General features: G+C 62.2%; 53 protein-coding genes (1 of these 53 running past the window's edge). 41 read left to right on the top strand and 12 right to left on the bottom strand.

All coding sequences use genetic code 11. The features are described 5' to 3' along the window. From surE to JAB6_RS04315, 9 genes are all read left to right on the top strand, one after another. Window positions 1-541 carry the 3' portion of a 5'/3'-nucleotidase SurE gene (gene surE, locus JAB6_RS04355; RefSeq protein ID WP_034752048.1) on the top strand. Its footprint begins 197 nt before the window's first position, so only the last 541 of its 738 coding nucleotides appear in the window; its start codon lies beyond the left edge, outside the window; its stop codon occupies window positions 539-541. A 9-nt stretch (window positions 542-550) separates the two neighbouring features. Further along, window positions 551-1441, top strand: a complete 891-nt coding sequence (locus tag JAB6_RS04350; protein WP_070301534.1) for a protein-L-isoaspartate(D-aspartate) O-methyltransferase — start codon at window positions 551-553, stop codon at window positions 1439-1441. 42 nt (window positions 1442-1483) lie between these two features. After that, on the top strand, window positions 1484-2404 hold the full coding sequence (locus JAB6_RS04345) for a peptidoglycan DD-metalloendopeptidase family protein (protein WP_083292529.1): 921 nt from the start codon (window positions 1484-1486) through the stop codon (window positions 2402-2404). Window positions 2405-2412: 8 nt separating this feature from the next. Beyond that, the gene (gene rpoS, locus JAB6_RS04340; RefSeq protein WP_034752045.1) at window positions 2413-3444 is read left to right on the top strand and encodes an RNA polymerase sigma factor RpoS; all 1032 of its coding nucleotides are present in this window, start codon (window positions 2413-2415) and stop codon (window positions 3442-3444) included. Between the two features lie 132 nt (window positions 3445-3576). After that, entirely contained in the window at window positions 3577-4920 is a 1344-nt protein-coding gene (gene rlmD, locus JAB6_RS04335; protein ID WP_070301533.1) for a 23S rRNA (uracil(1939)-C(5))-methyltransferase RlmD, read from the top strand. 397 nt (window positions 4921-5317) lie between these two features. Then, complete coding sequence (locus tag JAB6_RS04330) at window positions 5318-7225, top strand: glycosyl hydrolase family 18 protein (RefSeq protein WP_302622642.1); 1908 nt, start codon at window positions 5318-5320, stop codon at window positions 7223-7225. 77 nt (window positions 7226-7302) lie between these two features. Beyond that, a complete protein-coding gene (locus JAB6_RS04325) occupies window positions 7303-8337 on the top strand; it encodes a cupin-like domain-containing protein (protein ID WP_070301532.1) in 1035 nt (344 codons plus the stop codon). 225 nt (window positions 8338-8562) lie between these two features. Then, window positions 8563-9738, top strand: coding sequence for a cyclopropane fatty acyl phospholipid synthase (gene cfa / locus JAB6_RS04320; RefSeq protein ID WP_254671465.1), 1176 nt, complete (start codon window positions 8563-8565; stop codon window positions 9736-9738). Between the two features lie 28 nt (window positions 9739-9766). Beyond that, a complete protein-coding gene (locus JAB6_RS04315; protein WP_070301531.1) occupies window positions 9767-10612 on the top strand; it encodes a LysR family transcriptional regulator in 846 nt (281 codons plus the stop codon). A gap of 57 nt (window positions 10613-10669) precedes the next feature. Here JAB6_RS04315 and JAB6_RS04310 read toward each other — a convergent pair whose 3' ends face one another. Further along, entirely contained in the window at window positions 10670-11356 is a 687-nt protein-coding gene (locus tag JAB6_RS04310; RefSeq protein ID WP_070301530.1) for a Bax inhibitor-1/YccA family protein, read from the bottom strand. A 221-nt stretch (window positions 11357-11577) separates the two neighbouring features. Between JAB6_RS04310 and ndk the strand changes: the two genes are divergently transcribed. The 19 genes from ndk (at window position 11578) to JAB6_RS04215 (ending at window position 30268) form a co-directional block, all read left to right on the top strand. Further along, window positions 11578-11994: a nucleoside-diphosphate kinase gene (gene ndk, locus JAB6_RS04305; RefSeq protein WP_070301529.1), complete on the top strand. Its 417-nt coding sequence runs from the start codon at window positions 11578-11580 to the stop codon at window positions 11992-11994. Between the two features lie 125 nt (window positions 11995-12119). Then, window positions 12120-13295, top strand: a complete 1176-nt coding sequence (rlmN, locus tag JAB6_RS04300) for a 23S rRNA (adenine(2503)-C(2))-methyltransferase RlmN (RefSeq protein WP_034752035.1) — start codon at window positions 12120-12122, stop codon at window positions 13293-13295. Between the two features lie 11 nt (window positions 13296-13306). Then, window positions 13307-14095 (top strand): type IV pilus biogenesis/stability protein PilW, encoded by a 789-nt coding sequence (gene pilW / locus JAB6_RS04295; RefSeq protein WP_070301556.1) that lies wholly within the window; start codon window positions 13307-13309, stop codon window positions 14093-14095. Between the two features lie 13 nt (window positions 14096-14108). Next, on the top strand, window positions 14109-15080 hold the full coding sequence (locus JAB6_RS04290) for a helix-turn-helix domain-containing protein (protein WP_070301528.1): 972 nt from the start codon (window positions 14109-14111) through the stop codon (window positions 15078-15080). Between the two features lie 38 nt (window positions 15081-15118). Next, on the top strand, window positions 15119-16393 hold the full coding sequence (ispG, locus tag JAB6_RS04285; RefSeq protein WP_070301527.1) for a flavodoxin-dependent (E)-4-hydroxy-3-methylbut-2-enyl-diphosphate synthase: 1275 nt from the start codon (window positions 15119-15121) through the stop codon (window positions 16391-16393). 57 nt (window positions 16394-16450) lie between these two features. After that, complete coding sequence (hisS, locus tag JAB6_RS04280) at window positions 16451-17812, top strand: histidine--tRNA ligase (protein WP_070301526.1); 1362 nt, start codon at window positions 16451-16453, stop codon at window positions 17810-17812. Window positions 17813-17866: 54 nt separating this feature from the next. Continuing rightward, window positions 17867-18535 (top strand): tetratricopeptide repeat protein, encoded by a 669-nt coding sequence (locus JAB6_RS04275; RefSeq protein WP_034752031.1) that lies wholly within the window; start codon window positions 17867-17869, stop codon window positions 18533-18535. Window positions 18536-18620: 85 nt separating this feature from the next. Then, window positions 18621-19766, top strand: coding sequence for an outer membrane protein assembly factor BamB (bamB, locus tag JAB6_RS04270; RefSeq protein ID WP_070301525.1), 1146 nt, complete (start codon window positions 18621-18623; stop codon window positions 19764-19766). A gap of 4 nt (window positions 19767-19770) precedes the next feature. Next, window positions 19771-21117: a ribosome biogenesis GTPase Der gene (gene der, locus JAB6_RS04265; protein ID WP_034752028.1), complete on the top strand. Its 1347-nt coding sequence runs from the start codon at window positions 19771-19773 to the stop codon at window positions 21115-21117. A gap of 241 nt (window positions 21118-21358) precedes the next feature. After that, a complete protein-coding gene (hfq, locus tag JAB6_RS04260; protein ID WP_008450615.1) occupies window positions 21359-21595 on the top strand; it encodes an RNA chaperone Hfq in 237 nt (78 codons plus the stop codon). 114 nt (window positions 21596-21709) lie between these two features. Then, window positions 21710-22933: a GTPase HflX gene (hflX, locus tag JAB6_RS04255; protein WP_034752026.1), complete on the top strand. Its 1224-nt coding sequence runs from the start codon at window positions 21710-21712 to the stop codon at window positions 22931-22933. Between the two features lie 2 nt (window positions 22934-22935). Beyond that, window positions 22936-24222 (top strand): FtsH protease activity modulator HflK, encoded by a 1287-nt coding sequence (gene hflK, locus JAB6_RS04250; protein ID WP_070301524.1) that lies wholly within the window; start codon window positions 22936-22938, stop codon window positions 24220-24222. After that, window positions 24222-25109 (top strand): protease modulator HflC, encoded by an 888-nt coding sequence (gene hflC, locus JAB6_RS04245; RefSeq protein WP_034752023.1) that lies wholly within the window; start codon window positions 24222-24224, stop codon window positions 25107-25109. The genes hflK and hflC overlap by 1 nt, the downstream gene beginning before the upstream one ends. Before the next feature lie 269 nt (window positions 25110-25378). Next, window positions 25379-26539 (top strand): ATP phosphoribosyltransferase regulatory subunit, encoded by a 1161-nt coding sequence (locus tag JAB6_RS04240; RefSeq protein ID WP_034752022.1) that lies wholly within the window; start codon window positions 25379-25381, stop codon window positions 26537-26539. Between the two features lie 3 nt (window positions 26540-26542). Then, on the top strand, window positions 26543-27856 hold the full coding sequence (locus JAB6_RS04235; RefSeq protein WP_034752021.1) for an adenylosuccinate synthase: 1314 nt from the start codon (window positions 26543-26545) through the stop codon (window positions 27854-27856). 66 nt (window positions 27857-27922) lie between these two features. Next, window positions 27923-28468, top strand: coding sequence for a phosphoribosyltransferase (locus JAB6_RS04230; protein WP_034752020.1), 546 nt, complete (start codon window positions 27923-27925; stop codon window positions 28466-28468). Window positions 28469-28533: 65 nt separating this feature from the next. Next, complete coding sequence (locus JAB6_RS04225; protein ID WP_070301523.1) at window positions 28534-29043, top strand: GNAT family N-acetyltransferase; 510 nt, start codon at window positions 28534-28536, stop codon at window positions 29041-29043. Then, complete coding sequence (locus tag JAB6_RS04220; RefSeq protein WP_139143281.1) at window positions 29040-29966, top strand: WD40 repeat domain-containing protein; 927 nt, start codon at window positions 29040-29042, stop codon at window positions 29964-29966. The genes JAB6_RS04225 and JAB6_RS04220 overlap by 4 nt, the downstream gene beginning before the upstream one ends. Continuing rightward, window positions 29963-30268, top strand: a complete 306-nt coding sequence (locus JAB6_RS04215) for an NIPSNAP family protein (RefSeq protein WP_034752016.1) — start codon at window positions 29963-29965, stop codon at window positions 30266-30268. The genes JAB6_RS04220 and JAB6_RS04215 overlap by 4 nt, the downstream gene beginning before the upstream one ends. 6 nt (window positions 30269-30274) lie before the next feature. On the opposite strand, the gene JAB6_RS04210 is transcribed toward JAB6_RS04215, so the two are convergent. The 4 genes from JAB6_RS04210 to JAB6_RS04195 all read right to left on the bottom strand — a co-directional run bounded on the left by JAB6_RS04210 (window position 30275) and on the right by JAB6_RS04195 (window position 34340). Continuing rightward, the gene (locus JAB6_RS04210; protein WP_070301521.1) at window positions 30275-30934 is read right to left on the bottom strand and encodes a glutathione S-transferase family protein; all 660 of its coding nucleotides are present in this window, start codon (window positions 30932-30934) and stop codon (window positions 30275-30277) included. A gap of 115 nt (window positions 30935-31049) precedes the next feature. Next, complete coding sequence (locus JAB6_RS04205) at window positions 31050-32483, bottom strand: hypothetical protein (protein WP_070301520.1); 1434 nt, start codon at window positions 32481-32483, stop codon at window positions 31050-31052. A 61-nt stretch (window positions 32484-32544) separates the two neighbouring features. Next, window positions 32545-33003: a hypothetical protein gene (locus JAB6_RS04200; RefSeq protein WP_139143280.1), complete on the bottom strand. Its 459-nt coding sequence runs from the start codon at window positions 33001-33003 to the stop codon at window positions 32545-32547. 275 nt (window positions 33004-33278) lie between these two features. After that, window positions 33279-34340: an AI-2E family transporter gene (locus JAB6_RS04195; RefSeq protein ID WP_070301518.1), complete on the bottom strand. Its 1062-nt coding sequence runs from the start codon at window positions 34338-34340 to the stop codon at window positions 33279-33281. 273 nt (window positions 34341-34613) lie between these two features. On the opposite strand from JAB6_RS04195, the gene JAB6_RS28330 reads away from it, so the two are divergent. From JAB6_RS28330 to JAB6_RS04170, 4 genes are all read left to right on the top strand, one after another. Then, window positions 34614-36989, top strand: a complete 2376-nt coding sequence (locus JAB6_RS28330) for a TerB N-terminal domain-containing protein (protein ID WP_139143279.1) — start codon at window positions 34614-34616, stop codon at window positions 36987-36989. Continuing rightward, window positions 36986-38287: an ATP-binding protein gene (locus tag JAB6_RS04180; protein ID WP_070301515.1), complete on the top strand. Its 1302-nt coding sequence runs from the start codon at window positions 36986-36988 to the stop codon at window positions 38285-38287. The genes JAB6_RS28330 and JAB6_RS04180 overlap by 4 nt, the downstream gene beginning before the upstream one ends. A 5-nt stretch (window positions 38288-38292) precedes the next feature. Continuing rightward, entirely contained in the window at window positions 38293-40485 is a 2193-nt protein-coding gene (locus JAB6_RS04175) for a DEAD/DEAH box helicase (protein ID WP_070301514.1), read from the top strand. Window positions 40486-40578: 93 nt separating this feature from the next. Then, window positions 40579-41205, top strand: coding sequence for a flavin reductase family protein (locus tag JAB6_RS04170; RefSeq protein WP_070301513.1), 627 nt, complete (start codon window positions 40579-40581; stop codon window positions 41203-41205). 2 nt (window positions 41206-41207) lie between these two features. Here the strand turns inward: JAB6_RS04170 and JAB6_RS04165 are convergent, their stop codons facing one another. The 3 genes from JAB6_RS04165 to JAB6_RS04155 are packed head-to-tail and all read right to left on the bottom strand — an operon-like array spanning window position 41208 to window position 44496. Further along, window positions 41208-42542 carry an MFS transporter gene (locus JAB6_RS04165; protein ID WP_080698578.1) on the bottom strand — a complete coding sequence of 445 codons (1335 nt, stop codon included), beginning with the start codon at window positions 42540-42542 and terminating at the stop codon, window positions 41208-41210. Window positions 42543-42577: 35 nt separating this feature from the next. Beyond that, window positions 42578-43387 carry a substrate-binding domain-containing protein gene (locus tag JAB6_RS04160; RefSeq protein WP_070301512.1) on the bottom strand — a complete coding sequence of 270 codons (810 nt, stop codon included), beginning with the start codon at window positions 43385-43387 and terminating at the stop codon, window positions 42578-42580. Between the two features lie 17 nt (window positions 43388-43404). After that, window positions 43405-44496 (bottom strand): porin, encoded by a 1092-nt coding sequence (locus JAB6_RS04155; RefSeq protein WP_070301511.1) that lies wholly within the window; start codon window positions 44494-44496, stop codon window positions 43405-43407. A 113-nt stretch (window positions 44497-44609) separates the two neighbouring features. On the opposite strand from JAB6_RS04155, the gene JAB6_RS04150 reads away from it, so the two are divergent. After that, window positions 44610-45524: a LysR family transcriptional regulator gene (locus tag JAB6_RS04150; RefSeq protein WP_070301510.1), complete on the top strand. Its 915-nt coding sequence runs from the start codon at window positions 44610-44612 to the stop codon at window positions 45522-45524. Window positions 45525-45530: 6 nt separating this feature from the next. Here JAB6_RS04150 and JAB6_RS04145 read toward each other — a convergent pair whose 3' ends face one another. Continuing rightward, window positions 45531-46343, bottom strand: coding sequence for a FadR/GntR family transcriptional regulator (locus JAB6_RS04145; RefSeq protein WP_034752003.1), 813 nt, complete (start codon window positions 46341-46343; stop codon window positions 45531-45533). Window positions 46344-46531: 188 nt separating this feature from the next. Between JAB6_RS04145 and JAB6_RS04140 the strand changes: the two genes are divergently transcribed. From JAB6_RS04140 to denD, 6 genes are read left to right on the top strand one after another with little or no spacing between them, the layout of a single operon-like run. Beyond that, a complete protein-coding gene (locus JAB6_RS04140; RefSeq protein WP_070301509.1) occupies window positions 46532-47860 on the top strand; it encodes an MFS transporter in 1329 nt (442 codons plus the stop codon). Between the two features lie 14 nt (window positions 47861-47874). Then, entirely contained in the window at window positions 47875-48798 is a 924-nt protein-coding gene (ltnD, locus tag JAB6_RS04135; RefSeq protein ID WP_083292526.1) for an L-threonate dehydrogenase, read from the top strand. Next, window positions 48795-50096: a 3-oxo-tetronate kinase gene (gene otnK, locus JAB6_RS04130; protein WP_070301507.1), complete on the top strand. Its 1302-nt coding sequence runs from the start codon at window positions 48795-48797 to the stop codon at window positions 50094-50096. The genes ltnD and otnK overlap by 4 nt, the downstream gene beginning before the upstream one ends. Further along, window positions 50093-50737, top strand: coding sequence for a 3-oxo-tetronate 4-phosphate decarboxylase (gene otnC, locus JAB6_RS04125; protein WP_070301506.1), 645 nt, complete (start codon window positions 50093-50095; stop codon window positions 50735-50737). The genes otnK and otnC overlap by 4 nt, the downstream gene beginning before the upstream one ends. Window positions 50738-50757: 20 nt before the next feature. Beyond that, window positions 50758-51549: a 2-oxo-tetronate isomerase gene (gene otnI / locus JAB6_RS04120; RefSeq protein ID WP_070301505.1), complete on the top strand. Its 792-nt coding sequence runs from the start codon at window positions 50758-50760 to the stop codon at window positions 51547-51549. 2 nt (window positions 51550-51551) lie between these two features. Then, complete coding sequence (denD, locus tag JAB6_RS04115) at window positions 51552-52529, top strand: D-erythronate dehydrogenase (protein WP_070301504.1); 978 nt, start codon at window positions 51552-51554, stop codon at window positions 52527-52529. Here the strand turns inward: denD and JAB6_RS04110 are convergent. Next, window positions 52526-53368 carry a helix-turn-helix domain-containing protein gene (locus JAB6_RS04110; RefSeq protein WP_254671464.1) on the bottom strand — a complete coding sequence of 281 codons (843 nt, stop codon included), beginning with the start codon at window positions 53366-53368 and terminating at the stop codon, window positions 52526-52528. The two genes, denD and JAB6_RS04110, sit on opposite strands and share 4 nt — an antisense overlap. A 56-nt stretch (window positions 53369-53424) precedes the next feature. Here JAB6_RS04110 and JAB6_RS04105 point away from each other — a divergent pair, with 56 nt between their 5' ends. Beyond that, on the top strand, window positions 53425-53919 hold the full coding sequence (locus tag JAB6_RS04105; RefSeq protein ID WP_254671463.1) for a DUF3224 domain-containing protein: 495 nt from the start codon (window positions 53425-53427) through the stop codon (window positions 53917-53919). Between the two features lie 159 nt (window positions 53920-54078). Here the strand turns inward: JAB6_RS04105 and uvrB are convergent, their stop codons facing one another. Then, complete coding sequence (uvrB, locus tag JAB6_RS04100; RefSeq protein WP_070301502.1) at window positions 54079-56166, bottom strand: excinuclease ABC subunit UvrB; 2088 nt, start codon at window positions 56164-56166, stop codon at window positions 54079-54081. A gap of 112 nt (window positions 56167-56278) precedes the next feature. On the opposite strand from uvrB, the gene JAB6_RS04095 reads away from it, so the two are divergent. Next, window positions 56279-57493, top strand: a complete 1215-nt coding sequence (locus JAB6_RS04095; RefSeq protein ID WP_175444492.1) for an amino acid aminotransferase — start codon at window positions 56279-56281, stop codon at window positions 57491-57493. Here JAB6_RS04095 and JAB6_RS29550 read toward each other — a convergent pair. Further along, the coding region (locus tag JAB6_RS29550; RefSeq protein ID WP_217494603.1) for a hypothetical protein at window positions 57490-57671 on the bottom strand (182 nt) is incomplete at its 5' end. The two genes, JAB6_RS04095 and JAB6_RS29550, sit on opposite strands and share 4 nt — an antisense overlap.

The following is a 57671-nucleotide window of genomic DNA, read 5'->3' as shown; positions in this document are numbered from 1 at the left end:
GCCCACCGACTGCGTGCACGTGGCGCTGACGGGCATGCTCATCGAGCGCCCCGACCTGGTGGTCTCCGGCATCAACAACGGCCCCAACATGGGCGACGACACCCTGTACTCGGGTACCGTCGCGGCCGCCACGGAAGGCTATCTGTTCGGCATTCCCGCCATCGCCTTTTCCCAGTCGCAGTTCGGCTGGGCCAATCTGGACGCGGCCGCCCGCGTGGCCAGGGAAATCGTCGAGCGCCAGTTTGACGCCCTGCAAAAACCGTATCTGCTGAACGTGAACATCCCGGCCATCCCTTACGAGCAATTGCAAGGCGTGGTGGCCACGCGCCTGGGCAAGCGCCATTCGGCCGAGCCAGTCATCCGCGCGCTCGACCCGCGTGGCCGTGAAATCTTCTGGATCGGCCCCGCCGGCGCGGCCAAGGAAGGCGGTCCGGGCACGGATTTCCATGCCGTTGAACATGGAAAAGTATCGATCACGCCGCTGCAGATCGACCTGACCCATACCACCCAACTCGATGCGCTGGCAAAAGGCCTGGCATGACCGCTCACTATGACTGACAAGCCGCGTACCTTCCCCCTTTCCCTCGATTCGCTGGCCGGCAAGCCCGCCAGGCAGGGCGGGGGGCAGTCGCTGGCCCAGTCCCGGATCGCCACGCCGCAGACGGCCACGCAGAATGCGGCGCAGAACGCGGCGCGCGGCGTCGCGCAGCCATATGGTGCGCACGCGGCCATCGCGCCGTCGCGCGCGCAAGCAATCGCCAATGAGCGGGCGCAACCGGCCGTCGTGTCGCCGCCGCGGCAAAACCCGCTCGTCTCGGAAGCCGTGCGCCGGGCCATGGTGGCCCGCGTGGCGAAGCAGGGTGTCAAGGACCAGGTCGTGCTCGACGCGCTGCAAGCCGTGCCGCGCCACATGTTCATGGACGAGGCGCTGGCGTCGCAGGCGTATATCGACGCCTCCTTGCCCATCGGCCACCACCAGACCATTTCGCAGCCGTACATCGTGGCGCGCATGATCGAAGTGATGCGCCAGGGCGGCAACTTGCAGCGCGTGCTGGAAATCGGCACCGGTTGCGGCTACCAGGCCGCGGTGCTGTCGCTGGTGGCGAAGGAGGTGTATTCGATCGAGCGCATCCGGCCTCTGCACGAGCTGGCGAAGGCCAATCTGCGCCCGCTGCGCGTGTCGAATCTGCGCTTGCAGTACGGAGATGGTATGCTTGGCCTGCCGCAGGCGGCGCCCTTCGACGGGATCATCCTTGCCGCAGCCGGCCTGGAAGTCCCGCAAGCCTTGCTGGAACAGCTGGCGCCCGGCGGGCGTCTGGTTGCGCCGGTGGGGGCTAAATTGCAACACTTACAACTCATTACCCGGGTGGGGAAAATGGAATGGACCAGCCAGACCCTGGAAGATTGCCATTTCGTGCCTTTGCGCCCGGGCACCATATGATCCCCGGATCAGCTAGCAAGCAGGACATACAATTACATGCGAATGATTAAGAAAAGTAACATACTTCTATGTAGCATCACCTTGGCCGCGCTGTTGAGCGGTTGCGGCACGACGGGCGTCCAGGCGCCCGTCGTGGAGCGCCACCCAACGAGCAGCAGCGCCGCCGCCAGCGATCCGCGCGACCGCGACCCGGCCTATTACACGGTCAAGCGCGGCGACACCCTGTTGCGCATCGCCCTCGAGCACGGCCAGAATTACCGCGACCTGGTGACCTGGAACGACTTGAGCAACCCGAACGACATCAAGGTCGACCAGGTGCTGCGCGTGCTGCCGCCAACTGGCGACACGGGCGGCGCGCAAACGTCGGCCATCGTCATGCCGCCGTCGACGGAAATCAAGCCGGCCGCGCCTGTCGTGCCGAAGAAAACGGGTCCGCGCGGCGAGAAGCGCGCCTATTCCGACGCCACCCTGGCCGAGCTGCGCGCCGATGGCGGCACCAGCGACGCCAAACCGGCGCCAGCGCCGGCGGCAACCGTCGCCGCTGCACCGGCCTCCGCCGCCGCGGCAGCCCCTGCCGCATCGGCGCCTGGCGAAGACAAAATCAGCTGGATGTGGCCTTCCGAAGGCAAGGTCATCGGCACTTTCGACGAAGGCAAGAACAAGGGTGTCGATATCGCCGGCAAGGCGGGCCAGCAAGTGGTGGCCGCCGGCGCGGGAAAAGTCATGTATGCCGGGAGCGGAATCCGTGGTTATGGTAATCTTGTCATCGTGAAGCACAGTAATAGTTTATTGTCGGCGTATGCGCATAACCGCAGCATCCTGGTGAAGGAAGGGCAGAACGTCAATAAAGGCCAGGCCATCGCTGAAATGGGCGATTCCGATGCCGACCGCGTGAAGCTGCACTTTGAAATCCGCCAGCAGGGCAAGCCTGTCGACCCTTCGAAATTCCTGCCTAACCGTTAGGTAAAGCAATGACACACGCGCCGCACGATCAGCTGGAAGATGACCCGGAACTGCCGGAAGACGGGGCAGACGAAGTCGTGACAGACGATATCGGCGAGCTCGACGGCATTGACGCCGTCGACGCGGGCGAGGGCGGCGAGGTGGCCAGCGTCAGCGTGGTGGTCGAAAGTGTCGATGAATTGAAAAAAGTGCTGGCGGCCGAGCTGTCGACCGATACCACGCAGCACTATCTGAACCAGATCGGCACGCGGCCCCTGCTGACGGCGCCGCAAGAGGTGCATTACGCCACCCTTGCCAAGCAGGGCAATTTCGAAGCCCGGCAAACCATGATCGAGCACAACCTGCGCCTCGTCGTGTCGATCGCCAAGCATTACATCAACCGCGGCGTGGTCTTGCTCGACATGATCGAGGAGGGCAACATCGGCCTGATGCGCGCCATCGACAAGTTCGAGCCCGAACGCGGTTTCCGTTTCTCTACCTACGCCACCTGGTGGATACGCCAGAGCATCGAGCGCGCCATCATGAACCAGGCGCGCACGGTGCGCCTGCCCGTGCACATGGTGCGCGAACTGAACCAGATCCTGCGTGGCAAATACCACCTGGAAGCCCAGCACCACGACGGCAAGGATGCCACCGCGGAAGACATCGCCCATCTGGTGGGCCGTCCCGTGGAGGAGGTGCAGGATATCCTGGCCCTGTCCGAGCACGCCACCTCGCTCGACGCGCCGCTCGACAACGACCCGCAGTCGTCGCTGATGGACATGCTGCCCGGCGCCAGCGAAGACAGCCCCGACGCGCGCGCGGAACACCATGAAATGACGGTGCTCGTGCGCGACTGGCTGACCAAGCTGCCCGACAAGCAGCGCGTCGTCATCATGCGCCGTTTCGGTCTCGACAATGACGATCCGGCCACCCTGGAAACCCTGGCCGAGGAAATGGGTGTGACGCGCGAGCGCGTGCGCCAGATCCAGCAGGAAGCGCTGATTAAACTGAAACGCGCCATGGCGGCACGCGGCGTCGTGCGCGACTCATTATTGTAGGACGCCCGGTCCCGGTATTTCCGGGGCCGCATCTGCTATCATACGCCCCGCTCGCGGCGCCTGACCTTTCCCCCATTCTTTCAAGTTCCAGCGCGGCCCTGCGTCCTGGCCCACTCTTACCTATTGATCGCTATGCAAGAAAATATCATCGAAATCAAATCGCTCGACATGGACGCCCGTGGCGTTGGCCATATTGAGAACGAAGACGGCTCGCCGGGCAAGGTCGTGTTTGTCGAAGGCGCCTTGCCGGGCGAGCGCGTCAGCTTTGTGACGTTCAAGAAAAAGAAGAACTGGGAAATGGCCCGCATGACGGCGCTGCACCGCGAATCATCGATGCGCGTGACGCCCAAATGCAAGCATTTCGACAATTGCGGCGGCTGCTCGATGCAGCACCTGGAACCGTCGGCGCAGGTGGCGATCAAGCAGCGCGTGCTGGAAGACAATCTGTGGCATATCGGCAAGGTGCGTCCGCAAAGCATCATGCGCCCCATGTATGGCCCGAACTGGGGCTACCGCTACCGCGCGCGCCTGTCCGTGCGCCACGTCAAGAAGAAAGACGCCGTGCTGGTGGGTTTCCATGAAAAGAAATCGGCGTTTGTCGCCGACATGGATAGCTGCGAAATCCTGCCGCCGCATATCTCGGCCATGCTGCTGCCCCTGCGTGGATTGATTGCTTCGCTGTCCATCTTCGATCAGATGCCGCAGATCGAGCTGGCCGTGGGCGAAGACGTGACCGCCATGGTCTTGCGCATCATGGCGCCGTTGACGGCGGACGACGAAACGAAATTGAAAGCCTTTGCCGACGAGTACGGCGTGCAATGGTGGTTGCAGGTGAAAGGCCCGGAAACGGCCGTGCCGTTCTACCCGCTCGACAAGCAATTGCATTACCTGCTGCCGGAATTCGGCGTCAAGATGCCGTTCAAGCCCGTCGATTTCACGCAGGTGAACCACCACATCAACCGCGTGCTGGTGTCGAAAGCACTGCGCCTGCTGGAAGTGCAGCCGACGGACCGTGTGGCCGACCTGTTCTGCGGCCTGGGCAATTTCACCTTGCCGCTGGCCACGCAAGGCAGCGAAGTGGTCGGTATCGAAGGCAGCACCACCCTGACGGAGCGGGCGCTGGAAAACGCGCTGGCCAATGGCCTGGCGGAAAAAACCTCGTTCTCGACGCGCAACCTGTTCGAAGTGACGACGGACGATCTGATCGCGCTGGGCAAGTTCGACCGCATCCTCGTCGACCCGCCGCGCGATGGCGCCATGGCCCTGTGCCAGGCGCTGGTCGGCCTATCGCAAGTGCGTCCGGACCTGCTGCCGAAACGCATCGTCTACGTCTCGTGCAGCCCATCGACTCTGGCGCGCGATGCCGGCATCCTGGCGCTGGAAGCCGGTTATGTGCTGAGCAAGGCGGGCGTGGTCAATATGTTCCCGCATACCTCGCATGTCGAATCGATGGCTGTATTTGATTTGCCTCAGTAAGTCTGTCTGATACGGCGGGTGGCCAGGCAGGCACCCGCCGTTGCCGCATTCAGCGGCGCAGCAAGCTGTCGCAATACCACTTACACCGTGTTATAAAACTGGTCTGTCTTTTCCCGTTCCAGCGTCTTTTTTCATCCTCCCTCTGCCGTTTTTTCATTGTCCAGTAGGACAGCACGCCGTTTGCACCCTCCGCTGCGCTTTCTGTTCGAAGTGGTATTGCTCACTTTGATGCCACTTCAAAACCACTTGACCGCCTATTTTTTCAGCAGCATGCTGTTCTTGCAACTGCAAAAAAACAAGATCACAGGGTAGTTATTTACGAGGCAGAGTGGCATTTCTGCAAACCTGAACAGGAGACAACGTGGAAAATTTAATACTCAAAAAAACAATCAGGAACATGATGGTATGTCTGGCCAGCGGCGGCGTGCTGGCGGCATGCGGTGGCGGTGGCGGTGACGCCGGCGCGCCGGCTGGTTCGCAATTGCTGGCGGCCAGCACGGTCGTCGCTTGCGTGCCGTGGCAGGAGGGCGGCACCTACAACGCGGGCACGGTGGTCACGTATCTGGGGGGCAACTACACGGCCCTGGTGACGCAGACCGATCACGTGGGCTCGGGCTGGAATCCCGTCTCCACGCCTAGCCTGTGGAGCGCCGGCGGCACCTGCGACGGCGGCACCACACCGACCCCGACGCCGACTCCCACCCCGACACCGGAGCCAACGCCGACCCCAACGCCTACGCCGACCCCGACGCCAACCGGCGGCACCTGCGCACTGGCGTGGGCGGCCGGCACGGCTTACAGTGCGGGCGCCACCGTCAGCTATGCGGGCACGAATTACCGCGCCAATTACTGGACGCAGGGCGACAACCCGTCGACCAGCAGCGGCGGCGCCGGCACGGGCAAGCCATGGACCAGCCAGGAGATCTGCAGCACCACGCCGACCCCGACCCCGACGCCTACTCCAACACCGACTCCGACACCTACACCGACGCCTACTCCAACGCCGACACCTACTCCAACCCCAACGCCGACCCCAACGGGCCGCGAAGTCGGTTCCTATTTCGCGCAGTGGGGCGTGTATGGCCGCGACTATGAAGTGGCGAACGTGCACACGAGCGGCGTGGCTGACAAGCTGACCTTCATCAACTACGCCTTCGGCAATATTTACCCGAAAAACGGCGGTTATGAATGCGGCATGATCACCAAGGCCGAGCCGGGCGCGACAAATCCGAATTCGCCCGATGCGGGCACGGGCGGCGATGCCGAGGCCGACTACATCCGCACGCCGAAGCGCACCGTCGATGGGCAGGTCATTCCATGGGACGCTCCATTGTCGGGCAACTTCCTGCAGCTGAAAAAGTTGAAGGCGGCGCACCCGAACCTGAAGCTGTTCATTTCGCTGGGCGGCTGGAGCTGGTCGAAGAACTTCTCCGTCGGTTCGGCCACGGATGCGCTGCGCAAGCAGATGGTGCGCTCGTGCATCGACATCTACATCAAGGGCAACCTGCCGGTGCAGGGCGGTCGCGGCGGCGTGGGCGCGGCAGCCAACATCTTTGACGGCATCGACATCGATTGGGAATATCCGGTCGGCGGCGGCCAGCCGTACAACACGGTCAGCCCGAATGACAAGCGCAACTTCACCTTGCTGATGGCGGAATTCCGCAGCCAGCTCGATGCGCTCGGTGCGGCCAACGGCAAGCGCTACCTGTTGACGGCGGCTGTCGGCGCCGGCAAGGACAAGATCGACAACACGGAACCGGCCCTGTACTCGCAGTACATGGACTGGATCAACCTGATGACCTACGACTTCCACGGCGGCTGGGAAACGAGCACCAACTTCAACGCCCAGCTGTTTGCCGACCCTGCCGATCCGTCGACGGGCATGGCGCGCGAATACGTGGGCGACAAGGCGGTGCAGTACATGATTGCCGCCGGCGTGCCGCGCGACAAACTGCTGCTGGGCATACCGTTCTATGGCCGCGGCTGGACGGGCGTGGCGCCAGGGCCGAACGGCGATGGCCTGTACCAGGCGGCCACGGGCACGGCGCCGGGCACCTACGAGTCGGGCATCGAGGACTATAAAATCCTCGTGGCCAAGGCCGGTACGCGCTACTACCATCCCGTGACCAAGCAGCTGTACCTGTACACGGGTGCGGGCGGCCAGTGGTGGAGCTATGACGATCCGACCGTCATCGGCACCAAGGTGAAATATGTGAAGGACCAGGGCTTGCGCGGCGCGTTCTCGTGGGAACTCGATGGCGACGCGAATGGCGTGCTGGCGACCGAGGTGTGGAAAGTGCGGTAACACTGGAGTAGAGTAAGACGCGGCCGGGCGGCATTGCTGCCCGGCCGCTTGTTCACATAAAAAACAGGAGACGGGCGATGGCGGCGGTATCGACATTCGGAGTAAAACATCCGGAACAGGAGCTGAGCCGCGAGTGGCGCAGCTGGATCGCGGAAAACCTCATGCTGGGCAGCCACCCGTCGGCGCTGATGCCGGTGCTGCAACAGGCCGGCATCGCGGAGCCCCTGGCGCGCCGCGAAATCGAGCTGGCGCTGCAAAGCCCCTATCTTGCCGGCGCCGTGCGCCTGTCGAACCGCCTGGCCAAGCGCGACTGGGTGATCGATATCCAGCGCAAGCTGAACCAGCTGCGCGACCCCGAGATTCCCCGCCGCGACAAGCTCTCCGCGCAGGAATTCCTGGATGAATACTACTCCACCAACCAGCCCGTCATCATCACGGGCATGATGGACGACTGGCCCGCAATGGCCAAGTGGAGCCCCGCCTATTTCCGCGAGCATTACGCGCAGCGCGAAGTGGAAGTGCAGTTCGGCCGCGAGGCGGACGATCAGTACGAGATGAACAGCGTGGCCCACAAGCGCAAGATGGCGTTTGGCGAGTACGCCAGCCTGGTTGAGGGCAGCGGCGCGACCAACGATTTCTACATGACGGCGAATAACGATTCGCAGAACCGGCAAGCCTTGCGCGAGCTGTGGGACGATATCGGCCAGCTGCCCGAATACCTGAAGCAGGATGGCGGCCGCACGGGCTTTCTGTGGTTCGGCCCGGCCGGCACCGTGACGCCATTCCACCACGACCTGACGAACAACTTCATGGCGCAGGTCAAAGGGCGCAAGCGGCTGCGCATCATGGCCGCCTGCGAGGTGGCGCGCGTGTACAACCAGCGCCACTGTTTTACGCCCGTCGACGGGCGCGGCATCGACCTGCGGCGCTACCCGCTGATGGCCGACGTGCAGGTGCGCGAATGCGTGCTGGCGCCGGGCGAGATCCTGTTTTTACCCGTCGGCTGCTGGCATTTCGTCGAAGCGCTCGACGTATCGATGACGGTGGCGTTTACCAACTTCAAATGGGATAACGATTTTTACAGCAAGTATCCATCGAATCACGACTTCTGATGGCGGGGCCAAGATGCCGCGAACAGCCGCCTTATGGGCGGCTTTTTTCATGCTACGGTGCGCTTCTTGTATAAGATATTTCCATAAAATAATTGATTCAAGTCATTTTGCAGCAATTATTTTGATATGAATGGCCATGATGTTTCATTATCCAGATAGCGGTGGCGGGCGGATAATTTGATGGCTGGCGCGGCGCCAGTACCAACCATCTGGAGGCGGCAGGGCATGAACACGCAGCACATGACACAGTTACAGCAAGCACCAGCAGATCGTACTGAACTTCGGCTCGATACAAGGCTGACCCGCGAAGCGGCCGAGCTGCTGGCCAGGGCCGATATCCATTTGAATGGCCGCGCCGCCTGGGACATGCAGCTGCGCAAACCGGGCGTACCCGAGCGTGCCTTCGCCAGCGGCAACCTGGGCCTGGGTGAAGCGTACATGGACGGTGACTGGGATGCGCAGCAGCTCGACGAATTCTTTTGCCATTTGCTGCGCGCCAGGGTGGGCGACGACGTGCGCCCCATGCGCCTGGCCTTCCACGCGCTGACCGCGCGCCTGTTCAACCTGCAGACGGAGCGCCGCGCCTGGATGGTGGGCAAGGAACACTACGACCTCGGCAATGCCTTCTATGCGGCCATGCTCGATCCGCGCATGACGTACACGTGCGGTTACTGGAAGGATGCGGCCAATCTTGCCGAGGCGCAGGAAGCCAAGCTCGACCTGGTCTGCCGCAAGCTGCGCCTGGAGCCGGGCATGCGCGTGCTCGACATCGGCTGCGGCTGGGGCAGTTTCATGCGCTATGCGGCGGAAAAATACCAGGTGCGGTGCGTGGGCGTGACGATTTCGCAAGAGCAGGCCGCGTATGCGCGCGCCATGCCGGGCGGCGAGCACCTGGACATCCGCCTGCAGGATTACCGCGACACCGATGAAAAATTCGACCGCATCGTCAGCATCGGCATGTTCGAGCACGTGGGCCACAAGAATCACCGCACCTTCATGGAAGTGGCGCACCGCTGCCTGGAAGACGACGGCCTGTTCCTGCTGCACACGATCGGCAAAAACAAGCGCCATTCCACGTGTGACCCGTGGATCGACAAATACATCTTCCCGAATGGCGACCTGCCATCGGTCGGCCAGATCGGCGACGCCATGGACGATCTGTTCGTGGCCGAGGACTTGCACAACTTCGGCGCCGACTATGACAAGACCCTGATGGCCTGGCATGCAAATTTTGAGATGGCGTGGCCGCGCTTTGCCGCCCAGCTGGGCGGACGCTTCCACCGCATGTGGTCCTACTATCTGCTGTCCTGCGCCGGCGCCTTCCGCGCGCGCGACCTGCAGCTGTGGCAATGGGTCTTGTCGAAGCAGGGCGTGCTGGGCGGCTACGAGCGTGTCAGTTGAGATGCTCGGCAGCTGATATGATGGATTGATGGATATCAATCAAGCGCGTACCTTCCTCGAAGTGGCGTCCTGCGGCAGCTTCATCATGGCCGCCGAACGCATGCACGTGACGCAGACGGCCGTCAGCGCCCGCATCCGCACCCTGGAGCAGCAACTGGGGCGCCAGCTGTTCGTGCGCAACAAGGCCGGCGCACGGCTGACGTCGGCCGGCGAGCGCTTCATGCGCCATGCGGCCACGATGGTGCAGGTGTGGGAGCGGGCGCGCCACCAGGTAGCCTTGCCGCCGGGGCGCGACGACGCCGTCAGCATCGGCTGCGAACTGAGCTTGTGGCAGCCGCTGCTGGGCGACTGGCTGATACGCATGAGCCGCGACTGTCCCGAGATCGCCTTGCGCGCGGAAGTTGACAGTCCCGCGCGCCTGCTCGACGCCGTGCACGACGGCTCGCTCGACCTGGCCGTTCTGTACAACCCGCCCCAGCGGCCGGGCCTGGCCAGCGAATTGCTGGCCGAGGAAAAGCTCGTGATGGTGACCACGCGCGCGGACGGGCAGATGCATGCCGATGCCTATGTGTACGTGGATTGGGGGCCGGCGTTTGCCGCGAACCACCAGGCCGCGTATCCGGAGCTGAGCAGTCCGCCCGTGTCGATCTCGCTGGGGCCGCTGGCCCTCGTCTATCTGCTGGACGTGGGTGGCGCCAGCTATTTCCGTATCGGCAGCGCGCAACCCTATCTCGATGCCGGTTTGCTGCACCGCGTGCGCGACGCGCCCGAATTCTCGCATTCCGCCTACGCCGTCTACGCGGCCCAGCGCGACAACCCGACCTTGGACCGCGCCCGCGCCTGCCTGCTCGAGGTGGCGGAGAGGATCAAGTAAATGCTGTGGACGTAAAAAAGCCGACCCGAGGGTCGGCTTTTCGTTTAAGCGCAATACTTAGTCGCGGCTGCCGCCGGCGAAACCTAAAAGTGACAACAGGCTGGTGAAGATGTTGTACACGTCCAGGTAGATGCGCAGGGTGGCCGAGATGTAGTTGGTCTCGCCGCCGTTGATGATCTGCTGCACGTCATACAGGATGTAGGCCGAGAAGATGGCGATGGCGACCATGGAGATCACGATCGACAGTGCCGACAGGCCCAGGAAAATGTTTGCCACCGATGCGAGGATCAGCACGATCACGCCGGCGAACAACCATTTGCCCATGGCCGAGAAGTCGCGCTTCGAGACCGTGGCGATCGTCGCCATCACAGCCAGGATGGTGGCCGTGCCGCCGAATGCCGTCATGATCAGCATGCCGCCGTTCGAGTAGCCGAGCGTGCGCGTCAGCAGTGGCGTGAGCATCAGGCCCATGAAGAAGGTGAAGCCCAGCAGGACGGCGACGCCGAGGCCTGAGTTCTTCGTCTTTTCAATCGCGTACATGAAGCCGAATGCGACGGCCATGAAGATGATGAAGCCCATGCCGCCGGTCAGCATTGGCAAATGCATTTGCACGCCGATGAAGGCGCCCAGCACGGTCGGGATCATGGACAGCGCCAGCAGCCAGTAAGTGTTGCGCAAGACCTGATGGCGGACTTGCTGCATGCCCCCCGACAGGTCAAAGGTGCGTTGCATGTTCTGATTCATAGTGCCTCCGTGTTGTCAATTCAAATTACTGCTTTACTCAAGGATAGCATGAGGGCCGGAATTTGCCAAAAAAGCAGCTTAAGATTTCATTAAACAGGGACAGGGCGGCAAGATGCCCCCTGCCTGTCTGGGTGATATGGGGTGGAGTATGGTAAAATCAAAGGTTGATTGAGTTCTCAATTTACCGTTTTAAACCTTTCTTTTTATTGGAGTTTTCACACATGGCAATCGAACGCACCCTGTCGATCATCAAACCAGACGCAGTTGCAAAAAACGTAATCGGTCAAATCTACTCGCGTTTTGAAAACGCTGGCCTGAAAATCGTTGCAGCACGCATGACCCAACTGTCGCGCGAACAAGCTGAAGGCTTCTACGCAGCGCACAAAGAACGCGGTTTCTTCACGGATCTGGTCGACTTCATGGTTTCCGGTCCAGTCATGATTCAAGCCCTGGAAGGCGAAAACGCCGTTCTGGCCCACCGTGACCTGATGGGCGCGACCGATCCGAAGAAAGCAGAAAAAGGCACGATCCGCGCCGATTTCGCCGATTCGATCGACGCAAACGCCGTACACGGTTCCGACGCTGTCGAAGCTGCTAAAGTGGAAATCGCTTACTTCTTCCCAGAACTGAAGGCTTAATTGCCTTAGATAACGTTATTTCCTGGCGTTATCTGTGAAATAACTTATCACCCCCTGTTCCCGCTGCGCTGTGGAGTTTTCGCTCCGAATGCGCGCGGGGACGGATTTTTAGAATAGACAAGATCATGAATACGACGACCCTCACCAACTTGCTGGACCTCGATCCCGCGCAACTCATCGCCTACTGCGCCGAGTTGGGAGAGAAACCGTTTCGTGCGAAACAATTGCAACGTTGGATACACCAGTTCGGCGCCTCCGACTTTGACGCCATGACGGACCTGGCCAAGTCGCTGCGCGACAAGCTGGCCACGCGCGCCGAAGTGCGCGCCCCGGCCATCATCAGCGACCACACGTCGACGGATGGCACGCGCAAGTGGCTGGTCGACGTGGGCAATGGCAATGCCGTGGAAACCGTGTTCATTCCGGAAGAAAACCGCGGCACCCTGTGCATCTCGACCCAGGCCGGCTGCGCCGTGAACTGCCGTTTCTGCTCGACGGGCAAGCAAGGCTTCAACCGCAACCTCAGTGTCGGCGAAATCATCGGCCAGCTGTGGATGGCGGAATTTGAATTGCGCCGCACCAAGGGCATCGAACCGGGCCCGAAAGGCGAGCGCCAGATCACCAACGTGGTGATGATGGGCATGGGCGAGCCCCTGCTGAACTTTGAGCCGACCGTCACGGCCCTGAAATTGATGCTCGACGACAACGCCTACGGCCTGTCGCGCCGCCGCGTGACCCTGTCGACATCGGGCGTCGTGCCGATGATGGACAAGCTGTCGCAGGAAGTGCCGGTGGCCCTGGCCGTCTCGCTGCACGCCTCGAACGATGCCTTGCGCGATGGCTTGATTCCACTGAACAAGAAATACCCGCTGAAGGAATTGATGGCGGCCTGCAAGCGCTACCTGGAATTCGCCCCGCGCGATTTCATCACGTTTGAATACTGCATGCTCGACGGCGTCAACGACAGCGACGAGCACGCGCGTGAGCTGCTGGCGCTGGTGCAAGACCGCGAGTTCGGCGTGAACTGCAAGTTCAACCTGATCCCGTTCAACCCCTTCCCCGAGTCGGGCCTGTTCCGCTCGAAAAACCCGCGCATCAAGGCGTTCGCCCAGGTGCTGATGGATGGCGGCATCATCACCACCGTGCGCAAGACGCGCGGCGATGATATCGATGCGGCCTGCGGCCAGCTGGCCGGCGAAGTCAAGGACCGCACCCGGGTGCAGGAGCGCATGGAAAAGATGACTGAGTATCAACAGAAATTTGGCGCCAATTTCGGCAAGATCGTGGAGATCCGCTCCTGATGAGGGAAGGCATGGCTTACCAACGCTCGCTCGCTGTGGCCGCTGTTTGCCTGGCCGTGCTGCTGGTCGGCTGTGCCTCTTCCACGCCGGACACGGTCGCCAGAGACGTGCAGGCGGGTGCGCCGGAACGCGCCGCGCTGCGCTTGCAGCTGGCCAGCGCGTACTATGCGCAAGGCCAGCTCGACGTGGCCCTGGCCGAAGCGCAGCAAGCCGTGCAACTGGCGCCGAACGATGCGCAAGCGTATGGCGTGCGCGCCCTGATCCTTGCGGCCCAGCGGCAAACTGCGTCTGCCGAGAAAGATTTCCTTTACGCTTTGCACCTTGCGCCCCACAATCCTGAGTTGAGCAATAATTACGGCCTGTTTTTGTGCCAGACGGGACGCGCCGCGCAATCGCTGGCGTATTTCGATGCGGCATTGGCGGATGCGGCGTATGTGTCGCCGGAAAAAGCGCTCAACAATGGGGGCGCCTGCAGCCTGGCCCTGAACGATTACCCGCGTGCGGGCGCGTATTGGATGCGCGCCGTACGCATCGCACCGGACGTGGCAGTGACGAACGCCGGCCTGGTGCGCGTGTATTACCAACAGCAAGACTACCGGCAGGCGGCTTATTATTTGCAGCGGCTCGGTAAGATAGCAACAATGGAGAGCCAGACGGCCGATGTGCTGTGGCTCGGGATCAAGGTGCAGCATAAGCTCGGGGATGCGGGTGCGGAAGCTGGCCTGGGGGCGCATTTGCGCAACCACCATTCCGGCTCCCCCGAATATGCTGCTTATCAAAATGGGGCGTTTGATGAGTGAGACAGGGATACCAATGAATTCAGAGTGGGCAGAAACGCCTCAGCAGCAGCCCCAGGGCAATCTGGCGTTGGCAGGCGCGCAGTTGAAGGCGCAGCGCGAAGCGCTGGGCTGGCCGGTGGAGCAGGTGGCCGACCAGCTCAAGCTGGCGCCGCGCCAGGTGATCGCGCTGGAAGAGGGCGACATGGCGGCCTTGCCGAATGTGGCCGTGGTGCGCGGTTTCGTGCGCGCCTACGCCAAGGTGGTGCGTCTCGACGCGGCGCCGCTGGTGGCCATGATCGAAGTCCACCCGGCGCCGGCGCAAGACCCGGCCGCGCCCGTGCGGCGCGAGATTTCCGCCACGTTTTCCGAATCGCGCTTCCCCTCGATGACGCAGCGCTCGTCGAACCAGACTCCCCTGTGGATCGCCGGTGCCGTGGCCGTCGTCGTGGCGGCCGCCTTTGGCGCGTATAAGCTCGGTTATGTGCCGGCCAGCCTGCTGTCTTCGCAGACCGGGAAAGAAACATCGCATGCGGAAGTGGGCCCTGTGGAAACGACCCTGGTCAAGCCGGGCCAGGACTTGACGCCCGTGCAGTCGCCGTCCGTGCCCCTGATTTCCGTACCGCCGCCGCCAGGCAACGATACGCAGACGGGCGCACCCGCCGCCGTCGCTTCGGCGCCGGCCGCCGCCGTGCCGCCGGCTGCTGCGCCAGCCCCTGCGACAGCCGCGACGGCCGCCGCCACGCCGCCCGTGGCTGCCCCTGCCGTGGGCGCGAATGCGCTGGTGCTGAAGGTGGAGCAGGATTCCTGGGTGGAAATCCGCCGCCCTGGCAGCACGCCGCTGATTTCGCGCATGGTCAAGGCGGGCAGCACGGAAACGTTCGATATCACGGGCCCGGCCACCCTGGTGGTGGGCAAGCCCGGTGTGGTGCAGGCAACCTTGCGCGGCGCCAAGCTGGAGCTGCCGACCGTTGCCGGCGGCACGATCTCGCGCGTCAGCATCAAATAATTGCAGTAACCGTTCAAGCAAACTCAGAAGATAATATTATGGCTACCTCGAAAACAGCGATCGGCTCCGGTCCATCCGGCCGGCGCGACAGCCGCAAGGTGCTGATCGCGCACGGCCAGCGCCAGATCTGGGTGGGCGGCGACGCCCCCGTGGTGGTGCAGTCGATGACGAACACGGATACGGCCGACGCCATCGGCACGGCGATCCAGATCAAGGAACTGGCGCGTGCCGGTTCGGAACTGGTGCGCCTGACGGTGGACCGTCCGGAAGCGGCTGCGGCCGTGCCCTACATCCGCGAGCAGCTCGACAAGATGGATATCGACGTGCCGCTGGTCGGCGATTTCCACTATAACGGCCATACCCTGCTCAACGACTACCCCGATTGCGCGCGCGCGCTGTCGAAGTACCGCATCAATCCGGGCAACGTGGGCAAGGGCGCCAAGCGCGACACGCAATTTGCGCAAATGATCGAAGCGGCTTGCCGCTACGACAAGCCGGTGCGCATCGGCGTGAACTGGGGCAGCCTCGATCAAGCCTTGCTGGCACGCATCATGGATGAAAACGCGGGCCGCGCCGAACCGTGGCCGGCGCAAGCCGTCATGTATGAAGCGCTGGTGACGTCGGCGATTGAAAACGCCGTGCGCGCCGAAGAACTGGGCCTGGCGCGCGACAAGATCATCCTGTCGTGCAAGGTCTCGGGCGTGCAGGACCTGATCGCCGTGTACCGCGAACTGGCGCAGCGCTGCGATTATCCGCTGCACCTGGGCCTGACGGAAGCGGGCATGGGCAGCAAGGGCATCGTCGCTTCGACGGCGGCCCTGGCCGTGCTGCTGCAGGAAGGCATCGGCGACACCATCCGCATTTCGCTGACGCCCGAACCGGGCGGCGACCGCACGCGTGAAGTCATCGTCGGCCAGGAAATTTTGCAAACCATGGGCTTGCGCAAGTTCGCGCCCATGGTCATCGCCTGTCCCGGTTGCGGCCGCACGACGTCGACCACCTTCCAGGAGCTGGCCGACAACATCCAGACGTATCTGCGCGAGCAGATGCCGGAGTGGAAGAAATCGTATCCGGGCGTGGAAGCGATGAACGTGGCCGTCATGGGCTGCATCGTCAACGGTCCCGGCGAATCGAAGCATGCGAACATCGGCATCAGCCTGCCCGGCACGGGCGAGTCGCCTGCCGCGCCCGTGTTTGTCGACGGTGAAAAAGTCGTCACCCTGCGCGGCGAACGCATCGTCGAGGAATTCCAGGACATCGTCCTCAATTATGTTAAAAGCCATTACGGCGCCGCCGCTACGGCAACGGCGTAGGTCGGATTAGCGCTGTGCGCGTCATCCGGCAATCAAGTTAAAGCAAAGAAGAACACTATGTCCGAAAATAAAAAGCTCGACAAAATCACCGCCGTCAAAGGCATGAACGATATCCTGCCAGCTGACGCCCCGCTGTGGGAATTGTTTGAAAACACGGCGCAATCCGTACTGCAAAGCTACGGCTTCCAGCAGATCCGCACGCCGATCGTGGAAGAAACGAAATTGTTCGCGCGCGCCATCGGCGCCGTGACCGATATCGTGGAAAAGGAAATGTATTCGTTCACCGATTCGATGAACGGCGACAACCTGACCCTGCGTCCTGAAGGCACGGCCGGCGTGGTGCGCGCCGTCGTCGAGCACAACCTCGTCTACGAAGGCCCGAAACGCCTGTGGTACAAGGGCCAGATGTTCCGCCACGAGCGTCCGCAAAAGGGCCGCTACCGCCAGTTCCACCAGTTCGGCGCGGAAGCCATCGGCTTCACGGGCCCGGACATCGACGCCGAGCTGATCATGATGACGCGCCGCCTGTGGGATGACCTGGGCCTGGAAGGCATCCGCCTGGAACTGAACTCGATCGGCGACGCGGCCGAGCGCCTGCGCCACCGCGCCGACCTGATCGCCTACCTGGAAAGCCACAGCGAGCTGCTCGACGAAGAAGCCAAGCGCCGCCTGCACAGCAACCCGCTGCGCATTTTGGATACCAAGAATCCTGCCATGCAGGATCTGGTCAATGGCGCGCCGAAGCTGCTCGAGTACCTGGGCGAGGAATCGCTGGCCCATTTCCACGGCGTGCAGAAGATTCTGAACCACAACAATATTCCATTCATCATCAATCCACGCCTGGTGCGCGGCCTCGATTACTACAACCGCACGGTGTTCGAGTGGGTCAGCGACAAGCTGGGCGCGCAAGGCACGGTCTGCGCCGGCGGCCGCTATGACGGCATGGTGGAAATGTTTGGCGGCAAATCGACGCCCGCCGTCGGTTTCGGCATGGGCGTCGAACGCCTGGTGCTGCTGATGAAGGACGCGGCCGAGCCGGAGCAGCCGGCCCAGTGCGACGTCTACCTGGTGCACCAGGGCGAGCAGGCAGGCTTGCAAGCGTTCGTGCTGGCCGAGCGGATTCGCGATGCCGGCCTGGACGTTGTGCTACATTGCGCAGCGAGCAACGGTGGCGGCAGCTTCAAGACGCAAATGAAAAAGGCGGACGCCAGCGGTGCGGCATTTGCCGTGATCATGGGCGACGATGAAATCGCCAACCATGTCGCGACGGTGAAAGCCATGCGCGAAGCCGATGCGGGCGCACAGCAGAACACGGTGCCGTTCGACGATGTCGTCGATTACGTGGTAGACCAGATCATCGGCGACCACGATTGCGGCCATGACCACGGTCCTGGCGGCCACGTGCATCATCACCACTGATTTGACGCAAGACCGTTCTACCCTCGATCAACTACTCATTAAAACTGACGACCCATGGCATACGATCACGAAGAACAAGAACAACTGGCAACCCTCAAAGCCTGGTGGCAGCGCAATGGCAATCTGACCTCCTGGGTCCTGATCGTGGCGCTGGCAGGCTACAGCGGCTGGGCTGGCTGGCAGTACTACCAGCGCACGCAGGCTGCGCAAGCGGGCCAGCTGTACGACGAACTGCAGAACGCCATCGCCGCCAAGGACACGGCCAAGGTGATGCGCGCGGCCGGCGACATGCAATCGCGTTTCAGCGGCACGGCGTATGCGCAGATGAGCGCCCTGGCCGCGGCCAAGGTGGCGTTCGACGCGAACGACCTGAAAACGGCCAAGACCCAGCTGCAGTGGGTGGCCGAGCATGGCACGGAAGAGTACAAGGCCATCGCCAAGCTGCGCCTGGCCGGTGTCCTGCTGGATGAAAAAGCCTACGATGAAGCGCTGAAAGTGCTGGCAACGGCTTCCGTGGCGCAATTTGCCGGTGCCGTGGCCGACCGCAAGGGCGACATCCTGGTGGCGCAAAACAAGCTGGCCGATGCCCGCACGGCTTACCTGGCCGCTCTGGCCGCGACGGACAAGAACAATCCAGGCCGTCAGCTGATCCAGGTCAAACTGGAAGCGATCGGTGGTACGGTACCGGAAGACAAGGCCAAGGCTGACAAGGCCGCCGCCTGACAGGAACACTGATGGCGGGGCCGGGTGGCGTTGTGCGCCGCCCGCCTTGCCCTTACAAGTACAAGAAAAAGGTTGGATAACACTTATGCGTGTCACTGAAAAGCTGGTAGCTGCAAGTCTGTTGGCCCTGATGGCCGGTTGCTCGTCCTGGAACCCGTTCGCCTCGAAAGATCCGAAAACCGAGCCGGCCAAGCTGGTCGAGTTAAAATCGACCATCGCCGTGCGCGACGCCTGGAAGTATTCGATCGGCAAGGCTGGCGTGTACGCATTTACGCCTGCGCTGGCCGGCAGCAGCCTGTACGTGGTCAGTGCCGATGGCGCGCTGGCGCGCCTCGATGCGGCCAGCGGCCGTGAAACGTGGCGCGTCAAGGCCGGCAGCGACATCACGTCGAGCCCCGGCAGCGATGGCACGGTCGTGGCCGTCGGCGCCGCCAAGGGTGCCGTGCTGGCGTTTGACGCCGATGGCAAGCAGCTGTGGAAGGCGCAGGCGTCCAGCGAAGTATTGACGGCGCCCGTCGTGGGACAGGGCGTGGTCGTGGTGCGCAGCGTGGACAACCGCATCGTCGGCTTCGACGCCAAGACGGGCGAGCGCAAGTGGACGGTGCAGCGCGTCACGCCGGCATTGACCTTGCGCAATGCGCCGGGCATGGCGCTGGGCGGCGCGAACATCTACGTGGCCCAGCCGGGCGGCAAGCTGCTGGCACTGACGGCGGCCACCGGTGTGGTACGCTGGGAGGTCGTCGTCAGCGAACCGCGCGGCGCTACCGAACTGGAGCGCGTCTCCGACATCGCCGGCACGCCGGTGGTGTACGAAGGCGAAGTGTGCGCCGTCACGTACCAGGGCAAGGCGGGTTGCTTCGACGCCGCCACGGGCGTGCCGCGCTGGACCAAGCCGATCTCGTCCGATGTGGGCGTGGCCGTCGACCAGCGTTTCGTGTTCACCGCCGATGACCAGGGCGCCGTCGTGGCGTTCAGCCGCGAAGGCGGCCAGAGCGCCTGGAAGAATGACGCGCTGGCGCGCCGCCGCCTGTCGACGCCGGCCTCCTATGGCCGCAGCGTCGCCGTTGGCGATTATCAAGGTTACATCCACTTCCTGTCACGGGAAGATGGTGCATTAATAGGTCGTGTCAGCACCGACGGTAGCCCGATTGTTTCGGCTCCCGTCGTTGCCGGTTCGAATTTGATTTTTCAAACCCAATCAGGGACAGTGACCGCTCTCGCGGTCGAGTAATACAATGAAGCCGGTAATTGCACTAGTAGGTCGACCCAATGTTGGGAAATCGACTTTATTCAATCGTCTGACCCGCTCGCGCGATGCGCTGGTGGCGGATTTGCCTGGGTTGACGCGCGATCGTCACTATGGCGAAGGCCGTGTCGGCGAACGTCCCTTCCTCGTCATCGATACGGGTGGTTTCGAACCCGTCGCCAAGGAAGGCATCATGCATCAGATGGCACTGCAGACCAAGCAGGCCGTGGCCGAGGCCGACGTGGTGGTATTCATCGTGGACGGCCGTCAAGGCCTGACCCCGCATGACAAGACCATCGTCGACTTCCTGCGCAAGAGCGGCCGCCCGGTCTTGCTGGTGGTCAACAAAAGCGAAGGCATGCGCTACACGGCCGTCGTGTCCGAATTCTATGAATTGGGCATGGGCGATCCGTATGCGATCTCGTCGGCGCACGGTGACGGCGTCAACGACCTCGTCGAAGTGATGCTGGACCTGGCGTTCGCGCAGCGTCCGGATGAGCCTGAAGAGCTGGAAAAGACCGACCGCGGCATCAAGATCGCCCTCGTCGGTCGTCCGAACGTGGGCAAGTCGACCTTGATCAACACCTTGCTGGGCGAAGAGCGCGTGATCGCCTTCGACATGCCGGGCACGACGCGCGATTCGATCGAAATCCCGTTCGAGCGCGATGGACAGCAATACACCTTGATCGACACGGCCGGTATCCGCCGCCGCGGCAAGGTGTTCGAAGCGATCGAGAAATTCTCTGTCGTGAAAACGCTGCAGTCGATTTCCGAAGCCAACGTGGTCGTGCTGATGCTCGACGCGCAGCAGGATATCTCGGAGCAAGACGCGCATATCGCCGGCTTCATTCTGGAGTCGGGCCGCGCGCTGGTCGTGGCCGTGAATAAATGGGATGGCTTGCAATCGCACGAGCGCGATGAAATCAAGATCGATATCGACCGCAAGCTCGATTTCCTGTCGTTTGCGCAGATGCATTTCATTTCCGCGCTGAAAGGCACCAACATCGGTCCACTGATGAAGTCGCTCAACGCCGCGTATGCGGCCGCCATGTGCGACCTGTCGACGCCGAAGCTGACGCGCGCCCTGATCGAGGCCGTGGAAAAGCAGGAACCGCGCCGCAAGGGTTCGATCCGTCCGAAGCTGCGCTATGCGCACCAGGGCGGCATGAACCCGCCTGTGATCGTTATTCACGGCAATGCGCTCGACGCCGTTGGCGACCCGTACAAACGCTATCTGGAAAAACATTTCCGCGATACGTTTGCCCTGGTCGGCACGCCGCTGCGCATTGAATTGCGTACGGGTAAAAACCCGTTTGCACGCACGCCAAGCAAGTAATGTTTTAAATGCTGAATTAAGTGCATATTAAGGCGCCGCGGAGATAATGCGGCGCCGACAGTCATTTAATGGCTGTTTGCACGAAAATAATAAAGTGTTAATGCGCCATGCGCGACAGCGATCGCGAAAACAGGTTACAGTAGCTATGACGCATCTTTCTTTCTTTGAAAGGTGTGAGAGCACTTGAAATCAAGCGAGTCGCCTCCAATTCTTACACAACAACATAAACAACGGAGCTGTTATGAGCAACAAAGGGCAACTGTTACAAGACCCATTCCTCAATGCATTACGCAAAGAGCATGTTCCTGTCTCGATCTACCTGGTCAATGGCATTAAATTGCAGGGCCATATCGAATCGTTCGATCAATATGTCGTATTGCTGCGCAATACGGTGACACAGATGGTGTACAAGCATGCCATCTCGACAGTGGTGCCGGCCCGTGCCGTCAATCTCAATATTGAATCTGAAGCGGAGTAAAGCGTTGAGCTTGACGGCCCAGCGCCTTTCACCGTCCATCGCCCCCGTCCGCGCCAGCGGCGCTGATGCGTTTGCATCGGCGTCGGCGTCCGCCACAACTCATCAGATGCCATCATGCGCGCGGCACTAGTCGGAGTTGACTTCGGTCACAGCGACTTCGCCGCCAGCATGGAGGAACTCATGCTGTTGTCGCGTTCTGCTGGCGCGGACCCGATTTCCACCATCACGGCCAAGCGTTCGAGTCCCGACTCCGCATATTTCGTCGGCAGCGGCAAGGCCGATGAAATTGGCGACGTCGTCGTCAACGATGGCCTGGAAATCGTCATCTTCAATCATGCCCTCTCGCCTGCCCAGCAGCGCAATCTGGAAAAGCGCCTGAATGTGCGCGTGCTCGACCGTACCAGCCTGATCCTCGACATCTTTGCGCAGCGCGCCAAGAGCCACGAGGGCAAGCTGCAAGTCGAGTTGGCCCAGCTGCAGCATCTGGCCACGCGCCTGATCCGCGGCTGGACCCACCTTGAGCGGCAAAAGGGCGGTATCGGCTTGCGCGGTCCCGGCGAGACGCAGCTCGAGACCGACCGCCGGCTGATCGGCGACCGCGTCAAGGCCTTGCGCGCCCGTCTGGAAAAGCTGCACAAGCAGCGCGAAACGCAGCGCCGCGCGCGCGGCCGCAATCACACATTCTCGGTGTCCCTGGTCGGCTATACCAATGCCGGCAAGTCGACCCTGTTCAATGCCGTGACCAAGGCCGGCGTGTACGTCGCCGACCAGTTGTTCGCCACGCTCGACACCACCTCGCGCCGGGTTTACCTGGGCCAGGAAGTGGGTAACGTGGTGATCTCCGACACGGTCGGCTTCGTGCGCGAATTGCCGCATCAGCTGGTGGCCGCATTCCGCGCCACGCTCGAAGAAACCATCCATGCCGATCTGCTGCTGCACGTCGTCGACGCCGCGTCGCCGGTGCGCATGGAGCAGATCGAGCAGGTCAACCTGGTCTTGAAAGAGATCGGCGCCGATCATATTCCGCAAATCCTCGTGTGGAACAAGATCGATGCGGCCGGGCTGGAGCCTTCGGTGGAGCGCGACGAATATGCTACGATCAGTCGCGTGTTCGTCAGTGCGCAGAAGGGCAGTGGGCTCGACCTGCTGCGCGATGCGATCGTCGAGATGGCCAGGAAGGCGCCCGGTTCGGCCCACCTGTATCAGAACGACGAAGCACCGCAGGAAGATCAGTTTGACGGTCAGTACGACCAGCACGATGGCGCCGCCCCGGACCAGGACGAAGAGCCTGGCGAGGACGATAGGATTTCCACCCACTCCCAAGTCGGAACACGATAGTTATGCTTGTCTCCCTACTCAAAAAAACAGGCTTGAAGTTGTCCCTGAACGATCCCCGCTGGGGCAATCGCAAGGACGACGGCAAGAAAGCCCAAGAAGGCAAAAAGCCCGGCGAAGGTCCGCCGGACCTCGATCAGTTGTGGCGCGATTTCAATCAGCGCCTGAACGCCTTTTTCGGACAGAAGAACCGTCCCGACAACGGCGGCAATAACAACGGCGGTGGCGGTGGTCCGCGCCCAGACATGAAGGGCGCCGGCATCACCGCAGGCGTGGTCGGCGTGATCGCCGTCTTCATCTGGCTCGCCAGCGGCGCCTTCATCGTGCAAGAGGGCCAGAACGGCGTCGTGCTCACGTTCGGCAAGTACAGCCACACCACGCCGGCCGGTTTCAACTGGCGCTGGCCGTACCCGTTCCAGACCGACGAAACCGTCAACGTGTCGCAGGTGCGTACGGTGGAAGTGGGTTACCGCCAGTCGCTGCGCAACAAGCAGGCCAGCGAGTCGCTGATGCTGACGGACGATGAAAACATCATCGACATCCAGTTCGCGGTGCAATACACCCTGAAAGATCCCGTGGCGTGGCTGTTCAACACGCGCGACCAGGAAGACACCTTGCGCCAGGTCGCCGAAACGGCGATCCGCGAAGTGGTCGGCCGCAGCAAGATGGACTTCGTGCTGTACGAGGGCCGCGAAAAGGTGGCTTACGATACGCAGCAGCTGATGCAGCAGATTCTTGACCGCTACAAGGTCGGCGCCGTCATCACCAACGTGACGATGCAGGCCGTGCAGCCGCCGGAGCAGGTGCAAGCCGCCTTCGACGATGCCGTCAAGGCAGGCCAGGACCGCGAGCGCCAGAAGAATGAAGGCCAGGCTTACGCCAACGACGTCATTCCAAAAGCCCGCGGTGCCGCTTTCCGCCTGATGGAGGAAGCCGCAGCGTACAGCGCGATGGTGACCGAGAACGCGGCAGGTAATGCTTCGCGCTTCAAGCAGGTGCTGGTCGAGTACCAGAAGGCGCCGGTTGTCACGCGCGACCGCATGTATCTGGAAACGATGCAGCAAGTGTTCAGCAGTGCCAGCAAGGTCATGGTCGACGCGAAGACGGGCAGCAATCTGCTGTACCTGCCGCTCGACAAGCTGATCGCCCAGACGGCGGCCACCGACGCTGCCGCCGCCCGTGCTGCCGCGACACCCGCAGCCAACACCGTTTTGCCACAGGAAGCCATGCCGACAGTAGAAGTCAATCAGCGCCGCGACAGCCGCTCTTCGCGTGAACGGGAGAGCCGCTAATGAATCGTATCGTAGCCGCCCTGATCGCGGGCTTTATCGCGATCATGCTCTTGTCCTCGACCGTGTTCGTGGTCGACCAGCGTAAGTATGCGGTCGTCTTCGCCCTCGGCGAAGTCAAGGAAGTCATCAGCACGCCGGGCCTGTACTTCAAGCTGCCGCCGCCGTTCCAGAACGTGCTGTACCTGGACAAGCGCATCCTGACCTTGGATACGCCGGAACCGGAACGCTTCATCACGGCCGAGAAGAAGAACATCCTCGTCGACGCCTACGTGAAATGGCGCATCGCCGATCCGCGCCTGTATTTCCGCAGCTTCGGCGGCGATGAAAAGCCGGCCCGCAACCGCATGTCGCAAATCGTCAAGGCGGCGCTGAACGATGAAATCACCAAGCGCACCGTGCGCGAAGTGATCTCGGGCCAGCGCGGCAAGGTGATGGAAGCGATCCTGGCGAAGGTCTCGGCGGAAGCGAAGGCCATCGGCGTGGAAATCGTCGACGTGCGCCTGAAACGCGTCGACTACGTCGAGCAGATCAACAACTCCGTGTACGAGCGCATGAAGTCCGAGCGCGTGCGCGTGGCCAACGAGCTGCGTTCGACCGGTTCGGCCGACTCCGAGAAGATCCGCGCCGACGCCGACAAGCAGCGCACGGTGATCCTGGCCGAAGCGTACCGCGAAGCCGAGAAGATCCGCGGCGAGGGCGATGCCAAGGCATCGCAGATCTATGCGGAAGCGTTTGGCAAGAATCCGGAGTTCTACAAGTTCTATCGCAGCCTGGAAGCCTACCGCGCCACGTTCAAGGACAAGGGCGACGTGATGGTGGTCGATCCGAGTTCGGAATTCTTCAAGTACTTCAAGGGCGGCGGCGCAGCCGGTTCGGCCAAGAAGTAAGACAGCATCGGGACTGCCCCCGTCCGCAACGACGGGGCAGTAGCAGCGGGGCCGGCATCAATGCCGGCCCCGTTTTTTTGTGCGCGCCAGGTTGTTGCGGGAAGGCGTAAAATTCCCTGTTTTTAGGGCTGCGCGGCAGCGTTTCGGACAACTTATCCCTAAAGGCCCGTGTTTTCGCGTAAAATATCAGGTTCGGCCTCTTGCCTGGCGCGCCCGCCGCTGCCTCGCATGATGCATTTTTTCAACTTTCTTCCGTATCTCGCTCCCTCATGCCGAATTGGCTTTTGCCCGAAAATATTGCCGATGTTCTGCCGTCGGAAGCGCGCAAGATCGAAGAGCTGCGCCGCCTCATGCTGGATAATTTCCGTCTGTACGGATATGAACTGGTGATGCCGCCGCTGCTCGAGTATCTGGAATCGCTGATGACCGGCGCTGGCAAGGATACTGACCTGCGCACGTTCAAACTGGTCGACCAGCTGTCTGGCCGCATGCTCGGCCTGCGCGCCGACATGACGACGCAAGTGGCGCGCATCGACGCCCATCTGCTGAACCGCGCCACCGTCACCCGCCTGTGCTACGCCGGCAGCGTGCTGCATACCCGTCCATCGGGCTTGCACGCCACCCGCGAACCGCTGCAGATCGGCGCCGAAATCTATGGACACGCCGGCCTGGAAGCCGATGCCGAGATCCAGGAACTGGCGCTCGCTTCGCTGGCACTGGCCGGTTTCGATAGCGTCCGCCTGGATTTGTCGCACGTCGGCCTGTTGCGCGCTATCATTGCGCAAGACGCCGCCGCCGAGCGCGACGAAGCTGCGCTGTACGCCTTGCTGCGCGCGAAAGATGCGCCGGGCCTGCGCGCCCTGACCGCATCCTACGATGCCGTCACGCGCGATGCGCTGCTGGCCTTGCCGAACCTGTATGGCGACATCGACGTGCTGGCGCGTGCGCGCGAAGTGCTGCCGCCGTTGCCGGGCGTGTTGAAGGCGCTGGCCGAACTGGCCGCGCTGGCAGGATCTGCCCTGGGCCGCGCCGAAGTGGCGATCGACCTGGCCGACCTGCGCGGCTACCAATATGAAAGTGGCGCGATGTTTGCGCTGTATGTACCTGGCTTGCCGAACGCGGTTGCGCGCGGCGGCCGTTATGACCACGTCGGCGAAGCGTTCGGCCGGGCACGTCCCGCGACCGGCTTCTCGCTCGATTTGCGCGAACTGGCGCGCCTGCTCCCAACGGCGGAACGGAAGCATTCGATCCGCGCCCCATGGGGCAGCGCGCCAGAATTGAAGGAAAAAATCGCCGAGTTGCGCAAGGCGGGCGAGGTCGTGATCCAGAGTATGCCGGGTCACAGTAATGAACAAGACGAGTTCGAGTGCGATCGCGTGCTGGTACTTGCCGATAATGGTAGTAGCTGGATTCTTAAAAACTTAGGTTAAGTGATGTCAAAGAAAATTATGGCAAAGAACGTCGTTGTCATCGGCACCCAATGGGGCGATGAAGGTAAAGGCAAGATCGTCGATTGGTTGACCGATCACGCCCAAGGTGTGGTGCGCTTCCAGGGCGGCCACAATGCAGGCCACACGCTGGTCATCGGCGGCGTCAAAACCGCGCTGCAGCTGATCCCTTCGGGCATCATGCGTCCAGGCGTCGCCTGCTACATCGGTAACGGCGTGGTCGTTTCCGTGCCGGACGTGCTGCGCGAAATCGACAAGCTCGAAGCTGTCGGCGTCGAAGTCGCTTCGCGCCTGAAAGTGTCGGACGCGGCGCCCGTGATCCTGCCTTACCACACCGCGATCGACCTGGCGCGTGAAGCCAAGCGTGGCGATGCGAAGATCGGCACCACCGGCAAGGGCATCGGCCCTGCCTACGAAGACAAAGTGGCGCGCCGCGCGATCCGTATCGCCGACCTGCTGAACGAGAAGCGCTTTGCCGAAAAGCTGGCCGAAAACCTCGATTACCACAACTTCGTGCTGGAAAACTACCTGAAGGCGCCGAAAGTCGACTATCAGAAGACCCTCGACGACGCGCTGGCCTATGTGCCGCGTCTGCGTCCGATGGTCACCGACGTGTCGAGTGCGCTGTACAAGGCGCACAAGGCCGGCGCGAACCTGCTGTTCGAAGGCGCGCAGGGCTCCCTGCTCGACGTCGACCACGGCACCTACCCGTTCGTCACCTCGTCGAACTGCGTGGCCGGCAATGCCGCCGCCGGTTCGGGTGTCGGTCCTGGCATGCTGCACTACATCATGGGCATCACCAAGGCTTACACGACGCGCGTCGGTTCCGGCCCGTTCCCTTCGGAACTGCCAACGGATGCGGGCGTCGGCCACCACCTGGCGCAAGTCGGTCATGAATTCGGCACCGTGACGGGCCGTGCCCGCCGCTGCGGCTGGTTCGACGCCGCCTTGCTGCGCCGCTCCGTGCAGATCAACGGCGTGACGGGCATGTGCCTGACCAAGCTGGACGTGCTGGATGGTATCGAAACGCTGAAACTGTGCACCGGCTACACCATCGATGGCGTAGCCACGGACATCTTCCCATCGGGCGCCGAAGAAGCCGCCCGTTGCGTGCCGGTGTACGAAGAGATGCCAGGCTGGACGGAAAGCACGGTCGGCGCGAAATCGCTGGCGGCGCTGCCGGCAACGGCGCGCGCTTACATCAAGCGCATCGAAGAACTGGTCGGCGTACCGGTGGACATGGTTTCGACCGGTCCGGATCGTGAAGAAACGATCGTGCTGCGTCACCCATTCGAGTAAGCTGCTGGACACAATCCGCCGCAAGGCGGATTTTTTTAATCACGCTAATAATAAGATTCCACTATCATGACTACCCCACAATCGAACGATCAACACCTTTGGGTCAACTGGGAAGAATACCACCGCCTGATCGAGCGCCTGGCGCTCAAGGTCTACGAATCGGGCTGGAAATTCGACCAGGTATTGTGCCTGGCGCGCGGCGGCGTGCGTCCCGGCGACGTATTCTCGCGCATTTTTGATTTGCCACTGGCCATCCTGTCGACCAGCTCCTACCGCGAAGACGCGGGCACGGTGCGCGGCGACCTCGATATCGCCAAGTACATGACCATGACCAAGGGCCCGCTGGCCGGCCGCATCCTGCTGGTCGACGACCTGGCCGATTCGGGCGTCACCTTGGACAAGGTCACGCGTCACCTGAAGGAAAACTTCCCTGACGTGACCGAAGTCAAATCGGCCGTGATCTGGCTGAAGGGCTGCTCCGTCGTGCGTCCCGACTACTTCCTCGACGAACTGCCGCACAACCCGTGGATCCACCAGCCGTTCGAAGACTACGACGGCCTGCGTCCGCACCAACTGGCGGCGTGGATCAAGAAGGGCGAAGCAGGCAAGTAATTGCGTGCGCGCTTGCAAAAAAAAGACGATCGTGTATCGTCTTTTTTTTCGTCCAAGGAAATGCGATGACCATACTCACGACGGCGCGCCTGCGCCTGGAACCGATTACGGAAAACCACTACGAGCGCATGCGCATGCTCAACACCGATCCCGAGGTGATGACCTATCTGAACGCGGGCCAGCCCGAAAAGGAAGAGGACACGCGCGCCGCCGTCAAGCGCGTCACGGGCCGCTGGGCCGAATGGGGCTATTCCTGGTGGGCGCTGATACGCCTCGATGATGGCGAGATGGTGGGCATGGCCTGCCTGCAGCATCTCGATGGCGACAAGAGCAAGCCGCACGAAATCGGCTGGCGTCTGGCCCGCACGGGCTGGGGCCAAGGCTATGCCAGCGAAGCGGCAGCGGCCATCGTCGCGCATGCGTTCGACGTCGTCGGCGCGCCCGAAGTGGTGGCCGTGGCGCACCCGGACAATGCCGCCTCGATCAAGGTCATGACGCGCCTTGGCATGCAATACGTGGGCATGGAACGCCATTACGATATCGATAGCGTCGTGTACCGCCTGGCGCGCCCATGACAGCAAGGCCGAAGTCCTTGACGCTGGGCTGCGCCTACGGCGTGCGGTTTTCGCCCGATGGCGCGCGCCTGGCTGTGCTGGGGCGCGACCTGGTCCTGTGGGACGTGGCGGCACGCCAGAAACTGTGGCGCGGCAAGTTCATCGCCCACTGTTCCAGCATGGCCTTTTCGCCTGACGGCGACCGGCTGGCCATCAAGAGCACGACGGGCCTGCAGGCCGTGGTGGATGCGCAGGCGGGCCAGTTGCTCGTGAACTTCCAGAACAAAAAAGATGGCGAAGGCTGCGGTCCCGCGTGGTCGCCGTGCGGCCGGTATCTCGTCGACGGCGGCTGGGATGGCCGCCTGCGCGTGCGCGATGCGCAGACGGGCGACCTGCTGTTCATGCACGAGCACCCGGGCGAGATGCTGCGCGGTGTCTGGTCCATCGATGGCGGGCGGCGTTTGCTGGTCCTGCATGGCATCAAGTCGGTGGAGGAAGGGCAGGTGCAGCCGCCCGACTACTGCAGCGTGTGTGACTGGCCGCTGCAAGCGGGAGGCGGGCGCGTGGTGCTGTCGCTGCCCAAACTGGCGTCGTGCGCCCCATCGCCCGATGGCGAGCGCCTGGCCGTGCTGCATTACGCGGGCGGCGACGAGTATCTGTCCGTGCATGCGATGGATGATGGCCGCTGTCTGGCCACGGCGCCCGTGGAAGCGGGGGCTGGCACGGGTGACGCCTTGCGCTGGCTGCCCGACGGCAGCGCGCTGGGACGCATCGGCAAGGGCAAGCTGTTGTTCTACGCCTGGCCGGGGCTCGGCGTCCTGGCGCAGGAAGATTTTGCGTATCCCTGCGCGCTGGACTTTTTGCCTGGCTCGCCATTGGCCGCCATCGGTTCCTGGGAGTCTGGCATGCTGATGGATCTGAACGTTCACAAGGAAAGCCCATGATCACCTGCTACCTGCGTTACATCATCGACCCGTACAAATTGCGGGAATTCGAAGCCTACGGCAAGCTGTGGATACCGCTGGTCGAACGCTTCGGCGGCCAGCACCACGGCTACTTTTTGCCATCGGAAGGCGCCAGCAATGTGGCGCTGGCCATGTTCTCGTTCCCCAGCCTGGCCTTGTATGAGCAGTACCGCAGCGATTCGATGCAGGACGCCGAATGCCAGGCCGCCTTCCGCTATGCCGAGGAGACGCGCTGCATCGTCAGCTATGAGCGCAGTTTTTTCCGCCCCGTGTTTGCCTGAACAAGGTCAATCGCGCTGCGGCGCGCCCAGGGGGAAGAGGTGGCGGTACGGGCGTGCTTCTTCCACCGCGCGGGCGAACGACGGGCGGGCCAGCAGGCGCGCGCGGTAGGCGCGCAGCAGGGGCAGCGTCGCGGGAATCGGCTGCGTCCAGTCCGCATAGAACAGCGAGGGAGCTGCGGCGCAGTCGGCCAGCGTAAAGCGGTCGCCGGCGGCCCACGTCTTGCCGACCAGATGGGTTTCCAGCCAGGCGTAGGCGAGGTCCAGCTTGTCGCCTGCGAACGCGCGGCCTTCCTCGGTCTTCGCCGCGTCGCCGCTCAAGGCGGCGCCGACGGCATGCTGCACAGGTGTCATGACGTGCAGGTCGAAATAGCGGTCGAGAAAACGCACCTCCAGCGCCTGCATGGCGTCGTCCGGCAGCAGGCGCAGGGTGCCCGGATGGGCCAGTTGCAGGTATTCGATGATGATGCTGGTCTCGGCGACGTTGCGCTCGCCGTCCACCAGCAGCGGGAATTTGCGCAGCGGCCAGCGCTCCAGCCATTGCTGCAAGTGCTGGGGCATGTCCGGCGCCAGGCAGCGGAAATCGAACGGTATGGCGTTTTCGTACAGGGCGATGAGCACCTTTTGCGTGTACGAGGAAAAGGGATGGCCGTAGAGGATCAGCGACACGGTGGGATCTCCTGTGCAAAGTTGGCAACACGCGCGTGTGGCAACGATAGTGCAATGACAGGATCAATGCAAGCGGTCCGGGCCGTTCCGCTTGCATCCGAGGCCCGCTCGCCGCCTAACTCAGGTTTGCCAGGTAGCGCAACCCCGTGATGCTGGGGAAGAAGCAATACACGCCGCCGCGCGTGACGACGCTGCGCGAAAAATGCTGCAGTTTCGTATTGCCGCTGCCCTTGGCGCCCACGCCGGGCAAGGTGAAGGAGCTGACGCCCGGGGCGTTGATTCCCAGGAACACGTCCTGGCCGCTGATATTGAGCGTGGCGTTGCCCGCCTCGGGACCGGCCGGGCCGACGGCCGATTTGACGAAGGTAGCGTCATCGTTCCATTGCTGCATCAGGAATTCGAACTGATTGCGCAGGTTGGCATTGATGAAATAACCGACCAGTCCCCGCTGCTCTGCGATGGGTGTCACCGGATCGTATTCGCTGCCGTAGGGCATGGCCCGCCGCACGATGCGGTGGTGGCGGGCCGAGGTGCCCACGACGCCTTCGTCGCGCGGGTTGTTGCGCCGGATATGCGCGCCGATCGGGCATTTCAGGCCCAGCGTGTCGTCCAGTTCCGGCTGCGCATCGACATAGTGAAAGTGGTTCAGGCTGGCGTCCGGCAGCACGGGCCCCGGTTCGTCCGGGCTGAGCACGAGCGGATTGCCGTTGCGCCAGCGTCCGCACATCTTGGCGGCCACCATCTCGGTACTGAGCCCGGAACTGGCCGCGCCCTGGCTCAGAATACTGTCGAACAGGGGCACGTCCTGCTCCAGGATGCGGAAGGCGGCATAGCTGCCATTGGTGGACAGTTGCGGCGGCTGCACCTGGTAGGTGCCGCCGTTTTCATTCGGATAGCCGAGCAGGAATTCGCCCGTCTTGACGCTGTTGAGCGGGTCCGGTTCGTATGCGCGTTCGTGCTTGCGCGGCGGGGCGCCATCGACGTCGGGCTGGGCGATATTGTCGCGGTAGCCGAAATGCACGCGGTTGCCTGGCAGGGCCACGCCGTCGTGCGCATACAGTTCATGCCAGCCGGCGGCAAAGGCGCCACGCAGCTTGGCCGACGTTGCCTGCAGCACTTCCTCCGATTCGCTGACCCACAGGCTCAGCATCGCATGCACCTGGCCGGCTGTGGTGGCCGGCCCCAGGTTGCCGAGCCAGTGTTCGGGGGCACTGTCGCCCACGTCGCCCACGGCGGCGACGCTGGCCGGATCGGCCGCACCCCGTTGAAATGCCTGGTCAAAGGTGGCCAGCTCGGCCGCGGTTATCCCCAGAGCCGACAGGCCGGGAGCGGTAAAGCTGAGGTTCAGGAAGCAGGGCGGCTTGGGGTGGATATGGCGCGCGGTGGTAATGGTTGGCAGCCCGTCGCTGCCGTCGAGCAGGGCGGCGATGGTGCGCCGCGCCTGCGCCGCATCCGTGATGCTGAAGATGAAATGGCGCGCCAGGTTGACGCGGTAGCCGCGCAGGATCGTGCCTTGCACGTCGTCGTAATCGATGGTGGGATCGGCCATGCTGTCTCTCCGGGGGCTGGGGTGGTGGGGCCGCTTGCGCAGCCCCGGCGTGGCGTTTTCTTTAGACGGAAGCGAGGATTTGCTGGACGGTCTGCGGATAGGCGTTATACAGGCCCGTGTTGGGCACGTGCTGCGCGGCGTCGTTGGCGGTGATGAAGGCTTCGAATGCGGCCACATGGTTGGCAACGGGCATCAGCGCCTTGCCGCCCACGACAAACTGCAGCAGCGCGTCGAATACCTCGCCCAGCTGGGCCACGAAATCCTCGATGTAGCCGTTGAAGCTGCCGTCATACTCGGTGATGACGCCGATGATCAGGGTATCGGAAGTACCCGTCTTGCCAATGTTGGGTAGCAGATTGGCCTGCGAGCGGTCAAACAGGACGAAGCGGGCAAAGTGCACGGTACCGATATTGGTGAGGGCGGTATTGATCTTCGTCTGGTATTCCTGCAATGCTGCGGCGATGGAGATCGGATTGGTGCCGGGTAGTACCGGCATCATTAAGCACAGTGGATTTGCCATGGAAGGCTCCTCATTACGTGGTTGTCGGGACGACCGACACTACGCCGCGGCTCCTGCTGCGTCAAAAACTATATTTTTGCATTTGTTGCTAAATGTATACTATTGCAACATGATAGTTGCTATGAAATGTGGTCTCATGTGGATAGTTGCCGAGGCTGGCCGGCGCTGGCGGACACTCTGCCGCCAGGCGGTTCCGGCCCGTTTCGGGAAGCGCAAGTGGCGCCGCCCGCAGGCCGGGTTCTCGATGGTTTATTTTTGCAGGCTGGGACGGCGCCTCAATCCTCGGCCTGGAATTCGCTGGCCGAGACGAACAGGTCCCATGAGGCGATGAACAGGGCCGCGACCACGGGGCCGATGACGAAGCCGTTCAGGCCAAACAGGGCCATGCCGCCCACGGTCGACAGCAGCACCACGTAGTCGGGCATCTTGGTGTCCTTGCCCACCAGGATAGGGCGCAGCACGTTGTCGACCAGGCCGATGACGAAGACGCCGAAGGCGGCCAGGCCCGCGCCTTGCCAGATGGCGCCCGTGGCCAGGAAGTAGACGGCCACGGGCGCCCAGACGAGGGCGGCGCCGACGGCCGGCAGCAGCGACAGGAAGGCCATCAGCACGGCCCACAGCAGGGGCGCCGGCACGTCGAGGAACCAGAACGCCAGCCCGCCGAGGGCGCCCTGGGCGATTGCCACGAGGATGTTGCCTTTCACCGTGGCGCGGATCACGGTGGTGAAATTGGTGAACAGGCGCTGCTTGTACTTGCGGCTCAGCGGCACGGCGCCCTTGATGCGGGCCGACAGGGTCGAGCCATCGCGCATGAGGAAAAACAGCAGGTACAGCATGATGCACAGGCTGGTGAGGAATTCGAAGGTGTACAGGCCCACGTTGATGGCTTTCACCGCCACCACCTGGCTCACCTGCGTGGCGCCCTCGGCCAGTTTGTCCTGCAGGCTGGCCAGGCTGGTCAGGTTGAAGCGGTCGAGCAAGTTGATCAGCCATTGCGGCAGCACCGCCATGATTTTATTGAAGAACATGGCAACCGTGAATTCGCCCGAACGTACCATTTCCACGACGCTGGCCGCCTGGTTCACAAGCGATACGGAAATGAGCGACAGCGGCAGGATGACGATGACGATGATCAGCAGCAAGGTCAGCAGCGACGCCAGGCCGGCGCGGCCCCTGGTTTTCAACAGCAGCCAGCGGTACACGGGCGCGAACAGGATCGCCAGGATGACGCCCCAGAAGATGGCGCCCGCATACGGCGCCAGTATCCAGCCGAAGCCGATGGTGACGATGCTCAGGAGGAGCAGGAACACTTTCTGGTGCAGCGTGAGGGTAGGCATGGGCGGTAGCGGAATGATAAGGGTTGAGTTGTCCCATCATAAGCGAGGCATGGTGCGGCGCGCCATACAATTGTCGCCTTGCTAGTCCATGCGCGAGGCGGTAGGTAAAAACCGCACGGGTACTTGTACGACGAGCGGATAGCCGATGTGACGTTGCAAAAAAATCCGCAAGGCAAGATAAGCATTCGCTGACGCCAACATTTCTATACAATAAAGCATCTTACTTTCATTGCCTTACCTTAATTTACCTGTATCTGTGGCGGAAAGAAGAATGTGGTGTGGAAGAAAAGATTCAGGTTTTGGTTAGAGTGTGTCTCATCATGGCGCTGGATGTTTTTCATTGTATTGCTGGCATTTGCCGCTTACCATTTGATAAGCCCAGCCTTACTGCTGTCGTTGATTGCCGGTGCACTGTATGTAGGATGCCGCTATCGCGCGCGCAGGCAAAAATTGCGGCGTTCTTCGCCGCCTGAATTGCCTTCCTGTTCCGTGCTGCTCACTACAGAGGCGCCAGTTTCAGGCATCGCGTCTTTGCCCGTGTCAAGCGCAGTAAGTGATCTTGTGCCGCCAGCATCAACATGTCAGGAAAAAACAAGCGAGGTTCTATTGGCTGATCCATCTGGCTACCGCATTCCCCCGCCGCCCGTGCATGCCCCTGTCGCTCAATGGATAGCGCGTCATGAAAGCGTGGAGATTGGCGGCCTGTTGATTTCTGGCGGGATGATTTATGTTGGTCAAAGCTTGCCAGGGAATAGCGGTAGGGCCGATCCTGCCCTGATCGATCCTCGCAAGAGTGTCGATTTCGGGAGCGACTATGCGACTCCCGTGAATTTCTACTGGTCGAGTTATGCGGATGCCTTGCCTCAGCAGCGCGGAGCTTACTTGCGTTGGCTTGCCGATGGGCGTAGTAGTCCAGATGCCGATATCGCTTATGTATTCGCCTTCTTTTATGGACTCGAACGGCGAGTATTGATCGATGCGGAAAATCACCGTGCCATTGATGCGGAAATACCGCAGATTATCAAAGAACTCACACGGCTGCATAAACATTATGGCGGCAAGTCCGGATTGTTTTCGCGTCATTGCATGTCTCTTTTAGAAGTTCTGCAATTGGCAAGCAATCCAGAGCGGTTATATCTGCAGCCGATACCAGATCTGCGTCCTGAAGATGGCATGCCCCTGCATTTGCGGGTGGCGCTCGGGCAAGCATGTCGCGACAAGACGCTACTGACCGTAGATATGGGTTGGGCGTGGGTCCGTTACGATCCGGCGCTGATATTGCGCACGGCGGCAAGCCGCTGTCCTGAAGAATTTGAATGCTTGTTTCGCCTGATGTACAGGCGGTTGCATGGCGATGGTATCGCGCTTGTTTCGACGTCGCACAAGCTGTGCCTGCCATATTCGCCCGCGTCGCCAGGATTGAAGGAGGGCGCGGGCAGGAAGGTAGTGCTAGCCGATATTCCCGATCTCACCATCGCCAGCGTTCCGCAGCAAACCCTGCAAAAACTGATCGATGTCTGCTCGGCGGAACTGGACGCTTATAGTCGTTTCATTGAGCATCGCCCAGACAGACGAGCAACCTTGGATGCCTGGGTGTTATTGCCATATTCACTATGGCCTGAGAAGGCGAAGCAAACTCTTTGTTACTTGACTGCGAGCTTGGGCGAGACGGTGCTGGTGATGTCTGTGAATGAACTGGCACGGCATTTTGGTGCATCGGACGGGATCGGCAAAGACAGTTTGCGTGCTTTGGCTGCGGCGCTGCTGTCGCAGCAGATTGCCATGGAGCCGGACATCCTGTCCGTGGCAGGCAACGCAGCTTTGACCGAACGGGTGGCGCTGTACCGAGCCGCAGAGTGCGAAGAAGCGGGCGATGACGCGCCGTTTTACTATACTGCCTTGCTGAGTCTGGAGTTGCTGATTGCCATGGCGCAGTCGGAAGGTGTGTATTCTGACCATAAATGGCCACTTTGCCAGGCACAGATCACCGCTTGGCGCCAGTTGACGCCCCACCAGCAGCGCCGCCTGATGGCGCGCCTTATTCTGCTGCAACCAGTCGCGCTGAGTTCCTTCAAACGTCGTATTGCGGCGCTCCCACTGACCGCGCGGGATGCCTGTGCCGACTGCATCATCACGATGGTGGGAGCACCTGCGACACGCCAGGAAATCGCGGTGCTGGAAAAGGTCTGCACACTGTTGGGTGTTGAGCATGAAAAAATGTACAGTCAAGTACATGCTGCCGCGACAGCACATCCGCCAGCAAACGGTTCAAGTGTGTCGTCAGGCGGCTTTGTGCTGGATCTCGCGCGCATTGCGGCATTACAAAAAGACAGTCAACAGGTGGCAACCCTATTGGGCGATATCTTTCAGGACGAAGCGACTTCTGAAGTCGCGCTGCCGCCACTCGACAGTCAAGACGGATTACTTGGTCTTGATGCCATGCACGCCGCGTTTTCCCGCCATCTGCTGTCGCGCGTTTCATGGCAGCGCTCGGAGCTGGAACCAATCGCCCGCGATGCAGGCGTTATGCTTGATGGCGCCCTGGAGCGGATCAACGAAGCGTGCTTCGACGCGTTCGATATGTCCTGCACCGAAGGCGACGATCCCATCGACATCAATCCCGACATTCTTGAAAGACTTGCTCAATGAACGCTCCAGCTATCCGTCCCAAAGACCGCGACGCGGTGATCCAGTCCTTGCGTGCCGGCGTCGTGCCACGTGCCGGTCAACACCTGATCCAGGTTGGCCGCAAACCGGAGATCGAGACGCTGGTGGCAGATCTTGATCGTATCGCCGATGGCGGTTCGACGATACGCTTTGTTATTGGTGAATATGGCGCTGGCAAGACTTTTTTTCTTAACCTGATACGTTCTGTGGCGATGGAAAAAAAACTGGTGACAGCCAACGCCGACCTGAATCCCGATCGGCGCCTGCATGCAACCGGTGGCCAGGCACGCTCGTTGTACGCGGAATTGATGCGCAATCTTTCCACTCGCACCAAGCCTGATGGTGGCGCGATGGCAGGCATCGTCGAACGATTTATTGCCAATGCCAAAACCGAAGCACTGGCGCAAGGTGCCAGTACCGAGGAAGTGATACGGCAAAAGCTTGAACATTTGACGGAGATGGTTAACGGTTTTGATTTTGCTGATGTGATCGCAGCATACTGTCGTGGGTTCGAGGCCGGTGACGAGGTATTGAAATCCGATGCGATCCGCTGGCTGCGCGGTGAATTCAATACCAAGACTGAAGCGCGCCAGGCATTGGGCGTACGTTCCATTGTAGACGATGCCTCTTTTTACGATCAGTTGAAGCTGTTCGCCCGCTTCGTGCGACTGGCTGGTTACGCCGGCTTTGTCGTCTGTCTTGATGAACTGGTCAATTTGTACAAACTGGCCAATACGCCGGCGCGCAACGCCAACTATGAGCAGATACTGCGTATCCTGAATGACACCTTGCAAGGTACGGCGGTAGGGCTCGGATTCATTATGGGCGGTACGCCGGAATTCCTACTCGATACGCGGCGCGGCCTGTTCAGCTATCCGGCCCTGCAAAGCCGGTTGGCGGAAAATACTTTTGCCGTTGCTGGTCTGGTCGATTATAGCGGCCCCGTGCTGAGGCTGGCGAGCTTGCGTCCCGAAGACTTTTATGTGCTGCTGGACAAACTGCGTCACGTGCACGCACATGGCATCGCTGAGAAATATCTGCTGCCTGATGAAGCTTTACCGGCTTTCATGGAGCATTGCGCGCGGCGCCTCGGCGACAGTTACTTCCGCACGCCGCGCACGACTATCACAGCCTTTGTCAATTTGCTGGCGGTACTGGAGCAAAATCCTGGCGCTTCATGGCGGCAACTGTTAGGTGCTGTTGAAGTCATACCTGATATGGCTGGTATGTCTGATAGCGAGGTCGAAGCCGACGACGAGTTCGCGTCATTCAAGCTCTGACGCATATGACTGACCCATTTTCGTCGTCGTTCTCCCTGCTCGATGAACGTATCCAGCGTTGGATATGGGCGGAAAACTGGAGCATATTGCGCGATATCCAGGAGCGCTCGATCGCTGCGATCAGCAGTGGTGGACGCGATGTCATCATTGCTGCCGCCACTGCCGCAGGCAAGACCGAAGCGGCTTTTTTTCCAGTGCTGAGCAATATGCTGAAGGCTGGCGAGGAGCATGGGCTGTGCCTGTATATCAGCCCGCTCAAGGCATTGATCAACGATCAGTTCGGCAGGCTGGAACGCTTGTGTACGACATTGGAAATACCCGTCTGGCCATGGCACGGCGATATTTCATCCTCGTCAAAGACGCGGTTTTTTAAACAGCCATCTGGAGTTGTTCTGATCACGCCAGAGTCGCTGGAGGCCATGCTGTGCAATCGCGGTTTCCAGATGCCGCGCATCGCTGCACGCCTGCGTTACATTGTGGTCGATGAACTGCATGCTTTTATCGGTACGGAACGGGGCAAGCAATTGCAATCGCTGATGTTGCGTATCGAGCAGGCGGCGGGGCGTATGGTGCCGCGCATAGGCTTGTCTGCGACGTTGGGTGATCTGCGGCTGGGAGCAGATTTTTTGCGTCCACATAGCGGTGCAGCGGTCGATATCATCGAATCGCAAGCCGACCGTGGCGCATTAAAAATATATATCAAGGGTTATCTCGACGTGGCGCCACCACCTGACGAAGAGCCGGATGGCGAATCCGCCTCTGAACTGTCGATCGTGCAAGACCTGTTTGCAAAGCTGCGAGGATCTAATAACCTGATCTTTCCGAATAGCCGAGGCAAAGTCGAACAATACACATATGCGTTGCGCCGGCTATGTGAGGCCGCCAAGGCGCCTAATGAGTTCTGGCCCCACCATGGCAGCCTGTCGCGTGAAATTCGCGAGGAAACAGAGGCTGCCTTGAAAAATAAGGAAGGTTGCGCCACTGCCATCTGTACCAATACCCTCGAGCTGGGTATTGACATTGGCGCAGTCAAGAGCGTGGCGCAGATCGGCTCGCCGCCATCGGTGGCCAGCATGCGCCAGCGCATGGGGCGTTCCGGGCGGCGTGCGGGGGAGTCTGCCATCTTGCGCGGTTATATTACCGAGCGTGAGTTGCATGCCGAATCCGAGCTGATGGACCAATTAAGGGGAGGAACGCTGGAATTTGGCGCTATGGTCAGCTTGATGCTGGACGGCTGGATCGAGCCGCCAAAAACGCATGGCTTGCATTTGTCGACACTGATCCAGCAGTTGTTGTCGCTGATTGCACAGCACGGTGGTATCCAGGCAGCCGATGCCTACCGTATCCTTTGCACCAGAGGGCCTTTTGCGAGTACCGAAAAAAAGGATTTTGCCGAGTTGTTGCGCCACCTGGGAAAAATGGAGCTATTACAGCAGGAGGCATCCGGCCTGCTATTGCATGGTTCCAAGGGCGAACGGCTGGTTAATCACTACACTTTTTATGCGGCGTTCGCCACGGAGGATGAGTTCCGTATCGTCAATGCAAGCCGCGTACTTGGTTCCCTGCCCGTATCGAGTTCGGTCAGTGTTGGCGACTATATTCTCTTTGCGGGCAGGACCTGGGTAGTGGAAGATATAGACGACGATAGCAAGACTATTCTTGTTGGTAAAACAAATACAGGTCGTGCGCCCTTGTTCAATGGCAGTGGCGGACATGTTCATACCAAGGTCAGAGAACGCATGCGCGAACTGTACCAGTCAGGCTTGCCGCCATCCTTTATGGATGAGGGCGCGAAAAAGCTCATGCTGGAAGGTTGTCAGACGTTTCAACGTTGCGGACTGGCGCGTAAGCCACTGTTGATAATCGGTGGCCGTGTTTTCATTTTTACCTGGTTGGGAGACCATGCCAACGAGGCGATTGCTTTGGTGCTGAAATCGCGGGGATTGGCGGCGACAGCGCAAGGCCCAGCGGTCAAGATTGACGATGCAAGCGAACAGCGCGTGGTTGCGTGCTTGCTGGCCTTCGCCAGCGAGGCACCGCCCGCTGTTGAGCTTCTGCTGAACAAGGAACATAATTTGCGGCGCGCGAAATGGGACTGGGCGCTGCCAGAGCGCTTGCTGAAGATGTCGTTTGCCAGCCTGCATCTCGACATCGTCCAAGCCCATGAATGGGCTGTCAAACATGTCTCTGAGCTTTGATGGGGCAGGGTGGCTGGTCGGGGACAATTCCAGTAAGCTGTCGTTCCAGGCGTTCCATCCCGGGCGCTGTTGACTTTGACTTCAGGAACGCGCGTGGCCGACAATATTCACTTTTATGAACCTGCACAGGGCCATGGCTTGCCGCATGACCCTTTCAATGCGATCGTGGGGCCGCGGCCCATCGGCTGGATCGCCACGCAGAGCAGCGAGGGCGTGCTCAATCTGGCGCCGTACAGCTTTTTCAACGCCTTCAATTACCATCCGCCGCTGATCGGTTTTTCCAGTATCGGCCGCAAGGATACCCTGCGCAATATCGAACAGACGGGCGAATTCGTGTGGAACCTGGCCACCCGCCCACTGGCCGACGCGATGAATACCAGCTGCGCACCGGCGCCGCCCGAAGTCGATGAATTCGCGCTGGCCGGCCTGACGCCGGCCGCCTCGCGCATCGTCAATGTGCCGCGCGTGGCGGAAAGTCCCGTCTCCTTCGAATGCCGGCGCACGCAGATCATCGAGCTGCAAGGCGTCAATGGCGACGGTGTCGGCAGCTGGCTGGTGCTGGGGGAAGTGGTGGGCGTGCACATCGCGCGCCACCTGCTCAACGATGGCGTGTACGACACGGCGGCCGCCGCGCCGATCTTGCGCGGCGGCGGTCCGGCCGATTATTTCGAGATCGGGCCGGACAGCCTGTTCCACATGCGCCGGCCCGCCTGGCCGTAACATCATGCAGGGAGCGGATGGCGCTCCCTGACGATGCCGCGATAGATCAGCCACGTCGCCACAAGGCTGATGGCGCCGGCGCCGGCCATCCAGTAGCCTGGCGCCGCCTTGTCGCCGGTGCTCTCGATCAGCAGGGTCGATACCAGCGGTGTCATGCCGCCGAACAGCGCGGTGGCCAGGCTGTAGGCCAGCGAAAAGCCCGTGGTCCTGACGCTGGCCGGGATGATTTCCGTCAGCGCGACGATGGTGGCCCCGTTGTAGCTGCCGTAGAGGAAGGACAGCCACAGCTCCACCATCAGCATGTGGTCGAAACTGGGATGGGCGACCAGCCACGACAGGGCAGGATACGCGGTCAGCACCGTCAGCGCCGAGCATACGGCCATGATGGGCCAGCGGCCGATCCGGTCGGACAGCGCACCCATGACGGGCAGCCAGATGAAGTTCGACAGGCCGATGCACAAGGTGACGAGCAGGCTTTCCTCGGTGCTCAGCTTGAGCACGTTCTTGCCGAAGGTCGGCGTGTAGACGGTGATCAGGTAGAACGCGACCGTCGTCAGCACGATCAGCATCGTTCCGGTGACCACCAGCGGCCAGTTGAGCGCGATCGTCTTGAGCATCTGCCGGAACGTCGGATGCGATTTGCGCGTCAGGTAGGCCTCGGTCTCCTGCAGCGAACGGCGGATGTAGAACACCACGGGGATGATGGAGCAGCCGATGAAGAACGGGATGCGCCAGCCCCAGTCCGCGATGAATTCCTTGCTCAAGGTCTCGTTGAGATAGTAGCCGAGCGCGGCGGAAAAGATGATGGCCACCTGCTGGCTGGCCGATTGCCAGCTGACGTAGTATCCCTTGTTGCCGGGTGTCGCCATCTCGGACAGGTAGACGGACACGCCGCCCAGTTCCACGCCGGCGGAAAAGCCTTGCAGCAAACGCCCGATCAGCACGAGGAACGGCGCCAGCAATCCGATGGTGGCATAGCCGGGCACGAAGGCGATCAGCGCCGTGCCGGAAGCCATGATGGCCAGGGTCAGCACCAGGCCCTTGCGGCGGCCGATGCGGTCGATATAGCTGCCGAGGATGATGGCGCCCAGCGGCCGCATGAAAAACCCCGCGCCGAAGGTGGCGAACGTCATCATCAGGGCAGCGTATTCGCTGGTGGCGGGGAAGAAGGCCTTGGCAATGTACGTGGCGTAAAAGCCGAACAGGAAAAAATCGTACATTTCGATGAAGTTCCCGCTCGTCACCCGGATGACGGTGGCGATGCGCGAGGGCGGACGCACTTGCGCGCGCGGCGTTGCGGCCTTGGCGATGGGTGCGGCGGTGGAGGGAATGTCCATGATTTACCTATTGATGAAAGATGAGTGACGCACGCCTAGTGCATTGCTGGCGTTGGCGCCGGCGCCGCCGCCGGTTCCAGTCCGGTCGCTTCGATCGCGCCCGCGTTGGCAGGGGCGGCGAGGAAGCGCAGCAAGGCGCGGCCGGCTTCCGGTTCCTTGCCGCCCGGGACCAGCGCCGCCGAAAACTGCGTCATCTTCTGTACTTCCGGCGGCAGCAGGCCGACGATGTCGATGCCATCGACCGGCAGCAGCTCGCTGCGCTGCTGGCAGCCGAAATCGGCCTGGCCATGCGCGATGATTTCGCCGACGGGGGTGGCGGGAATTTTTGCGGCCTTGCCTTGCATCTGCTCCGAAATCTGCAACTTGTTCATCAGCTGCGTCTCGATGTAGACGCCGCTGGCGCTGTCCGAATAGGCGACCTTGTCCGCCTTCAGGAAAGCGCTGCGCAAGCCCTCGGTGGTGCTGATGTCGGGCTTGGCCGCACCGCGCCGCACGGCGCAGGCAATCGGTGAATTGGCCAGCACCACCTTGCTGCCGGGGACCAGGCGGCCTTCCTGCATCAGTTTGTCGAGCGCGTCACCCACCATGATGACGACGTCGATCGGCTCGCCGCGCGCCAGGCGCGCCGGGATCGCATTCTTGGTCGTCCCCATCGACGGTCCCCATTCGGAAACTAGGTGGTCGCCGCTGGCGCGCTCGTAGGCAGGTGCCAGATTTTTGTAGGCCTGGGCGAAACCGCCCGAGCTGACCACGCGGATATCGGCGGCATGGGCCGCGCCGGCGGCCAGCAGCATGAAGCCGGCCAGTAGGGGGGCGGAGCGCCGCACGAGGATATGTTGAAGCATGGTTGTTTCTCCTGTCGTTAAAATTTGTGCATGAGGCCGAGCGTCAAGCCCATGCCTTTGCGGTCGTTGGCCCGCGTTCCCGTGACGCCGGCCGCATCGCCTTGCCACGTGGTGTAGTCCGATTCGAGATACAGGGTCGAGCGCGGCGAGAGCGTTTTTTCGAGGTAGGCGAAAGCACGCTGGAAGCCGTCGTCGACGTGGCCCGTGGCGCTGCGCCGTACCTTGTAGTAGGCGGTCGTGAGCAGCACGTCCGGCGCCATTTGCCGGCTTACGCCGGCCGATATCACGCTCTGCCGGACCGACTTGCCGGCGCCCACGTCGGCGCGGTTCAAGCCCAGGTTGGCCTTGAACTGCCAGGCGTCCATCTTGTAGGCGGCGCCCACGGTGGCGGCGTCGAGGCTGCGGTTGTCGCGATTGCGAAAGCGCATCACCGCCCCGGACACGGCCAGCCCCGCCTGCTGGTACGTCAGGGCGCCGCCCCAGGTCGACAATGGCGACGTGGCGCCCGCCACCTCGCCAAAGGAATAGGCGGCGCGCGCCACCACCGGCCCGAGGTTGGCGCTGGTTTTCACCATGTTGTCGAGCCGGTAGAAGTTGTCGGCATAGCCGCTGCTGCCGTATTGCTGGCCGAACGAGTGGCGGCCAAAAGCCGTATTGCTCAAGCCCGTGATGTTCACGTTCGGATTGAACGAGGCGTAGCGGATGCCCAGCGGGTCCACCGGTGCGATGGCGTCGGCCAGCAAGGTCGCCTGGCGCCCCAGGGTCACGGAGCCCAGCGGCGACTTCAGGCCCACCCACGCTTGCCGGTCGAACAGCTTGTCGGATTTGGCCGCGCTGCCCGTGTCCAGATTCAGGCCGCCCTCGAGGCGGTACAGCGCCTGCCAGCCGCCGCCGAGGTCTTCCTGGCCGCGCAGGCCCCAGCGGCTCGTGTTGTTGATGCCGCTGCTGACGGCGGGCGTGGTGCCGCCGGGCGTGGGTGCATTGGCGGCGTTCAAGCCTTTACCATAGCGGATGCCGGCATCCGCGATGCCATACAAAACCGCGCCGCTCTGGGCCAGGCAGGTGCCGCTGGCCGCGAACAACAGCGCGAAAGTGGAACAATGTCGCATGGTGTCTCCATCTTTTTTTGGGGTGATGCCTTCTTGGCGAGGCTCAGCATTAAGGCCTCATCATCGTTGAAATGGCATAATTTGATAATTGCAATTTTTCCGGGGATTCATGCATGCAGCGCATCAATTACGAACTTCATGATTTGCAGGCCTTCGTGGCCGTGGCGGAGCGCAACAGCTTTCGCCAGGCCGCGGCCGACCTGTTCCTGTCGCAGCCGGCACTGAGCCGCCGCATTGAAAAACTCGAGGATGCGCTGGGCGTCAAGCTGTTCGAACGCACCACCCGGCGCGTGCAGCTGACGAATGTGGGGCAGGTGTTTCTGGTGAACGTGCGCGATGCGCTCAATGGCCTCGAGGATGCCGTGCTCGGTGTCGCCGACCTGGCCGCGCACCGTACCGGGACGGTGACGTTCGCCTGCGTGCCATCGGCCGTGTGGCACTTCCTGCCGGACGTGCTCAAGCGCTTCAGCGCGCAGTTTCCGAAAATCCGCGTGCGCGTGCATGATGAAAGCGCGCAGGACGTGCTCAACCTCGTGCTGACAGGCGAGGCGGATTTCGGCATCAGTTTTACAGGCGCGGAAAATCCGGAGATTCTTTTCCAGCCCATCTATGTCGAGACCTACGTGCTGGCGATGCGGCACGACCACCGGCTGGCCAGGCGCAAGAAGTTGAGCTGGAAGGATACCGTCGACGAACGCTATATCTCGGTGGCCAAGTCGAGCGGCAACCGCAGCGTGCTCGATGCGGCGCTGGCCGGCGTGGAAAAGCATCCGTGGATCTCGTGCGAGATCAACCACGTGTCAGGCATCTTGGCGCTGGTGGAGTCGGGTTTGGGCGTGGCGGCGGTGCCAGGGCTGTCGATTTTGCCGGAGCGGCAGGGCACGGTGGTCGGCGTGCCGCTCGTCAATCCCGCCGTGAAACGGACATTGGGCCTGATCAGCCGGCATCAGCACGCGATGCCGCCCGCGTCGCGCACCCTGTTCGACATGATGAGCGCGAGCATAGGCAAGCAGGGGCGGCGGGCGTGAGCGGTCTTATTTTTGCATGATGGGATCGCGCCCCAGTGTACGCGCCAGCGCGCCGCCGTCGCCGCGCCAGAATTCGCGGTCGGCCAGGCGCACGCGCTCGGCCGCATGCTGCATGTGTTCCATGGCCGCCTGGCGCGCCCGTTGCGGGTCGCCATCGGCGATCGCCTGGACGATCTTTTCATGTTCGTGCCGCACTTCGATGGAAAAGTCCGTGCGCCGCGCTTCATTCGCGCGCGTCACCTTCACGGCCGAGCGGATCGGGTCGGCAAACATGGCAACGAATTTCGGCCAATAGGGATTGCCCGTCGCTTCAGCGATCGACAGGTGCAGGCGCACGTCTTCTTCCACGCCGTCGACGCCGGCCGCCACGGCTTCCTCGATCCGGTGCAACGCATGCTCGATGTCGGCCAGCTGGCCCGGCGTGCGCCGCACGGCCGCCAGCGCGGCGATTTCCGCCTCCAGCCCTTGCCGCACCTCGATCAGGTTCAGCAGCGATTGCACGGACTGCTCCGTCAGCGCGTCGCCCCGTTCGCCCGTCTTCGCGCCATCCTGCGCGCACACGAAGGTGCCGCTGCCCTTGCGCGTAACGAGGATGCCGTCGGCCTGCAGCAGGGCGATGGCTTCGCGCAGCACCGTGCGGCTCACGCCGAAGTGGCTGGCCATCGCCTGCTCCGACGGCAAACGCGTGCCGCCGGCCAGACCATCGTTGTGGATTTGCTGGCGCAGCCGTGCCGCCACCCGCGCACCCAGGGTGCCGGTGGTGAAACTGCCCGCGGCGGGCTCCGGCGGGGGAAGGGTAAAGCGGAACGTGCGGTCCATCGGTGCATCCTTGTGCTAGCGGTTCTCATGGGGCTTGCCTGCTTGCCATTATATGGAATATACAGCTTGACACACACAAAACACACACATATTATACATCCATACAAATTTTAGACAAGTTGCCAGCCACCTCCGGTGGACCATAAAAACCCGGCACGGTCGACCCCCCCAGCGATCAGGAGACAAGCATGGACGTATCACAAGCATTGCCCGGACAGCCGGCCGGCGCCGCCGCAAGCCAGAAAACCATCGACGACGCCGTCTACCGCAAGGTGACCTGGCGCATCATTCCCTTCCTCATGCTGTGCTACATCGTCGCTTACCTCGACCGTGTGAACGTGGGCTTCGCCAAGCTGCAAATGCTGGCCGATCTGCAGTTTTCGGAAACCGTGTACGGCCTGGGCGCGGGCGTGTTCTTCCTCGGCTACTTCCTGTTCGAAGTGCCCAGCAACGTGATGCTGCACAAGATCGGCGCGCGCGTGTGGATCGCCCGCATCATGATCACGTGGGCCGTCATCTCGGGCGCCTTCATGTTCGTCACGACGCCGACCCAGTTCTACGTCATGCGTTTCCTGCTCGGCATCGCCGAAGCGGGTTTCTTCCCCGGCATCATTCTTTATTTGACCTACTGGTATCCGTCCGAGCGCCGCGCGCGCATGGTGTGCACCTTCATGGCCGCCATTCCCGTGGCGGGCCTGATCGGCGGCCCCCTGTCGGGCTGGATCATGGAAACCTTCGCCGGCTGGCACGGTTATGCGGGTTGGCAGTGGATGTTCGTGCTCGAAGCGATTCCCGCCGCGCTGATGGGCGTGGCCGTGCTGTGCTACCTCGATAACAGCATCCGCGCCGCGAAGTGGCTGACGGAAGATGAAAAAGTCATCCTCGAACAGCGCATCGCCACGGAAGCGCAGGGCAAGGTATCGCACCCGTCGATCCGTGCCATGTTCGCCGACCCGCGCATCTGGGTCATGGCCCTGATTTATTTCTGCTGCGTGATGGGCCAGTATTCGCTGACCTTCTGGCTGCCCAGCCTGATCAAGGCGGCCGGCGTGACGGGCGTGCTCAATATCGGCCTGTTCACGGCGATCCCGTACTCGGTGGCCGTGGCGTCGATGATTTTGCTGGGCCGCAGCTCGGACAAATACCGCGAACGCCGCTGGCACATGGCCATCCCGCTGGTCGTCGGCGCCGCCGCCATCGTCTGCAGTGCGCTGGCCGGCGCCCATAACACGGGCTGGGCCATCTTCTTCCTGACGATCGCCGCCGGCGGCATCCTGGCTGCCTCGCCGATGTTCTGGAGCCTGCCGACGGCTTTTCTCGGCGGCGTCTCGGCCGCCGCCGGCATCGCCGCCATCAACTCGGTGGGCAACCTGGCCGGTTTCGCGGCGCCGTACATGATCGGTTTCATCAAGGACCTGACGCAGTCGACCGACATCGCCATCTACCTGCTGGCCGGCATCCTGGTGATTGGCGCGGCCATCATCATGCGCGTGCCGGCCAAGCTGGTGAACAAATAAAACTGGAGTAGCAGATGAACGTAGAAATGAAAAAAGTTGGCGTGATCGGCCTGGGGGCCATGGGCATGGGCATCGCGCAATCGTTGCTGCGCGCCGGCTTTGAAGTACATGCCTGCGACGTGCGCGCCGACACCGTGCAAGCGCTGGCCGGCCAGGGCGCCCATGCGGCGCAGTCTCCGGCCGCGCTGGCGGCGCAGGTGCAAGCGATGCTGATCGTCGTCGTCAATGCGCAACAGACGGAAGCCGTGCTGTTTGGCGAACACGGTGCGGCTGCCAGTCTGGCGCCGGGCAGCGTGGTGATCGCCTGCGCCACCGTGGCGCCCGAGTTTGCCGAGGCCCTCGGCGCGCGCCTGGCGGCCATGGGACTGCGCTTCATCGATGCGCCCATTTCCGGCGGCGCGGCCAAGGCGGCTGCCGGCGAGATGTCGGTGATGGCGGCCGGCGCGCCCGATGCATTCGATGCCTGTGCCGGCATTTTTGACGCCATCTGCGCCAAGCTGTACCGCCTGGGCGAACAGCCGGGCCAGGGTTCGAAGGTCAAGATGATCAACCAGTTGCTGGCCGGCGTGCACATCGCCGCCGCCGCCGAAGCGATGGCGCTGGGCTTGCGCGCCGGCTGCGACCCGGACGCCTTGTACGAAGTCATTTCAAACAGCGCCGGCTGTTCCTGGATGTTCCAGAACCGCGTGCCGCACATCCTGAAGGGCGACTACACGCCGCTGTCGGCCGTGAATATCTTCGTCAAGGATTTGGGCATCGTGCTCGATTACGCGAAGAAAAGCGTGTTTCCATTGCCGCTGTCCGCTACGGCGCACCAGATGTTCATGCAGGCGTCGGCGGCAGGCTTTGGCGGCGAGGATGACTCGGCCGTCATCAAGACTTTCCCGGGAATTACTTTGCCGGTGCAAGCGTCACTGAATCAAGAGGAACCATCATGACCGTACTACTGGGATGTATCGCCGATGACTTCACGGGGGGCACCGACCTGGCCGGCATGCTGGTCAAGGCCGGCATGCGCACGGTGCAGCTGATCGGCGTGCCGCAAGGGCCGCCGCCAGCCGATGTCGACGCCGTCGTCATCGCCCTCAAGTCGCGCACGAATACGCCCGAGGACGCCGTGGCCGAATCGCTGGCCGCGCTGGCCTGGCTGCAGCAAGCCGGATGCAAACAGTTCTACTTCAAGTACTGCTCCACGTTCGACTCCACGCCGCGCGGTAATATTGGCCCTGTGGCCGAAGCGCTGATGCGGGCGCTCGACACGGATTTCACCATCGCCTGTCCCGCATTCCCCGCCAACGGCCGCACCATCTACAAGGGCAACCTGTTCGTCGGCGACGTGCCGCTGGCCGAATCGGGCATGCGCGAGCATCCCCTGACGCCGATGACGGATTCGAACCTGGTGCGCGTGCTGCAGCAGCAGGTGCAAGCCAAGGTTGGCCTGGCCGATTTCTCCGTGGTGGAAAAGGGCGCGGCAGCCATCGCCCAGCGCTTCACGGACTTGCGCGGCCAGGGCTGCCATTTCGCCGTCGTCGATGCCGTGTCGAACCGCGACCTGGAAGCCATCGGCGCCGCCTGCGCGGACTTGAAACTGATCACGGGCGGCTCCGGCATCGCACTGGGACTGCCGCAGAATTTCCGCCAGCGGGGCCAGCTGGCGCCATCGCCCGCGGGACAGGCTGGACGCTTGCCGCCGCCGGCCGGTTTGCGCGCCGTGATCTCGGGCAGCTGCTCGGTGGCCACGCAGCAGCAGGTGGCGCACCTGCGTGAACTGGCGCCATCGTTCCACGTCGATCCGCTGCAGTTGGCCGCAGGCGGCGAAGTGGTCGATGCCGTCGTCGCGCAGGCGCTGGCATGGGCGGATGAGCACCTGGCGCAAGGGCCGGTGCTGATCTATGCCACGGCCACGCCTGACGCCGTGCGGGCCGTGCAGGCGCAGCTGGGCGTGGAGCGTGCCGGCGTCCTCGTCGAGGAAACCTTGGCCGCCATCGCGCAAGGCCTCGTGCGCCTCGGCGTGGGCCAGTTGATCGTCGCCGGCGGCGAAACCTCGGGCGCCGTGGTGAAAGCGCTGGGCGTGGCGGGCTTGCGCATCGGTCCCGAGATCGACCCTGGCGTGCCGTGGACGCAAGCCTTGCCCGCGCCGGGCGACGATGGCATGGCGCCCTTGGCGCTGGCGCTCAAGTCCGGCAATTTCGGCACGGTCGATTTCTTCAGCAAGGCCTGGCAGGTGCTGGCATGAGCGCCACCGAATCGCGCCAGCGCGAGCTGATCGTCGACTTCGGCAAGTCGCTGTTCGAGCGGGGCTTGACGGCCGGCAGCAGCGGCAACCTGAGCGTGCGCCTGGATGACGGCTGGCTGCTCACGCCGACGAACGCCAGCCTGGGCCGGCTCGATCCGGCGCAATTGTCCAAGCTCGATTGGGACGGCAATCTGATCAGCGGCGCGCCGCCGTCAAAAGAGGCGTTCCTGCACCGCGCCATGTACGAACAGCGGGGCAGCGCCGGCGCCATCGTGCACTTGCATTCGACCCATTCGGCCGCCGTGTCGTGCATGTGCGGCTTGAACCATGACGACTGCATTCCGCCGCTCACGCCCTACTTTGTGATGAAGGTGGGGCGCTTGCCGCTGGTGCCGTATCACCGGCCCGGTGACCCGGCGCTGGCCGGTGCGATCAGCGCCATGGCGCGCAAGCACTCGGCCGTGCTGCTGGCCAATCACGGTCCCGTCGTCTCGGGCACGAGCCTGGAAGCGGCTGTGTATGCGGCCGAGGAACTGGAAGAGACGGCCAAGCTGTTCCTGCTGCTGCGCGACGTGCCCACGCGCCCGCTCGACGCGGCGCAGATCGCGGACCTGAAGCACACGTTCAAACTCGACATATAAGATTCCCAAGGAGATACCGCATGCCCCGCTTTGCCGCCAATTTGACCATGATGTTCAACGAAGTCCCTTTCCCGCAGCGCTTTGCCGCCGCCGCGCAAGCGGGTTTTAAAGGCGTCGAATTCCTGTTCCCCTACGATTACGCGCCGCAGGAAGTGGCCGGCTGGCTGCGCGAGCACGGTTTGATAAATGTGCTGTTCAACCTGCCGCCGGGCGACTGGGCGGCCGGTGAGCGGGGCATCGCTTCGCTGCCGGGCCGCGAAGAAGAATTCCGTGCCGGCGTGGCGCGCGCCATCGAGTATGCGCTGGCGCTGGGCACGCCGCGCGTGCACATGATGGCGGGCCTGCTGCCCGTGGGCGCCGACGTCAAGCTGCACCGCGCCACCTACCTGGCCAACCTGCGGTACGCGGCCCAGGCCGTGGGCGAGCATGGCCTTGAGCTGCTGATCGAACCGATCAACGGGCGCGACATGCCCGGCTACTTCCTCGTCACGCAGGCACAGGGCCATGCGCTGCGCCTGGAGTCGGGCGCGGCCAACGTCAAGGTGCAGATGGATTTTTACCACACGCAGATCGTCGAGGGCGATATCGCCATGACGTTCAAAAACAACTTCGACGGCATCGGCCACGTGCAGATCGCCAGCGTCCCGGCGCGCAATGAACCGGACGATGGCGAAGTCAATTATCCGTATCTGTTCACGCTGCTCGATGACCTGGGCTACGAGGGCTGGATCGGCTGCGAATACCGTCCGCGCGGGCGTACTCAGGATGGCCTGGGCTGGCTTGCCGCTTACAACAACAAACAAGGAGCATGAAGATGAAAGTACTGATTACCGGCGGCGCCGGATTCCTGGGGCAGCGCCTGGCGCGCCAGTTGCTGGCGCAAGGCCAGCTGACGGACAGCCACGGCCAGTTGCAAACGATCAGCGAGCTGGTACTGGTCGACGTGGTGGCCGCGCATGACTTCAACGATGCGCGCGTCAAAGTGGTCACGGGCGACATCGCCGACGGCACGCTGATGCGCGCCACCGTCGATGCGCAGACCAGTTCGATCTTCCACCTTGCCGCCATCGTCAGCGGCCAGGCGGAAGCCGATTTCGAGCTGGGCATGCGCATCAACCTCGACGCCTCGCGTTTGCTGCTCGATATCTGCGGCGAACTGGGACACAAGCCGAAGGTCGTGTTTACCAGTTCCGTGGCCGTGTATGGCGGTAATCTGCCGGACGTGGTGCAGGATACGACGGCGCTCAACCCCCAGTCCTCGTACGGTGCGCAAAAAGCCATCGGCGAATTGCTGCTCAACGATTACAGCCGCCGCGGCTTCGTCGATGGCCGCGTGCTGCGCCTGCCCACCATCAGCGTGCGTCCCGGCAAACCGAACAAGGCCGCGTCCTCGTTCGCCAGCGGCATCATCCGCGAACCGTTGAATGGCGAGGCGGCCGTGTGCCCCGTGTCTACCGATTTGCGTCTATGGCTGCTGTCGCCGCGCGGCGCCATCGCCTCGCTGATCGCCGGCCATGAACTGGCGGGCGAGGCGTTAGGCGCCAGCCGCACGGTGAACTTGCCGGGTTTGAGCGTGAGCGTGGGCGAGATGATCGCCGCACTCGAAGAAGTGGCCGGCAGCGAAGTAACAAAGCGCATCAGCTATGCGCCCGATCCGGCCGTGGAACGCATCGTCAAGAGCTGGCCCGGCGCCTGGGATACCCAACGTGCCGAAGCGCTAGGCTTGACGGCTGATGCGGATTTCGCCGCCATCATCCGCGCGTATATCGACGACGTGAAAGCGGCCGGCTAGGCGTTTGTCGGCAGTTGCGAGCGGCGATAGTCGAGCGGCGTGCTGCCCACCAGTTCGGCAAAGCTGCGGCTGAAATGGGCCTGGTCAAAAAAGCCCAGTGCATGCGCCAGGCTGGCCAGGTCGGGGACATCGGGCTGCGCCAGGCGCCAGATCGCTTCCTGCAGACGGTAGCGCTGGATCACCCACTTCGGCGGCACGCCCACGTAATTGGAGAACAGGCGCTGCAGCCGGCGTTCGCCGATGGCCATTTTTTCGCACAGCTGCGCCACGCTCGCCGGGCCGTTGTGGGCCGCCGCTGCGGCCGTCAGCCTGGCGGCCAGCAGGGCCGCGTCATCGACCTGCGGCAGCCTGGTCAGCAGCAGCGCCTGTGCCTGCGCCACCATGGCCGCATCGCCGGCTTGCCCCAGCACCAGCGCCTCGGCTTGCCCTGCCAGCATGTCCAGCAGGGCATCGGCTGCGATGGTCGTATCGGTGAACGATGACAGGGGCTGGGTGATGAACGGGCGCAGGCCGCCCGGCGCGAAACGCACGCCCAACACCTTGCCCGCACCGGTCAACGGCCTGTCAAAGGCGCCGCGCACCACGCCATGGATGGCCGTGCGCCCAAGGTCGAACACCAGGTGGGCGTTTGGATAGGGCAGTACGCGCTGCGTCTCCGGCGCGCAGCCCCGCCTGTCCCATTCGACCACCCAGAAGTACTCGACGAACGGCGCCAGCGCGGTCTCCGGCGGATAGGTCGCCAGCCGTATGCGTCGCGCCGCCGCCTGCGGGTCGACGATGCCTTTCGGTGCCTGGCCGCGCGCGGCGAGCACATTGCGCGTGTTGTCGGTTTTATCCAATATTTGTCTCCTGCGCTGCCTTAAGCTGGTTCTCTCGCATCGATTGAAAGGGAATCATGAAATCACACAGCTTGTCCGGCCTGATGCTGGCCGCATGTTGTCTATCGGTGGCGTCGGCCGGCGCCGCCTCGTCTGCAGAGGGAGATCATCGCATGCCAGTGCACGCCACGGGAAGTTTCAGCATTACCATGACGCCATCCGCGGCGCCCCAGCGCGCGGGGCGCACGACCTTGGGCAAGGTATTGCTCGACAAAGTCTATGCCGGCGACCTGGTCGCCACGGCCAAGGGGGAGATGCTCAGCGCCGTCACCGACACCAAAGGCGCGGCCGGCTATGTCGCCATGGAAGCCATCACGGGAGTGCTGCAGGGCAGGGAAGGCAGCTTCGTGGCGCAGCATGCGGGCACCATGGCCGATGGCAAGCAGCAGCTGTCCATCGTCATCGTGCCGCATTCCGGCACGGGGCAGCTGACGGGTATCAGCGGGACGCTGGCCATCCGCATTGAAAACGGCCAGCATTTCTACGACATCGACTATTCGCTGCCGGAGTAGGGCGAACCATGGACAGCGGTCCTGTAGGCGCTAGTGCGGTAGCGAGCGGCTCAGGTAGGTCGGATTAGCGGCAAGGCCGCGTAATCCGACACCGACAGCGCCAACAATGTTGTCGGATTACGCTGGCCTGGCGGCCAGCTAATCCGACCTACGCGAGGTTTATTTGCCCAGTATCGACGCTACATTGTCGGTACCCGGTGCGCCTAACAGCTGCTGCTTGAGGATATGCAGCTGGTCGCGCACTTGCGCCGCCTTTTCGAACTCGAGGTTCTTGGCGTGGTCGACCATCAGTTTTTCCAGGCGCTTGATTTCCTTGCTGACCTGTTTCTCGCTCATGGCTTCGAACTTGGCTGCTTCCTGCGCCACTTGCAGGGTTTCGCGCGCTTCCTGCGGGCTGTAGACGCCGTCGATCATTTCGCGGATCGATTTCTTCACGCCGATCGGGATGATGTTGTTGGCCGTATTGAAGGCGATCTGCTTGGCGCGGCGGCGTTCCGTCTCGTCGATGGCGCGGCGCATGGAGTCCGTGATGCGGTCGCCGTACAAAATTGCCGTGCCGTTCAGGTTACGCGCGGCGCGGCCGATGGTCTGGATCAGGCTGCGCTCGGAGCGCAAAAAGCCTTCCTTGTCCGCGTCGAGGATGGCGACCAGCGACACTTCCGGCAAGTCCAGGCCCTCGCGCAGCAGGTTGATCCCCACGAGCACGTCGAACGTGCCCAGGCGCAGGTCGCGCAGGATTTCCACGCGCTCCACCGTTTCGATATCGCTGTGCAGGTAGCGCACCTTGATGCCATGGTCGCCCAGGTATTCCGTCAATTGCTCGGACATGCGCTTGGTCAGGGTCGTCACCAGCACGCGCTCGTCCTTCTTGATGCGCTCGACGATTTCCGACATCAGGTCGTCGACCTGGCTGCTGGCCGGGCGCACGATGATTTGCGGGTCGACCAGGCCCGTGGGCCGCACGACCTGTTCGACCACCTGGTCGGAATGGTTCTTTTCGTATTCGGCCGGCGTGGCCGAGACGAACACGGTCTGGCGCATCTTCTGCTCGAATTCCTCGAATTTCAAGGGCCGGTTGTCGAGCGCCGACGGCAGGCGGAAGCCGTAGTCGACGAGGTTCGTCTTGCGCGAACGGTCGCCGTTGTACATGGCGCTCAGCTGGCCCGTCAGCACGTGCGACTCGTCGAGGAACATGATGGCGTCGGGCGGCAGGTAATCGACCAGGGTAGGCGGCGGCTCGCCCGGCAGCGCGCCGGACAGGTGGCGCGAGTAGTTCTCGATGCCCTTGGTGAAACCGATTTCCGCCATCATTTCCAGGTCGAAGCGCGTGCGCTGCTCGAGCCGCTGCTCTTCGATCAGCTTGTTCTCCTTGCGGAAGAATTCGAGGCGCTCGCGCAGCTCGTCCTTGATGGTTTCCACGGCGCGCAGTACGGTGGAGCGGGGCGTCACATAGTGCGAGCCCGGGTACACGGTGAAGCGGGGGATTTTCTGGCGTACGCGGCCCGTCAGCGGGTCGAACAGCTGGATCGATTCGATCTCGTCGTCGAACATTTCCAGGCGCACGGCCAGCTCCGCATGCTCGGCGGGGAAGATGTCGATCGTGTCGCCGCGCACGCGGAAGGTGCCGCGGCCGAAATCGACCTCGTTGCGCGTGTACTGCATCTGGATCAGGCGCGCGATGACGTCGCGCTGGGCGACCTTGTCTTTTACGCGCAACGTCAGGATCATCTGGTGGTATTCGTTCGGGTTACCGATACCGTAGATGGCCGAGACGGTGGCGACGATGATGACGTCGCGCCGTTCCATCAGCGACTTGGTGCACGACAGGCGCATCTGCTCGATATGTTCGTTGATCGACGAGTCCTTTTCGATGAACAGGTCGCGCTGCGGCACGTAGGCTTCGGGCTGGTAGTAATCGTAGTAGCTGACGAAGTATTCGACCGCGTTTTGCGGGAAAAAGTCGCGGAACTCGCTGTACAGCTGCGCGGCCAGGGTCTTGTTGGGCGCGAAGACGATGGCGGGCCGGCCCATGCGCGCGATGACGTTGGCCATGGTGTAGGTCTTGCCCGAACCGGTCACGCCCAGCAGGGTCTGGAAGGCCAGTCCGTCGGCAATCCCCTCTGACAACTGGTCGATGGCCGTGGGCTGGTCACCGGCCGGAGGGAAGGGCTGGTGCAGCTTGAACGGGGAGTCCGGGAAAGAGATAATTGCGCTTTCCGCCTCGCTGGCGGTAGATAATTCGGGCATGTGAATCAGACCTTTGTTAGAATAGTGCTCTGCTGGCGGCCCTGGCGTTGTATTTTGGGGCGCTGTCTACAACTCCGCTGTGAACCTGCTTCCAATCGAATCCAATCTTATCATGACGAACCCAACTGTTTCTGCCAGTCTGTTTAGCGCCATCGAGATGGCCCCACGCGACCCGATCCTGGGCATCACCGAAGCATTTAACGCGGACCAGAATCCCGCCAAAATCAATCTGGGCGTTGGCGTCTATTATGACGACAACGGCAAAGTGCCTCTGTTAGCTTGCGTACGCAAGGCGGAAGCCATCCTGATCGAACAGGCGGCGCCACGCACCTATCTGCCGATCGAAGGCCTTGCCGCCTACGACAAGGCTGTGCAAGAACTCGTATTTGGCGCCGACAGCGCCGTAATTCAAGAGCGCCGCGCCGTCACCGTGCAAGCCATCGGCGGCACGGGCGCACTGAAGATCGGTGCCGACTTCCTGCAGCGCTTCGCGCCGGGCGCCCAAGTCTACATCAGCGACCCGAGCTGGGAAAACCACCGTGCGCTGTTCGAAAACGCCGGTTTCGTCGTCAATAACTACACTTACTACGATGCCGCCACCCATGGCGTGAACTTCGACGGCATGCTGGCCAGCCTGAACGCCATGCCAGCCGGCTCCATCGTCGTGCTGCACGCCTGCTGCCACAACCCGACCGGCGCCGACCTGAGCGTGGCCCAGTGGGATCAGATCATCAGCGTGGTGACCTCGCGCGGCCTGGTGCCGTTCCTGGACATGGCGTATCAAGGCTTCGCCAACGGTATCGCCGAAGACGGCGCCGTGGTGCGCCGCTTCGCCGACGCGGGCGGCCCGCTGCTGGTGTCGAACTCGTTCTCGAAATCGTTCTCGCTGTACGGCGAGCGCGTGGGCGCCCTGAGCGTCGTCGCCTCGAGCGCCGACGAAGCGGCCCGTTTGCTGTCGCAGCTGAAGCGCGTCGTGCGCACCAACTACTCGAACCCGCCAGTACACGGCGGCAAGGTGGTTGCCACCGTCCTGGCCACGCCGGAACTGCGCCAGTTGTGGGAAGAGGAGCTGGCCGGCATGCGCGTGCGCATCCGCGAAATGCGCAATGCCTTCGTGGAAAAGCTGAAAGCCAAGGCGCCAGGCCACGACTTCGAATTCGTGCGCCAGCAAATCGGCATGTTCTCGTACTCGGGCCTCACCAAGGAGCAGGTGGCCTCCTTGCGCGAACAATCGATCTACGCCGTCGACACGGGCCGTATCTGCGTGGCAGCATTGAACTCGCGCAATATCGACATCGTCATTGACGCGATCGCCAAAGTGCTTTAATATCTTGCTTCTTCGGCGCTGCATGCAAGTGTGGCGCTGATGGCGGTAGAAAGTCGGCGATGGCCATGTTTGTGAAGATGCAGTATCAGTCTTGCAAATATGGAACAAGCGACATATAATATTGCCTCTTTTCCCTGATAGCTCAGTTGGTAGAGCGACGGACTGTTAATCCGCAGGT

Source organism: Janthinobacterium sp. HH104 (assembly GCF_001758715.1).
Classification (GTDB): domain Bacteria; phylum Pseudomonadota; class Gammaproteobacteria; order Burkholderiales; family Burkholderiaceae_D; genus Janthinobacterium; species Janthinobacterium aestuarii.
Note: the sequence above shows the minus strand (reverse complement) of the source record. Positions and strands in the feature narration are given on the sequence as shown.

What these genes read in the sequence shown, in the direction of transcription:
- otnK (WP_070301507.1), top strand. Translation starts at nt 48,795, where the DNA reads ATGACCGTACTACTGGGATGTATCGCCGATGACTTCACGGGGGGCACC.
- rlmN (WP_034752035.1), top strand. Translation starts at nt 12,120, where the DNA reads ATGAATACGACGACCCTCACCAACTTGCTGGACCTCGATCCCGCGCAA.
- hflC (WP_034752023.1), top strand. Translation starts at nt 24,222, where the DNA reads ATGAATCGTATCGTAGCCGCCCTGATCGCGGGCTTTATCGCGATCATG.
- ltnD (WP_083292526.1), top strand. Translation starts at nt 47,875, where the DNA reads ATGAACGTAGAAATGAAAAAAGTTGGCGTGATCGGCCTGGGGGCCATG.
- JAB6_RS04325 (WP_070301532.1), top strand. Translation starts at nt 7,303, where the DNA reads ATGGCGGCGGTATCGACATTCGGAGTAAAACATCCGGAACAGGAGCTG.
- JAB6_RS04275 (WP_034752031.1), top strand. Translation starts at nt 17,867, where the DNA reads ATGGCATACGATCACGAAGAACAAGAACAACTGGCAACCCTCAAAGCC.
- hisS (WP_070301526.1), top strand. Translation starts at nt 16,451, where the DNA reads ATGTCCGAAAATAAAAAGCTCGACAAAATCACCGCCGTCAAAGGCATG.
- JAB6_RS04220 (WP_139143281.1), top strand. Translation starts at nt 29,040, where the DNA reads ATGACAGCAAGGCCGAAGTCCTTGACGCTGGGCTGCGCCTACGGCGTG.
- JAB6_RS04195 (WP_070301518.1), bottom strand. Translation starts at nt 34,340, where the DNA reads ATGCCTACCCTCACGCTGCACCAGAAAGTGTTCCTGCTCCTCCTGAGC.
- JAB6_RS04105 (WP_254671463.1), top strand. Translation starts at nt 53,425, where the DNA reads ATGAAATCACACAGCTTGTCCGGCCTGATGCTGGCCGCATGTTGTCTA.
- JAB6_RS04150 (WP_070301510.1), top strand. Translation starts at nt 44,610, where the DNA reads ATGCAGCGCATCAATTACGAACTTCATGATTTGCAGGCCTTCGTGGCC.
- JAB6_RS04315 (WP_070301531.1), top strand. Translation starts at nt 9,767, where the DNA reads ATGGATATCAATCAAGCGCGTACCTTCCTCGAAGTGGCGTCCTGCGGC.
- hfq (WP_008450615.1), top strand. Translation starts at nt 21,359, where the DNA reads ATGAGCAACAAAGGGCAACTGTTACAAGACCCATTCCTCAATGCATTA.
- bamB (WP_070301525.1), top strand. Translation starts at nt 18,621, where the DNA reads ATGCGTGTCACTGAAAAGCTGGTAGCTGCAAGTCTGTTGGCCCTGATG.
- JAB6_RS04095 (WP_175444492.1), top strand. Translation starts at nt 56,279, where the DNA reads ATGACGAACCCAACTGTTTCTGCCAGTCTGTTTAGCGCCATCGAGATG.
- JAB6_RS04235 (WP_034752021.1), top strand. Translation starts at nt 26,543, where the DNA reads ATGTCAAAGAAAATTATGGCAAAGAACGTCGTTGTCATCGGCACCCAA.
- pilW (WP_070301556.1), top strand. Translation starts at nt 13,307, where the DNA reads ATGGCTTACCAACGCTCGCTCGCTGTGGCCGCTGTTTGCCTGGCCGTG.
- JAB6_RS04200 (WP_139143280.1), bottom strand. Translation starts at nt 33,003, where the DNA reads ATGGCAAATCCACTGTGCTTAATGATGCCGGTACTACCCGGCACCAAT.
- JAB6_RS04145 (WP_034752003.1), bottom strand. Translation starts at nt 46,343, where the DNA reads ATGGACCGCACGTTCCGCTTTACCCTTCCCCCGCCGGAGCCCGCCGCG.
- rlmD (WP_070301533.1), top strand. Translation starts at nt 3,577, where the DNA reads ATGCAAGAAAATATCATCGAAATCAAATCGCTCGACATGGACGCCCGT.
- hflK (WP_070301524.1), top strand. Translation starts at nt 22,936, where the DNA reads ATGCTTGTCTCCCTACTCAAAAAAACAGGCTTGAAGTTGTCCCTGAAC.
- JAB6_RS04290 (WP_070301528.1), top strand. Translation starts at nt 14,109, where the DNA reads ATGAATTCAGAGTGGGCAGAAACGCCTCAGCAGCAGCCCCAGGGCAAT.
- otnI (WP_070301505.1), top strand. Translation starts at nt 50,758, where the DNA reads ATGCCCCGCTTTGCCGCCAATTTGACCATGATGTTCAACGAAGTCCCT.
- JAB6_RS04180 (WP_070301515.1), top strand. Translation starts at nt 36,986, where the DNA reads ATGAACGCTCCAGCTATCCGTCCCAAAGACCGCGACGCGGTGATCCAG.
- JAB6_RS04345 (WP_083292529.1), top strand. Translation starts at nt 1,484, where the DNA reads ATGATTAAGAAAAGTAACATACTTCTATGTAGCATCACCTTGGCCGCG.
- otnC (WP_070301506.1), top strand. Translation starts at nt 50,093, where the DNA reads ATGAGCGCCACCGAATCGCGCCAGCGCGAGCTGATCGTCGACTTCGGC.
- JAB6_RS04225 (WP_070301523.1), top strand. Translation starts at nt 28,534, where the DNA reads ATGACCATACTCACGACGGCGCGCCTGCGCCTGGAACCGATTACGGAA.
- JAB6_RS04175 (WP_070301514.1), top strand. Translation starts at nt 38,293, where the DNA reads ATGACTGACCCATTTTCGTCGTCGTTCTCCCTGCTCGATGAACGTATC.
- JAB6_RS04165 (WP_080698578.1), bottom strand. Translation starts at nt 42,542, where the DNA reads ATGGACATTCCCTCCACCGCCGCACCCATCGCCAAGGCCGCAACGCCG.
- JAB6_RS04230 (WP_034752020.1), top strand. Translation starts at nt 27,923, where the DNA reads ATGACTACCCCACAATCGAACGATCAACACCTTTGGGTCAACTGGGAA.
- JAB6_RS04215 (WP_034752016.1), top strand. Translation starts at nt 29,963, where the DNA reads ATGATCACCTGCTACCTGCGTTACATCATCGACCCGTACAAATTGCGG.
- JAB6_RS04140 (WP_070301509.1), top strand. Translation starts at nt 46,532, where the DNA reads ATGGACGTATCACAAGCATTGCCCGGACAGCCGGCCGGCGCCGCCGCA.
- JAB6_RS04310 (WP_070301530.1), bottom strand. Translation starts at nt 11,356, where the DNA reads ATGAATCAGAACATGCAACGCACCTTTGACCTGTCGGGGGGCATGCAG.
- JAB6_RS04350 (WP_070301534.1), top strand. Translation starts at nt 551, where the DNA reads ATGACTGACAAGCCGCGTACCTTCCCCCTTTCCCTCGATTCGCTGGCC.
- ispG (WP_070301527.1), top strand. Translation starts at nt 15,119, where the DNA reads ATGGCTACCTCGAAAACAGCGATCGGCTCCGGTCCATCCGGCCGGCGC.
- JAB6_RS04240 (WP_034752022.1), top strand. Translation starts at nt 25,379, where the DNA reads ATGCCGAATTGGCTTTTGCCCGAAAATATTGCCGATGTTCTGCCGTCG.
- hflX (WP_034752026.1), top strand. Translation starts at nt 21,710, where the DNA reads ATGCGCGCGGCACTAGTCGGAGTTGACTTCGGTCACAGCGACTTCGCC.
- cfa (WP_254671465.1), top strand. Translation starts at nt 8,563, where the DNA reads ATGAACACGCAGCACATGACACAGTTACAGCAAGCACCAGCAGATCGT.
- JAB6_RS04155 (WP_070301511.1), bottom strand. Translation starts at nt 44,496, where the DNA reads ATGCGACATTGTTCCACTTTCGCGCTGTTGTTCGCGGCCAGCGGCACC.
- JAB6_RS04160 (WP_070301512.1), bottom strand. Translation starts at nt 43,387, where the DNA reads ATGCTTCAACATATCCTCGTGCGGCGCTCCGCCCCCCTACTGGCCGGC.
- JAB6_RS04205 (WP_070301520.1), bottom strand. Translation starts at nt 32,483, where the DNA reads ATGGCCGATCCCACCATCGATTACGACGACGTGCAAGGCACGATCCTG.
- uvrB (WP_070301502.1), bottom strand. Translation starts at nt 56,166, where the DNA reads ATGCCCGAATTATCTACCGCCAGCGAGGCGGAAAGCGCAATTATCTCT.
- der (WP_034752028.1), top strand. Translation starts at nt 19,771, where the DNA reads ATGAAGCCGGTAATTGCACTAGTAGGTCGACCCAATGTTGGGAAATCG.
- ndk (WP_070301529.1), top strand. Translation starts at nt 11,578, where the DNA reads ATGGCAATCGAACGCACCCTGTCGATCATCAAACCAGACGCAGTTGCA.
- JAB6_RS04330 (WP_302622642.1), top strand. Translation starts at nt 5,318, where the DNA reads ATGATGGTATGTCTGGCCAGCGGCGGCGTGCTGGCGGCATGCGGTGGC.
- rpoS (WP_034752045.1), top strand. Translation starts at nt 2,413, where the DNA reads ATGACACACGCGCCGCACGATCAGCTGGAAGATGACCCGGAACTGCCG.
- denD (WP_070301504.1), top strand. Translation starts at nt 51,552, where the DNA reads ATGAAAGTACTGATTACCGGCGGCGCCGGATTCCTGGGGCAGCGCCTG.